This is a genomic window from Chlorobium ferrooxidans DSM 13031 (assembly GCF_000168715.1).
In the GTDB taxonomy this organism is placed as follows: domain Bacteria; phylum Bacteroidota; class Chlorobiia; order Chlorobiales; family Chlorobiaceae; genus Chlorobium; species Chlorobium ferrooxidans.
Genome location: NZ_AASE01000011.1, coordinates 1 through 57,671 on the forward strand (window position 1 = coordinate 1; position 57,671 = coordinate 57,671).

Genomic DNA, 57,671 nt, shown 5'->3' on the forward strand with positions numbered 1-57,671 from the left:
AGCAGCGACACCATTGACAGGATGTGATGTCGGGATAACACCGACCTGTTCAAGGTTCAGTGTGCGCATGGTGACACCTTGCTGAGCGACGTTGTAGGCTGCAAAAAAATTGTTTGCATAAGCCATTCCGGTAATATTCAGGAATAAGCCCAGCAGCGCCATTATCCTCAACAGCCTCGATAAATCAAACTTTTTGTTCATGGTACCTCCGAAGTTTAATTGATACTTGAAATATGTACGCAGAATACGTAACAAATGCATAACACATCAAAACGATGTTCCGTTCATTGTTGTGCATGTTTCAGCATCCAGGTGAGAAAGTAATAGATACAGGAACTGGCAGGAAAGTCATCTGACAGCCCCGATCAGGCTTCTGTGCGGGAGAGAGTAGAGATACCTACGGCTTGATCTGAATGATCTTACTTTACATAATATATATTATACAACAAAGCTCCGTAAGGAATGGCGGAGCTTTGTTGGTAATCGTATTCTCTTCTTTACTTGGCTGCGGTCATGTTGCTTCCTGTTTGTGCCGGCTCAGGATTGCCGGTGCTGCCGACACTGGCTTTAAGCGATGACGAGCATCCAGCCAGAGCTATGGAGAGTAAAATTAAGAGTGCATAGTGTTTCATGATTTTCTCCTGATTGTTTTATCGAAAAACATCCTGCTTCATGGATGCTCTTCAGTTATTCATTGCCTGAAGGGGTCAAGTGCTACCGTCTATTGTTATTGTTGTTATTGCGCTGATTCTGATTATTGTTACCACGTCTGTTGTACTCTGTATCGCGATACCGTCGAATATCTGCTATACGATGCCGTCTTATTCTTTCAGGAAGGTTGCTCTCGCGGGTTACCTGCCATGGCCCCCGGTAGTCTCTGGAGTTATACCATGAACCATTCTGGTAGAGATAGTATCGATTATCGTAACTCACTATATCATAAGGACTTCCTATTGATACAGAGAACCCCTGATCCGGAATGTCAATAAACTGGGGTTGTGAACTGATAACAATTGATGTTCCACCTCTTCCTCCGGGACTCATGGCCTGACCATCCGGAACATTAAGATGCAGTGTCCCAAAAAGAACGCCGGCTACTAATAACGTTTTGTTTTTCATTGCAAATCTCTCCTGTTAATATGTTATCCCGTAATATGTTGTACTGTATCGTGCTGTGTAAATCGTCTCTTTTTCATCTCCATTTATCATCATGCTCTTGCATCCTGATCTGCTCTCACCGGCTATTGCCGTCAGACGGGTGATCTTTATGCCATTATTTTTGTGACAGATAACTGAAATCAACCAGATCCCCGACTACCCGTTCCACCGCGGTTCCCTCTTTAATCATTTTTTCTGCTTCCAGAAGAGGTGCGGCATCCATCAAGATTTTCAGATCGTTTTTGTCTGGAAGTGGAGACGACAAATCAACCCGGCTGATGATCAATCGGGCAACAGGTAAAGAGATGCCTGATTCATCAGCATAGATCACCGCCAGTTCATCAGGATGTCGGATTGCCCACCTGCGCACCATTTCATAAATCCTGACAACACGGGATACAACACCGCGATATTTTACTAAAAATGACTCTGTTGTATTCAAAAACCCGTAGCTGTTGAATGTGTCGTTCCTGTATATCGCGCGACTTCCGCATTCCAATTGGCTGATTGCTGTGTATGGTTCAGCAGTCGCCAAGGCGTCAACCCTCAACTGTTCAAGAGCAGTGCATCCATCCGATGGCTGAAGCTGTAGAATAGCAAGATCACTTTTCTGCAAACCGGCCTCTTGCAGTGCTCGCAACAGAAATAAATAGGGAAAGGTGTCTGGCAAGACAGCAATTTTCCTGCCCTTTAAATCTCTGACACCGTTGAAGGGCGAGTCCCGAGGCACCAGCAGCATTGATCGTTCCGTTTTTGAAAACATATAGACCGTCTTGATCGGGTAACCGTTAGCCTTACCGATGATAGCGCCCAGCGCATCAGTAGAGGCAAAATCGACCGTTCCTTTGGCCAGATAATTGATTCCATCCTCTCCTTTTTCGCTATACAGCCAGCTGACAGGCAGATTGTCGGCCTTGAACTCCCTTTCAAGCCAGCCAAGTTTTTTTAACGCCAGACTGAGCTGGTTGTATTCGGTATAATCCATCCGGAGCCTTAAGGGCAGCGGCTCTCCATAAACTCCCTCGGGCATCAGCAAGCAGAACAATGCCGTTGCCGAAACAATAGCCAAACAGAGCGTTTTGAGCTTTTTTATATGCCGGAAGCTCATCAGTTGTTTCGGTTATGGACATTGGAAAGCACACCATTTTCCCTGGTGCGGGATAAACTATCAGTGCAGAAAAACCATCAGGCACTCCTGACCATCCTCACTTGCTACAGCCTTGATTCGAAGCGATCGAGGCTTTACACTATCCTGGTCCGGGATGGCTCCGTCAACCTCCTTCTCCCGTTGTGATGCGTTGCAATTCATGAGTGCTACCTCACAACTGCCCGGTTTCTTCAGTTTGAACACCCGGTCGAGAAGAGCGTTAAAAATCGTGAGATCGTTCTGTGTAATAAACCTTCCAAAACGATCCCCGGCCAGCAGTGATCGCTCTACACCAAGTATTTTTGCTCCGGTAAGGTTTATTTCGATTATGGTGCTGTCGTATGCAAGGGTCACATAACCGGCAGGAGAAAAATCATAAAGCCTGGTGAATCTCTCCAGCCCCTCTTTCAGCTCCTCTCTGGCCTGAAGAAGCTCCTCATTCTGCATCTCAAGTTCCAACTTCTGAATAGCCATTTCATGAATCATCCGGTGCATCTCCTCAGGCGACGATCCGGCCCGTCGGTGCTCCCTGCGTCGTTCATTCAGTCGATGTTCGGTCTGATTATGAACATTGGTGAATGTGGCGGATGTGAGTATTTCCTTTTTCATGAGGCGATAGTTACGAGAATTATCAGAGCATCAAGGGATGGCTGAACATCTTTCAGCTGCAGGTACCGGTTACTGTTTTCGGATTTTGTTTTTTACCTGTGGCTACACTCCGGAATCGGCAACAACTCTCCCGATACTTCCCTTCTGAGGTTAACCAGAGAGAGAGAGTTGTTACATAACGTCACCTGTTTTTTCGTGGATGTTGTTCCGATTGCTTCATCTACATACTTTAATAAACAAAGTTATGATACAAAAAATTCACCTTGTATTGGTCGAAAAAAAGGAATTCTTCCGGTTACGCAGGAATGCAGAGGTCATCAGCGTCAAACGTTGTGAACAGATAAGAGAAGGTCTCTGCAATAATGATTGATACAGCTTACGATGAACAACAACAGCTTCAACTGGCGGAAATTTACCAGCTTCGGTCTCTTCCTCTCCTTCCTCATGATTTTACTCTCCGGAGTGCTGCTCTACATTTTTCCCGGAAGCCGGGCCGGTGTGTGGGAGATGGGAGGACTTTCAAAACAGGCATGGCAGCAGCAGCATACTGTTTTCGGATTCGCCTTTTCCCTCTTCTCGCTCTGCCATCTGTTTTTGATTAACCGGAAGGCGTTCTTCTCCTACCTTAAAACAAAAACAGCCACAGGATTCAGGCGTCCGACAGAGATGGTGATGATCGCGCTGCTTTTGCTCTTTACCGGTGTCGGTACCTTGATGGGTATCCAGCCTTTTTCGGGAATTATTGGTCTGGGCAATGGAATTTCAAAATCGTTTGATCGAAACGAAGCGGGGGCGGTTGCAGCTCCTTCAGGTGAACGTCTCTCTCTTGCAGAGCTGTCGATACAACCCGATTTCGGAGATGGTATGCCGGAGCATGATGGTTCTGACTATCATCATCGCCATCGCCATGCTGGGCCCTTTACATCCTCAGGCTTCCGGGAAGAGGCTATACCTCAGGATGAGAATACTGCAGGCAGCAGCAGCCCTTCAGGCACAATAGCTGAAAACCGGTCATCTCAAATGAACAGTTCAGGGGCACCGGATGATGAACTGCATCGTCAGACAACGAAGTCTTGTTCAGCGTGCCACTAATATTAGGGTATCTAAAGGTATGCTGGGCTTGAAACCAAGCCGATCATGACCATTACGGGATTGGCCCGTTGTATTTGTGTATGCATAGAAGGATCACCTTTCAAGCTATGATCCGGAAGATTTGCAACCGAAGGGGTATTGTCAGGCGGGGATATGCCTCTTTGTGTCCGCTTCAGAACGGGAAGAAGCATCAGAAGATTTTTTCTCCTCTTTCGGACGCGGGTCAGAAGCAACAAACAGGAGTGCTCCTACAGCGGGAGAGAGGAAAAAAGAGCAGAAAAAATAGCCCCAGAAGCCGAATTTTCTGTTTCTGCCAAGAGTGGCAATCAGCAGGCAGAGCGCAAAGTAGATGAGTGTAGCCATTTGTTCCCTGATGAAATTCAAAAGAAAAAAGAGAAAAAGTCAAAACAGTGCAGAAATGAGTAGCGGGTTTCCGCACTGTTTTGAAAACTGTGGTTGCCTTGTGAACGTAATCAGTTAGCCGGGCTTGCCTTGCCCTCTTTCTTCAAATCGGATGCAACCTTCTTCCCTTTTTCAAACTGCTCGGCAAAATGGACCTTTACCTTGGCAGGATCCATGTCAAGAAACGTGCCGCCTGATTCAAAATGCTGGATAAATACCTTGGAAATCGCGTAGGTGGCAGCTCCTGCGACTACCGGCATGGTAACGGCGCCGGCGGACTGTCCGATGAGAGGAATACATTTGATCAGACTGGCAAGCGTTCCACCCAGTGCAACAGGTACAAAACCGCCAAGCAGGGTTGTGATGACGGATTTTCCGAGATCCCTTCTGAATGGCACATTGTATTCATTTGCAATCGTCCTGATCATGTCAAGCTGTACACCAACCAGCGCAACCATGTCAATAATCGGCAGCGGGAAAAGTCCTATGCCCATTGCTGTCAGAATGTGATTTCTTGCATGTTTCTCAACACGCTGATCACGATCCAGAGTGTCGTTGACACTTTCAGCAACCACCTCGGCAGAGGTTTCGTCTGTGTTCTCTTTCATAAGTAATCTCCTTTATTTCAAAGCGTTAAAAAGTTGATTGCTCTTATTACACGTAATACACGTAAATAAATATAGTCAAAAATACCCTAATTCAGCGTCGAAGCAAAATCAGTCTGAAAGAAGGGCTGTTTATTCGAGAAGTACCGGCACGCCATTCTGAATCTTGTAAAGGTATATCGGCTTGTCTTCAAGATTTCCCGCCCGGTCAAATTTATATCGGCCATTTGCGCCGTTAAATGCGTCTGCATACCTGATAGCGTAGGAGAGGTCAAGAGGGTTGCGTGAACCGGTGAACTTGATAGCCTTTGCAAGGATATGGAGTGCATCGTAGCTTTGAGCTGCCCAGGCGTCAGGATAGCGGCCGTAGCGCGAAAAAAACTTGTTGACGAAAAGCCGGTTTTCAGGGGTTTGTGAACAGGGATTATAGAAATCGAACATAATCGCCCCTTCGAATCCAACGGCACCGGCATGTGCCCGCATTTCGGGAGTATTGCTGAATGCGCCGATAACGGGAGTTTTCAGCCCGACCTTCCTTGCCATCCGTAAAAAATCACCCGCAATAGGCTCGAGACCGCTGAAAAAGATCATATCGGCATCAACAATTTTAAGATCGTTGACCAGCAGCCGGAAATCAACATTTTTACGGGAGTAGGACCATTGATAGACAACCTGGGCATTGAGCTGATCAAGTCCGACCTGATACTGATAGGCCAGATCTTCGCCATAGGCATCCTCTTCCCATAGGACAACGATTTTGCGGTAACCGAGATCTGTTGTCAGTTTGGCCAGTTTCAATGCGATCCGGTCGCTTGACAGGATGGTGCGGTTGATATAGTTGAATCCGTGAGAGGTCATGTCGGTGTTGTTGGCACCGATCATCAAATGCAGGAGCCGGCTCGACTCATAGATCGATGATGCCCGGATTGAAGGTCCATCATCGTAGTAGCCCAGAACAGCGCTCATGTCAGCTCTGTCGGCAAACTCCCTGGCAATATTTTTATGTTTTTTGCTGTCGAACTCATCATCCCGTTCAACAAGGCGGATGGTGTAAGGGCCTGCGAGCCTGCGGGTGTTGATCTCATCCAGCGCCAGATGAAGTCCATCGGCCATACCGTCACGGTTGACGGAAAATGGCCAGCATACGCCGATAATAACCTCATCGGAAGGTTCGTTCAGCACCTTGAACCGTCGCTTAGCCTTGTCTTCATAGGAGCCGAACTGCGTAATGACGAGGAGCGCGAGCAGGATGGCGGCAACTGCCCAGAAAATCTTTTTTTTCATCGCTCAATCCTTGCCAAGAATAATCGGCAGGCCGGATTGGCCGGAACCTATCACGACAACCTTTGCATTCGAAGATTTTGCCAGTTCGCGTGTGGCACGAATGCCCTCCCATTTGAGTACAGAAGCCGTTAAACTTTTGTTTACCGTCTCGTTATAGATTCGAATTCCTTCGGATTCAATTTGCAGGCGCTCGGCCTCTTTTTGGGCAATTGAGAGGCGGTAGACATATTCACCCTCCCGCTGCTGCTGAACCATTTTCTCTTCGATAGCTTTGGAGATGCTTGCAGGAAGCGTAATCGATTCAATTGGGACATCGTCAATCTTTACAAAACGGGCCGCAAGATGGACCTTGGATTTTTCGCTGAAGAGCAGCTGAATTGCCTTCTGGGATGTGTAAATCTCCTCGGGTTTATACTGCCCGAAGAGGGTGCGGACAACTGAACGGACATCGGGGCGAATTGCCACGTTGACAAAGTCAGGACCAACGTACTGATGGAGCAGTGGAAGTGTTGCCGGTTCCAGGTAGTAACGCACTGTGTACTTGACCCGCACCGTGAGTCCGTCAACGGTCAGAACATCTATTGCATCACTGAACTGCTGCTTGCGGATATTGTAGATAAACATCTTGTTGAAGGGCAGAATCAGATGTACCCCCTCAGGATAGACGGTATCAATAACGGTTCCCGCCCCGAGCCATCTCCACAGAACGCCCCTCTGGCCGGACTGTATTGAAATGACTGTACGGTCAAAAAAGAAGAGGATTACAAGAATAAAGAGTAAAACCGCTGAAATCAGCGGAAGTGCATTCTGGCGGACGAAAGATTTACAGAAGGTATTGCATTTGGCGAGCCATTCGCGGAGAGGTTGTATTACGGAGTTCATCATATTTTATGCAGCTAAATACTTCTTCCGCAGAACATGTATGTAAAACAAGCATACATAAAATAAGCTTAATCAGATTCGTTATCAATGACTTGCGGCAGTAACTTTAATCGATTCAAGCTGTAACCGATTAATTATAAAGAAAAATCATTACAAATAAAATTCTCCACTTTCAATTGGAGTGCCATTATATTACTTTTGTTTGAAGGCAGGTTTCTCTTGTTGTCAGAATAAATTAAGGGATGCTGTTTGTGAATCATGGTGTCTCGCGCTTCTGAAGAGCTGAAGAGGAGTTTTCTGCCTTTCGGACTGCATGGCGGGTTTGATTATAAGCTTTGTGCAGTTACGGTAATAGCTTCTGTGCAGTAGTATGATGTAAAGGGATAAAAAACACTTGACCCCCCGTTTATGCCCCCGGAAACAAATTTCTCCATCCAGTCAGATCGTAATTCAAAACAGGCGCCAATCCCTGTACGTACCCGTTTCAACTACATTGCACATCGACCGGCCTGTACGGAATTGAAGGGCTTTGTCCCCCTGAAAATCGACAGCAAACTCCTCCTTGATCTTGGTATGGACTATGCGATCACGCCTGACGTGGCCTCCCAGCTTGAAATTGGCTCGGTGTGGTTTGCCAAACTTTTTGAAAATAAGAATCTTACTCCCGGCGATCATTTCGAGGAGAGGCTTACTGATCCCGCTGAGCCGCTGGAGATTCACAACTACACAGGTCTCTGCCCTACCAATGTGCTTGAGGTCTCCCCCTCTTCGGGATCATGCGCAGTAGCCTGCCAGTACTGCCTTGTGACCGATGGCAACCATGTAAAACCGATCACTGTCTATACCAACTACGCAGACCGGCTGGCCAACTCTCTTGAAGAGAATCGTCAGAAGGCGCTCTTTTACTACTTTTCGCCGAAAACCGAAGCGTTTTCAGAGCCGCACCTCTACAATGGTATAGCCCACGATATTTTCAGGACCTTTGTTCGCCATTTTGACAACTATCCCGACTCTCCGGTTCGTATTTTCATTGCAACCAAAGCCGGTCCAAAGCACTTGCAGGTTAAACACCGGGGTGACACCCTTTTCTCGCTGATGGGTAAAATTGCATCGAAAATTCAGATGAACGGCAGCATCGGTATTATGCCGCTCTATCTTCGCGATGTGCTTGAGCCGAATGCCGCCACCATTGAGGAGCGTCTTGAGACTCTTGTGCAATGCAGGGAGCTTGGTATGTTTGCCGAGTCGGTGCTCTGTCAGCCTCTGATGCTCCCCTACCTGACTGAGGAGAACATTGATACCTATATGTCGCTTCTGGCTTCCGCCGGTGTACGAAATATCAAACCTGAATTTCTGACTACTGAAATACGAAATCTGGTCATTCTTGCAAATTACATCAACCACTACAACCCTGAACTCATCGGTGAGTTTTTCAGGCCCTATCTGTCGGGTGAAAATCAGAACCATATCAAACAACGCTCCAGACTGGCACCCGAGCGCAGCATCTGTACCGGCTATCTGGAGAAGATCAGGAACTCTGCCTCAGAATATGGCATAACGATCAGTATATGCAACTGGGTCAAGCAGGAGTTGAGCAAAGAAGCTGATTGGGTCAGGAGTATAGATCATGACTCGGCAGTAAACGGTTATCGATGCCTTGGGTACCAGACAGGATTATTTCCCGAGAAACAGCGCTCTGTTTGAAATCGCACGGGCACCGCTGTTAATTTGTTCCGCGATTTGATTACATCGTTGGGCGGTGCTCGAAATCCTCACGTACTCCGTGTACGTTCCGGTTTCTGTGCTGCCTCGTACTTAAACCGCTCACGACAATTAATAGAGGTTCCCGCATGCTCTACCAGAAGAAAATAGATGACTATTTTAAATTATTAGCGAGCAGCCACCCCTCCGCTCCCGCCATTATTACCGATGAGCTTCTATTGACCTACGGAGAGCTTGATGCTCTGTCCGACAGGCTGGCCATAGCACTGCAAATCCGCGGTTCCGCTTTCCAGGAGTCAATCGGAGTGCTTACTGATAGATCGGCGTCTCTTCCGGCTGCATTTCTTGCAATACTGAAAGCAGGCGGAGTTTATGTGCCCATGGCGGCAGATCTGCCGCCGGAGCGGCTCGCCAATATGGCTGAACAGGCCTCGATTCGACGTATTGTTGCTCTTGACGGCTTGGAGATTCCTCCTGCATTGACCACGGTTCTTCTACGGAACGGAGCCACCTCCCCATCCGATGCACTATTGAGACCTGAAGCGTTAATTTCAGGTGTAAAAACGATCTTCACCCCTTCAGAGCGCAACTCCGGCACCAATGCTCTTGCGGCCATACTCTTTACCTCCGGTTCCTCCGGTACTCCTAAAGGGGTCCCCCTGACCCATGCTGCATGTATCAATATGGTGCTCGGTCATATAGAGGCGCACCATATTACCGCTGAAGACCGTATCCTGCTCTCCTCTTCACCGGTTTTTATTCTTGGTTTCCGGACGCTCTGCATTCCCCTGATTTCAGGTTCAGCCTTTGTCCCGGTATCGCGATCTGTGATTGACAGGCCGGACCTCCTGATTGAATTGATGAGCCGTCATCATGTCTCAATCGCGCTGTTTACTCCATCCTATCTGCATATACTGAACAGGGCCCTGCCGGAGGGTCTTCGCTGTATCATAACTGCCGGGGAGATGGCTAACGCCGATGACGCCAGATATTATGCCCGGTATGTCGATTACTGGAATATACATGGAGCAACAGAGGTGTGCGGAACTATCTGCATGCATCATGTTGATCCCGATGAGACCGGTGCTGTTCTGAGCGGCCGTCCGTTCCTCAATACCCTGGTCTATCTGCTCGATGAAGAGGGAAATGAGGTGCCGACAGGCGAAATCGGTGAGGTACATGTTGTCGGCGTCGGTCTCTCTCCCGGCTATCTGAAGCAGCCTGAACTGAATGCAGAGTATTTTATTGAAACACGTTACGGACGTGCTTTCCGTTCCCGTGACCTTGCCAGATGGAACGCCGACGGTGAACTTGAAACTCTCGGCCGCTCTGACAATGTGGTCAAAATTTCCGGGCAGACTGTTTCGCTTGATGAGATTGAACTGTCGCTTCAACGCCATCCGTCAGTTACCATCGCAAAGGTTGTGCCCCATAAAGGGAGGCTTTATGCCTTTGTCGAGTCTCCGGGTTCCAGGGATGCAGAAGGTGTCGTGTGGCGTGAGTTTCTTCTGAGGACTCTCCCCTCCTACATGATACCGGCACACATTACCGTGATGGAGAAGATGCCGCTAAGCTCGGCAGGAAAGGTCGATCAACGGACTCTTCAGCAGCTTGCAGAGGGTCTCCTTGTTCATCGGGAAGGTGATGAGGGGGTCTCAACTCCCCCGGATGGAGTGCTTGAGCAGGCAATCGCATGCATATGGGAGGAGGCGCTTGCTATCCGGCCGATCATGCGCGAGCAGAACTTCTTTGCTGCAGGAGGAACAAGTCTGCTTGCCATTGCGGTAAGCCAGCGACTGCATCAACTTGGCTACAATGTTCCGGTGCAGATGGTGCTCAGTTCACTCTCGGTGAAAGCTCTGGCAGAACAGATCGTTTCGATGGAAGAGGAAGAGGCTTCACCCATCCGGCAGAGTGATTTTCCTGATGAGAATCTGGCCACAGCCGACCAGGAGGATTTCTGGATCGCTTCGGAAATAGGTCTTGCTCCCGCTGCATCCCATATTGCGCGTCTTCTGCGTGTGCAAGGCCGTCAGTACTCCCCCGAAGAGTGGCAATCGGCCTGGGCACATTTGCTTGAACGCCATACAGCCCTGCGGACAGCCCTCTATGCGGATGAAAAGGGCCGGGTTCGCTGGCGGAGTGTCGGCATTGAAGAGCTTTCGCTTGACAGGGGTCTCAGAATTGATCACTGCCGCTCACTCGGGGAGGCCCGCAGCATTGCAGCGCAACGGGTAAATGAGAGGTTCCGGCTTGACAATCCCCCGCTCTCCAGGGCCGGTCTCATCTGGGTTGATGAGGGGAGTGAAACACTTTTCTGGTTTGTTCTCCATCACGCTCTGGTGGACGGCGCATCAGCCCGATTGCTACAGGATGATCTGCTCTCCCTGCTTGGAAAGAGAGAGCTGCCGCCGGCCCCGGACGGCATCGCCATGGCAGGCATTGCTGAACAGCACTACCTTCGTTCTGCACAGAGAGAGCGTGACCGCCTTTTCTGGATGAGCCGCTTTGACGAGCTGGCGGAACGCGACAGCGGCGCCTTCAGTGACTATGTGACTGAACGGCAGCGGCCTGCTCTTCCCGGAGGAGAAGGAGCCGAGCCGCTGCTTGAGCAGCTTGACGGCGATACGGTGCTCAGGCTTTCACGGATGGCAAAAAGCTGCGGAATCGGCCTGCATGCCCTCCTGCTGGCCATTCTCTCTTCCGAGATCAGACGCCGTACAGGACGAAGTGATATTCTGGTCGGAAGCGGTATTACCATTCGCCCAGCCGGAGGAGAGAGCGCGATCGGCCATTTTGTCAATGTTGTTCCTGTTATTCTTTTCAATCAGAGCGATATCCCCTTTTCCGAAGATCTGCGAAATACCCAGTCAGCACTCACCGAAACGGTTGAGCACGCGGCCTATCCTGCGGGGATGCTCTATCGCGAGTTCCGGAAGCGCCATCCGGATCTTCGTTCGCCTTCACGCACCTCACTTTTCGACATTGCCCTGACAGCTATTCCCTCAAGGAGCAGCAGTGACCAGGAGAGCGGCCTCCGGCTGGAGCCGCTGACCCTTGCCGGAGAGATGGAGCATCCGGCGGCAGGTCTTGATCTTTCGTTCAGTCACGAGCCCTCTTCCGGGAGTGAAGGCGGGCTGAATCTTCTTTTAAGCTGGAATCCGGATGTCTGCTCGATTGACGGTGCCCGCTCCTGGCTCGCTTCATTTGCCGCATGGGCCCGATGGCTGGCTGAAAAACCCGAACGGCTGGAGCATCCCCTTCCGGCGCTGCTTCCCTTCGAAACAGAGCTGCTGCAAAGATGGGAAGAGGGTGAAATAAAACCTCGCCCCAATCTGCGCAGCCATGAACTTTTCGAAGCACTCGTTGAGCGCAATCCAGCTCGGACGGCGATCATTTGCCCAAACCGGAGCGAGACCTTCCGGGAGCTTGACGCCCGGGCCAATGGTATTGCAGACTCTCTTGTCAGCCACGGAGTGGTTCGCGGCTGCACGGTTGGAGTACTTGCCTCCACTCCGGAAAATCTTCCGGCCGCAGTGCTTGGTATATGGAAGGCAGGCGGCACCTATCTCCCCTTTGCCGCCGATACTCCCGCTGCACGTCTCGCCTTGATGGCGAAGGACGCCGCAGCAAACCACCTTGTCGTTCTTGACGCGCTCAAGGTTCCGGATGCATTGTACAGCGAGGTTGCATGCATCATCCATTCCGGCGAGTGCCCTCCTACACTCCTGCGTCCGGAGAGTGATGGTTCAGCGGATGATATCGCCTATATCATCTATACATCCGGCACGACCGGCACTCCGAAGGGAGTTCCCGTTTCACATGCCGCCTATGTCAATGCAATACTGGGTGTTGCAGAGAGGTTAGGGCTCCGTGATGATGACCGGATTGCGCTTGTTTCGACCATGGTTTTTGATGCATCTCTCTGGGAGCTCGGTCACGGGCTTCTCAACGGTATTGCCATGGTGCCGGTGCCGCCCGCCCTTCGTGAAGATCCCTGGCAGATGAAGCCATACTACCGCGAACAGGGTGTTACCGTTGCCTTTCATACACCCTCATATCTCAGAGTCAGTGAAAAGCTTCCCTTCGAGGGGTTGCGCATTCTGCTCACCGGAGGAGAAGCGCCAAACCATCACGATATGGCGATCTATGCCGGCAGGCTGGCCTTCTGGAACTTTTACGGACCTACCGAGGCGACCATTGTGGTTTCAGGTGCCCTTATTGCGGCCGACACCGATTCAAGAGTACCCCTGCCCGTAGGAGCACCCCTGGCGAACATGCGGATTTCAATCCGGCGTCATGACGGTTCACCGGTTCCTCCCGGTGCGGAGGGAGAGATCTGGCTCGGCGGTATCGGTATTGCCCGCGGTTATCTCAACCATCCGGAGGAGAGTGAACGTCACTTTGTGCAGGGAGCGGATGGCACCTTCTACCGTTCGGGAGACTACGGCCGGTGGAGTGCAGAGGGTCAACTTGAAATCAACGGCCGGATCGACCAGCAAGTCAAGCTTAACGGCCAGCGTGTCGAACCGGGTGAAATCGAGCAGATGCTCTCCCTTCACCCGGCAGTTGTCAATGCCGTGGTTCTTGCCGATCAGCTGAACAACGGAGTCAAGGTGCTCAGGGCCTTTGTTCAGCCGGAAAACATCGCTCTGTTTTCCGAGTCAGAGCTTCTTGAATATCTGGCCGGACGCCTCCCTCAGCATATGGTTCCGGCCTCCATCATGGCTGTTGAAGCAATTCCGCTGAATCCTTCAGGCAAGATTGACCGGGAGCAACTGTTCCGTTATGCGAAGGAGCAGCGCAGGAGTGCTGTGCAGGAGGATGTGCCAGGCAGTCCGATTGAGCAGCAGATTGGCAATATCTGGGCTGAGGTGCTTGGCCATGAGCGGGTTGTCGGGAGCGACAATTTCTTCGCCCTCGGAGGAAACAGCCTGCTTGCCGTGACCGTGGCACATCGTATAAGCCGCACTTTCGGCGTTCAGCTCTCTGCCCGGGCACTCTTTGCTGCTCCCACGCTCAGGGCGTTTGCTGAAAAAACAGTTTCTCTTCCGGCTCTGGCGGGGGTGGAAGATCTCGCAGAGGAGAGTGAGGTTGCTTCGGAAGGGGAACATGAGTTCTGGATAGCTCACTCAGCAGGGCTTGATACCCGGAATTTCATCATTCCTGTCCACTATCTGGTTGACCGGGAGATTACAGCAGATCGCCTGCGAAGTGCGTGGGCAGTGCTGGTCAGGCGACATGAGGGACTGCGGAGCTTTTTTGAGAGTGATGAATCCGGACGGCTGAGACGCCATAGTGCTCGGGATATGGAGTGGACGCTTGAATCAGAGGAGGTTTACTCCACTTCCGATGCTCTGCTCAGGATACGGGAACATCAGTTCAGCGAACTTTCCATGAGTGCCGCCCCGCTCTGGCGGGCCGGTTTCGTTGATGTTTCCGGTGAGAAGATGCGTTTTTTCTGGCTGGCCCTCCATCATTCGATCGGTGACGGTCAATCGATTGCGACCCTCTTCAGTGAACTCGCCCGACTGCTTGACGGAGCAGTGCTCTCCCCTCACTCCCCGGGGGGAGGGGTTTTTGCCGCCAGGGAGCAAAACTATCTGGCCTCCGGGGAGGCTGATGATGATGCACGCTACTGGAAAAACCTGCTGGAGGGGGTACCGGATGCAGCCTTTGAAGAGTGGCCTCTCGACATGGCGCGTTCTTCAAGGAGCCTGCCGGGAAGTCATCGTTTTGAGCTGCTTCTTGACCGGGAGACTTCCGAAGCGCTTAAAACCATTGCGCGAGATCATGATGCGACCCTGCACTCGCTTGTGCTGACGCTGCTCTCACTGGAAGCAGGCCGTCGAAGCGGACGGAGCGATATCATGATCGGTACCACGGCATCCGTCAGGGAGAGAGAGTCGGATTCGCAGATAATCGCATACGGTGTCAACATGCTGCCGCTGCATCTGAAGAGAGAGAGGATGCAGACTTTCGGCGACAGGCTGCATGCAACGCAGCACGACCTTTCCGAAGCGCTGCAGCATGCCCGCCTGCCCTTTGCCCGTATTTACCGATCTTTCTGGAACGAACATCCGGAGCTGCGCAATCCCCAGCGCTATCCCCTTTTTGATATTGCCGTAACGGAAAATCCCGGCGGTCGCAAAGATGGTGCTGCACGTTATTTTACCGTGGCCGGCAAGGGAACTGCACCGGTCAGATATGAATATACCGGAGCCTCTCCCGGTCAGGACATGGTGCTCATCCATGAGAATCTTGAGGGAGGTGAAATCCTGCTGCAATGGCATGTCAATGCGGCTCTCTACACCGCCGAAACTGCCGGAATGTGGCTCGAAGCGGTGAAGGGATGGGCGCATTGGCTTGCTGAAGATCCCCGGCATGCAGCCCGGCCCATTCCGGAGCTTCTGGAAGAGGAGCTGCGATTGCTTGAAATCTGGCAGCAGGGTGAGATCGTTGAGCGTCCGGAGCTCTGTTTCCATCAGCTTTTCGAAAGCGTCACTGACCGGCCCGGCCAGGCCGGGAGGGCGGCAGTTATCTCACCCGACCGACTTATCACCTACCGTGAGCTTGATGAGGAAGCCTGCGTAATCGCCGCCGCTCTTTCAGAGCGAGGAGTCACCAGAGGTGAGGTTGTTGCGGTTCTGAGCGGCCGTTCGAAGCACCTTCCGGCAGCACTGCTCGGCATCTGGAAAAGAGGCGCCATCTACCTGCCGCTCTCGACTGAACTCCCTCCTGAACGGATGAGCTTTATGGCTGAAGATGCCGGAGTTGCGCAACTGATAGCTCTTGACGGCGCAGCAGTGCCTGAGCTTCTCGCACGCCTCTTTGCCGAACCGCTTCGGCCGGAGGAGTTGCCAGAAGCGTTTCGGCGTCAGCACTCCAGCAGAGTGTTGCATCCGGCAATTCCGGAGGATACGGCCTATATTCTCTATACATCAGGTTCCACCGGCCTGCCGAAAGGAACAATGATTGCTCACAAAAGCCTGGTGAACATGGTGCTCGGTGCTGCAGGGATGCTTGGCTGCAATTGCGATGACCGAACGCTCCTCTTTGCCTCCCCGTCGTTCGACGTCTCCCTTTCCGACATCGGAGTACCGCTTTCGAGCGGCGGAGCGATTTGCGCGGTGCCCGGAAAGATCATTGAGTCGCCAAACCGTTTTCTTGAATTTCTGGAGGAGATGCAGGTAACGATTGCCGACATTACGCCGACCTACCTCGGACTCTTCGAAGGGATGGAACTCCCCTCCTCCCTGCGGGTTCTGGTGACCGGCGGAGAGGCTCCGCTTCCGGCAGAGGTGAAAAGATATGCTTCGAAACTGAGCTATTTCAATGCCTATGGACCCACCGAGAATACCATTACCAGTACAATGGGACTCCTGAAGGGTGATGAACTGCGTTTTTTTGCAGCGGGCCGTCCTCTGCCGAACACCGCGCTCTATATCTGTAATGAAGCGGGCGATTATCTGCCGCCGGGAGTATCGGGAGAGATCCGGCTTGGAGGTGAAGGCATCAGCCAGGGCTACCTGAACCGCCCGGAACTGACTGCGGCATCTTTTCTTGGCACTTCCAGCGGCCGGCTCTACCGGACCGGAGACCTTGGCCGGTGGCACAGGGATGGCACCGTCGAGATCATCGGCCGCATTGATGACCAGGTCAAGCTGAACGGAATCCGCATTGAACTTGGCGAAATAGAGTATGCCCTGACGATGCATCCGGCCATTTCACAGGCTGTGGTTCTGCTTGACGCTCCGTCCGGAGGCTCAAAAAGTCTGTGGGGAGTTGTTCGGCTCACTCCGGGAGAGGAGATGCCCGGCAGGGATGAGCTGAAAACCTTTCTCGCTGAGCGCCTGCCGTCGCACATGATTCCATCAGGAGTGATTTCAGTTGAATCCATTCCTTTGATGGTTTCAGGCAAGGTGGATCGGGTGGCACTTCTTGCCTTGCTGGAGGATCACCCCTTCAGCTCGGGACTGACTCCTCCGGAGGATGAGCTTGAACGCTGCATTGCCGGGATATGGAGCGATCTTCTGAGGCGGAGTCCGATCCATCGTGAAGACAACTTTTTTGCCCTTGGCGGTCACAGTCTCCTGGCAATCGCTGTTGCCCATCGTCTCCAACAAAGCCTCGGCAAGGAAGTTCCCGCCCGTGAACTCTTCGCCGAACCTACCCTGGCCGGTTTTTCCCAAAGAGTTCGCGAGCTGAACGGAGCGGAGGGCGCTGATGATGCCCGGACAGATCTCGCAACCGAAGGTCAGCGTGAGTTCTGGACAGCTGAACGGGCCGGACTTGGAACCAGCGGTTTTAATATTCCGCTTGCCCTTCTTCTGCACGGAGAAAAACGTTCTGCCGAAAAGTGGAGAGCGCTCTGGAACGAGCTGGTCGAACGGCATGAAGCGCTCCGTACAGGTTTTTACGAGGATGAAGCCGGTAATCTGCGCCGGGTAAATGCAGATAAAGTTGATGCGGCACTGGAGTTGTGTTCCGCATCCTCACTTGAGGAGGCCCGCGCTCTTGTCATTTCGTTCCAGAGCGCCCCCTTTTCCATGAGTGTTCCGGGGCTGTGGCGTGCCGGATTGATTGAAGTCGGTGGAAGCAATCAGACTGTTTTCTGGCTGGTCATGCATCACGCAGTCGGAGACGGGCTCTCTCTTGGCATCCTCATTGATGAGCTCACGGCACTACTCTTCAGAGGCAGCGCTCCTGCTCTCCTGAAGACCGGACTTGACCGCCCGGCAGCGCGTGAAGCGGCCTACCTGGAGAGCAACGCCGCAATTCAGGATGCCGAGTACTGGCAGCATGTCATGGCTGCCCTTCTCAAGAGTGCACCTGAAGCCTTTGATGAGTGGCCTCTTGACAAATTGCGTCCAAACCTCAGAGCAGCATCCTCCTCTCCAGGAAGTCATTGTTTCAGAACCCGTCTTGAACCGGCAATGGCCAATGCGCTGCGTCTCATCGCAAAAAGAAACCGCTCCACGCTCCATGCCTTCATGCTCTGTCTGCTCGGGCTTGAAGTTCGCCGCCGCACCGGTCGAAACCGCTTTATGATCGGCACGGCAGCCTCCACCCGGCACTCCCTTGACGAGATGCGAACCGTCGGTTACTTTATCAACATGCTGCCTCTCGTTTTCCATGCACCTGAATCAGCCTCAACGGATGCTGCGGTGCAGGATATGCAGCAGCAGCTGGCCGAAGCCCTTCAGCACGTCCGATACCCTTTTGCCAGAATCTACAGTGATTTCCGCCGCAATCACGAGCTCTCCCGGCATCCCGGACGCTATCCTCTTTTTGATATTGCCGTTACTGAAAATCCCGCGTTAAGTCAGCCCGATAAAACCGAACCTCTGTTCAGCGGGCTTGCTCTCCCCGGTACCGGTATTACCGATTATGAACTGCGCAGAAATGCTCCTGCACAGGATATGGTGCTGGTGCACGAGGGAGAGGCCGACGGCGGTCTTGTCATCACCTGGTATGTCAACGCCGCGCTCTATCGGGAGAGCAGTGCACGGACATGGTTTGATTCGCTTACAGGCTGGATGCGCTATTTCAGCCAGAACCAGGAGAGCACGGCACTTCCGCCTCCATTGCTGCTGCCCGAAGAGGATGAGCTGCTTGCAGGGTGGCAGAGAGGAGTATTGCGAAACTGGCCTGCAAACTCTCTTCCCGAACGCATCGCTCAAATTGCCTCGCTCTTTCCGGAACGGACGGCACTGGTAACCAAAGAGGGCGATGAGAGCTTCGGGATGATCAATACCCGTGCTGACTTCCTGGCCCGTGCCCTGTTCCGGCTTGAAGTGCATCATGGAGAGTGTGTAGGGGTTTTGACCGAGCGCTCCGTTGCTCTTCCTGAGACGGTACTTGCAATCTGGAAAGCGGGAGCATGCTATCTTCCCCTGACAGCCGATCTTCCTGCCGAACGCCTTCTCTTCATGGCCAGGGAGGCCGGCGTTCGCAAGATCATTGCGCTGGACCGGCTTGCCGTTCCTGCGGAACTCAGCTCACTTGAGTTCCATATAGTTCGGCCGGAGGAGATCATCCCCGATGCTGCCCGTTCCGAAGATGGTGACCGGCCTCTCTCTCCGGACGATCCGGCATATATCATATTTACCTCGGGCTCCACCGGTGTTCCCAAAGGCGTTGTGCTCTCTCACAGAGGGCTGATCAATCTCGGATTCGGTGAGGCCGGGATTTTCAATCTTTGCAGTGAAGACCGGGTAATGCAGATCTCTTCGCCCTCGTTTGATCTGTGGATCAGCGATCTGGCCGTAGCATGGTCCTTGGGTGCAGCCCTGGTTCCAGTCAGGCGCGAAGAGATGAACGATATTTCCGGTATGCATGAGCTGATGCGCCGGCGAGGGGTTACCATTGCCACGATGTCGCCCTCTTATCTCCGCCTCTTCGAACAGGCCGATTTTCCGGCCATGCTGCGGCTCATCATGACGGTTGGTGAACCACCCCTTCAGGAGGACCTGCATTATTACTCGGCCAGGCTTGCATACATGAACGGCTATGGTCCCTCAGAGGCTACTGCGGCCTCAACCGTCGGCCTGATTCTTCCTGATGCAGATCAGATCCATGCCGGCCGTCCCCTTCCTAACACCACGGTTTACATATCCGGTGAGGGAGGCAAGCCTCTTCCTCCGGGCGTCACCGGTGAAGTATGGGTCGGCGGAGCGGGTTTGGCCGCAGGCTATCTCAACCGGCCGGATCTGACCGCACAGGCATTCGTGCTGGTTAATGGTGAGCGACGCTACAGAACCGGTGATCTCGGCCGCTGGCTCCGCTCCGGCGAACTGCAGATTCTCGGACGTGCCGATTCCCAGGTGAAACTGAGGGGCCAGCGTGTGGAGCTTGGAGAGATTGAGCATCGCCTTGCCTCCCGGCCGGGTATCCAGCAGGCGGTTGCCGTTGTGGAGACGCTTGCGGACAGCACCCAGCGTCTCTGTTCCTTTGTTGTTGTTGATGAACAGGCAGAAATGCCCTCATCCCGGGAGTGGCTCTCCTGGCTCTCGGCAACCCTTCCGTCATATATGATTCCGGCATCGATAGTCCGGATCGCTGCCCTGCCGCTCACACCGGCAGGCAAAGTTGACCGTCAGGCACTGCTTGATCTTCAAGCTGAAATGGCACTCTCGCTTGATGAGGGGATAACGGATACAACCACCCTTTCACAGAGAACACCTCCGCAGAGTGCCACTGAAAAGAGAATTGCAGAGGTATGGTCGGAACTGCTCAGAAAACCTCTTGTTGCCCGTGAGGAGAGTTTCTTTGAACTTGGCGGTGACAGTCTCAGGGCTATCGCAGTCATAAACCGTCTCGGCCGTGAGTTTGAGTGCACTGTGAACAATCTTTACGAACATCCTGTTCTGTCGGATTTTGCTCTTCTCTGCCGTCCCCGCCCCGACCATCTCCGCCAGCATCTCCAGAGACTCTGCTCGCAAGAGCGCAATGAGGAGCGCTGTAAGGAGGATAATGACCGTGAAGAGGAAGATGCAGTGCGTCTGCAGCGAGCTCTCTACGAAGAGCGGGTGCGCGCCGATCTCAAGCGGGATCTGCAGCCTCGAGCGTCATACCGGCACATACTGCTTACCGGAGCAACAGGTTATCTGGGCAGCTACCTGCTGCGGGAACTGCTTGAAGAGAGCGGTGTCGGGGTGACTGTTATTGTGCGGGGCAGCGATAGTGCGGAGGGAAGAGTCCGACTCGAGAGGGTGCTGGGCTGGTATTTCGGCCGTGATGCAAGTCGCTCATTGCTTGACAACCCTCGACTGCATGTGCTCTCAGGCGATCTTCGCCATCCGGAACTGCTTCTTGCCGACGGCCATTACGCACAACTCAGCGAGAGTATTGATGCCGTCTATCACTGTGCGGCAAATGTGAACCATATCGGTCACTACCGGGACTTTCTTGCCGACAATGTTGAGGCAACACGTCATCTTCTCAGGTTGGCGGCAGGTCGAAAGAACGAGAGCGCTGATTTTCATTTTGTCTCAACCCTTTCAGTCTCGGCAAGCGCACTCTCCGGAGGGCTCAGGCTCTTCAGCGAGTATGATCCTCCTCCGGAGGTTCTCGATGACAACTACTATATCCGAAGCAAGCAGGAGGCGGAACGCCTTGTCATTGCTTACCGCACAGAGCTCCCCAACTGCACCATCCACCGGGTTGGAAACATCTCCTTTGCCTCGGAGGGGTCGCAGCTTCAGCAGAATATCCGGGATAACGCCTTTTTCCGGCAGCTCTCGGCATTTCTCCGCCTTGGAGTAGTCCCGGCGGTGCTGCCCGCTTCGCTCTCCCATGTTGATCTGGTAGCCCGCTCGATAACTGCACTTGCCTACAAAGAGTCATTAGCCAATGAGATTCACCATATCGAGACCTCCCGCCCGGACTCTCTGGCAGAGGTCATTCTCTCAACCGGGGGGATGAAAGAGAGGGTCAGGGCATGCAGTTTCGGTGATTTTCTCAGACGGCTGCAGGAGGCTGTAGAGGAACCGGAGATGGAGTCGGCAGTTGCAGAAACCGTTGAGAATTTCAGGCTTCAATCCGCAAGCCCGGCTCTGGCAGGACGACAGCATGTTATGGTCGTCTCGAAGAGAACCCGCCTTCTGCTTGAGAGGTTCGGAATTGTCTGGCCTTCAATTCCGAAGGAGGGGCTCAATGCACTATTGGATATGGCCATGGAGGTGGCCGGAAGATGAACAGTATGACAGCATCCGAAACTTTCGATTATCTGCCTGTTCAGAAGTGGTTTATGACAAGGCCTCTCGAAAAGCGCAATCACTTCAACCACTCCTTTCTCTTTCGCGTCAATGAGCCGGTTGACAGAGAGCGATTGCAGGGTGCGTTGGAGAAGCTGAGCCGGCATCACGGTATGCTCAGGGCGGTCTATCCTGCCCGGGGGGGCTGTTTTTTGAGGGAGTCAGCTGAAATTGAGGTGAAGGAACTCGATATCGGCGGGAAAAGTGATGCGGAGATATTTGAGGAACTGACAGGGTGGCAAAACCACTTTGACCTGGAGCGCGGCTATCTCTGGCAGAGCGGCATCCTGAGAGGCTATCGAGACGGAAGTGAGCGGATCTTTCTTGCCATCCATCATATGGTGGTTGATGCGGCGAGCTGGTCGATAATCCGCGAGGACCTGAAGGAGCTTTTCGAGGGCCGTCCGATCGTTCAGAAGAGCTGCACCTACCGCGAGTGGGTCGATGCAGTCAGGGCTCATGGCCTCAGTGCTACAGATGAAGAACGTGCCTACTGGAGGCGATCAGAAGTTCAGCAGGAAGAGGTGCGCCACGTCTGGCAGGAACTGAGAGAAGAGGGCAGCTCACCAATGCAGTGCAGCAGAGTGGAATTTTCTCCGGAGATTGTCGCGAAACTGGAGCATGCAGCTCGTGCGCCCGGCACCCCGAAAATCAGCGATCTCCTGCTCGGCGCTCTGGCCTCTGCTATGTATGAGGTGAGCGGAAAAAGGGAGAACTGGATAACCGTTGAAAAACCGGGTCGCGAGGGTCTTTCCTCGCCTCCTGATGTGAGCCGGACAGTCGGATGGTTCACGGTTCTCTTTCCTCTCTGCCTCGGTGTCGGCAGCGGGATCGGAGAGAGTGTCATGATGAACAGGGAGAGGTTAAGAGCTCTGCCCTGCAAGGGAATCGGTTACGGACCGCTCTACGGTTACGACAACCTTCCGGTGGTTCTCTTTAACTATCTTGACCGGCTCACCGGCAGTGACGAGAGCAGCTGGCAGATCTCCCTGGCGGAACCCAGCGGTGAAAGCATGAGCCCTCTCAACCGGTTCGGAAACATTGTTGACATTAACGGACTGGGCCGGAAAGGAAAAATCGGACTCTGGTTTGAAAGCTCACTCAAAGAAGATCCTCACAGAACGCTTTGTGAGGCTTTCAGAAAGGGTGTTGAGGAAGCAGTGCACTGGCTGAATCATTGAAAGATGAGAGGTATATCGCTGTAAAATGTTTTATATTGAGAGAATATGGTTGTTTTTTTTAGTGTTGACCCGCTCTTCTGCTCTCTGGATCTCAGGCAGTGCAATCGGGAGAGAAGAAAAAAATTACCGGTGATTTCTCTCTTATTGTTCTGTTTTTTTACGAATTTACAGGTGCCCTGTTGTTGCATAAAGAGCAGGTTCGATACACTGTCTTAATAACAAGGAGAGACTATTGCATTTACTTCGTCTCCTGCATCTGATCGGTGGCAAACCGTTGCGGAAGCTTATTCTTTTTGCTTCAGCCTCGGCACTGAGCACCACTCTTGTGCTTTCAGTGGTGACTTTTGCTGCCCAGCAGATCGATAAAACCAGAGAGGAGTTCGTAAATCTGCCGCTTGCCGTGCTCTTCCTCCTCTCTCTGATCGTCTATGTTGTTTTTGAAACCCGTCTGGTTGAACGGTTTGCCTCCGATATCGAAGAGGCGATAGATCTGCTTCGAATGAAGCTGATCCGACGGCTCCGTCATGCCGATCTCTGGAAGATTGAGCACTTTGGTCAAAGCAGGCTGTTTACAAACATCACCCAGAGCTGCAAGGTTGTTTCATCAAACTCCCAGTATCTTGCGCTTACCATGCGTTCGGTCATCCAGATCGGGATGATTCTCATCTACATCGCAACGGTCTCCCTGCTCTCCTGCATTCTGCTCACTGCCCTGCTTGCCGTGGCCACAACCGTCTACTACCGCCTCGGACTCACTCTTGAGAAGTGTCAGGAGGCTCTGGGCAGGGATGAGGGAAAGCTTTTTGAGTGTGTTGCGGACCTTCTTGACGGATTCAAGGAACAGCGGCTCAACAGCCGGCGGAGCAGGGCCCTTGGAGAGGAGTTCAACGAGCTTTCGCTGCATACGGTTTCATCAAGAAGTGAAATGCACCGCCAGAGCTGGCAGCAGTTTGTATTCGGTGAAACCATGTTCAATCTGATGCTGGGGCTTGTGGTTTTTGTCATACCGGTCTACTCCCCTTCGGTGCGCACCGAGCTGGTCAAGATTTCGGCAGCGGTTCTCTTTATGGTTCCTCCAGTTTTCGGGTTGATGCAGTCCCTGACGGTGCTGCGTGCCGCCAAGGCTGCCGCCGGACGGATGATGGAGCTTGACAGCGAACTTGAGGATATTGTGGAACCATGCAGTGAGGAGGCGCAGCAGAGCCTCCCCCTTGAGTTCAGTGAGATCAGGATGGAAAATATGGTGTTTGCCTATCCGGCTCCGGAAGGTGAAAAGCCCTTCACGCTCGGACCTCTCAACCTTTCTGTCAAACGGGGCGAAGTGCTCTTCATAACCGGCGGAAATGGTTCCGGAAAGTCGAGTTTAATAAAATTGCTCACCTCGCTCTATCATCCGGAGCAGGGCATGCTCTATCAGGATAAAAAGGCTATAACTCATTCTGAATTTGCGGGATATCGCGCCCTGATGGCGCCGGTCTTCTCTGATTTCCATCTCTTTGAGCATCTCTACGGCCTCGGTGAGGTTGACACCCCGGCCGCCCGGGAGCTTCTCGGCTGGATGGAGATGGAGAGGGTGGTCGGCATTACAGGCAACCAGTTTACCCGAACGGAGCTTTCAACCGGGCAGCGCAAACGTCTTGCGCTTGTTGCTGCACTGCTTGAGAAAAAGCCGATACTCATTCTCGATGAGTGGGCAGCCGACCAGGATGCCTATTTCAGGAAGAAATTCTATCGGGAGATTCTGCCTGAACTCAAACGCCGCGGCCTGACCATTATTGCCGTGACGCATGATGACCGCTACTTTGATGCGGCAGACCGCCGTATTCATCTTGAGTACGGACGCCTGAGGGAACTGCACGCAAACAGGGAGGACCAGGTATGAGACTTTACAAGGCGGTTTTGCGGGAGATACCCGAAAATCTGAAGCCGCTCCTTCTTATGAATATCTTGTCGGCGGTTGCAACAATGTCGCTTGTTGCGCTTGTCTCGACTGCGGCCAGGGAGGGCGGAACCGGCCAGATCAGCGGACGCCTTATGCTGATGTTTGCGATAACGGTTACGCTCTACCATGTCACACACATCTATACCCTGGTAACAGCCTCCAAGGATACCGAGCGGCTCATACACAAACTGCGTATCGGTCTTTTCGATCTTATCCGCCGAACCGATCTGGTAACTATTGAAAAGATCGGACACGCAACGCTGCAGGGTGTGCTTACCCAGGACACCCAGATACTGGCCGAGGTTCTGCCCATGGTGGTGATCGGTTTTCAGCAGGCGGTCATGCTGCTCTTTCTGGCAGCCTACCTTGCATGGCTCTCCCCTGTTGCCTGTATTCTTGCCTTCGGTCTTGCCGGTTTAACCGTTGCCATACGTTTTTCCCGTGTCAGGGCGCTTCGCACCATGATGCAGAGGGCTGACGAAGCTGAAAAGCGGGTTTTTGACGGACTTACCGAGCTTCTTCATGGCTTCAAGGAGATCAGGATGAACGCATTGCGTGCGGATGATGTGACCCGCACTCTTGCCGCTGCCTCCCGTGAATCCTGCAGGGAAAGTTCACTTCTGAAAGCGCAGTGGGGGCGAAATTATGCGGTTATAGAAGCCATGCTCTTCTCACTGGTCGGCCTTATGGTTTTTGTTGTGCCTTTATGGGTTGCGGGCTTTCATGCCGTTATTCTTCCGACCACCATTGCCGTTCTCTTTATCTCGGGGCCCGTCAGTACCGTCTCTTTTGTCACGCCCCTTGTGACCAAGGCGGAAATGGCGCTTGAAAATATCGAGAAGATCAAGGCACAGCTGTTTTCAGCCGCCAAAACCGCAGCAAGCGAGGAGAGCGAACTGCTCGAACAGGCGCCCCTCTCGATCGCCCTCAGCAGGGCGGAACTCTCCTTCCGTGACGGAAAAGGCGCCCCCCTCTTCAAGGTTGGTCCGCTCAATGCCGAGTTTCGGGCCGGAGAGATCACCATGATAACCGGAGGTAACGGCTCCGGCAAATCGACGCTGCTGCGTCTCCTTACGGGCCTTATTCCGCTTGATTCAGGATTCCTCCTTGCCGATCACGCTGAACTCAGAATCGGGCAGATGCAGGACTACCGTAACCAGTTTTCCGCCATATTTTCGGACTTCCATCTCTCCCGCCGCCTTGCCTCGATTGAAGAGCCTGATCAGGAGAAAATCCGCCTCATGCTTGAACGGTTCGGCATGCAGGAGAAGGTGAGTGTTGTCAATGGTTCATTCAGCACCATTGATCTCTCCTCCGGACAGCGTAAAAGACTCGCGTTGATTGTGGCTGAACTCGAAGACAAGCCGATCATTGTCCTTGATGAATGGGCGGCAGACCAGGATCCTCACTTCCGGCGAATCTTCTACGAAGAACTGCTGCCGGATATGAAGACTCGCGGTAAAATCATTATCGCCGTCACCCATGATGATCGATGGTTCCATCTCGCTGACAGAATGTACCGCATGAATGAAGGACAGATAGAAGAGACGAACAGGGCAACAGTGATTTAAAATAATGTCCATAACATCGCTTCTTGCCGAGCTCTCGGCACTTGATATACAGCTCAGGGTTGAAAACGGTACCCTCTGTTTTGATGCTCCCGAGGGCGTTTTCAGTGACGATATCCGCCAGAAAGTGCTGGAGTCAAAGCCGGAACTCATTGCATACCTGCAAGAGGAGTGCGCAGAAGGTGAGGAGCCACTGACGGACAAGGAGCAGCGGCTTGCCGCTCTCTGGCGTGAATTTCTCCGGAGTGATGTGCGCAGTCGTAACGACGATTTCTTTATTCTCGGCGGACACAGTCTTCTGCTCATGCGGCTGGTTCACCGGGTTGAAGCCTCCGGACTCGGAACCATTGATCTTGCAGCAGCGATTGCTGCGCGTACACTCGGAAAAATGGCTCTCCTGATTGATGCTGACGACACCGCTCCGGCCACCTCTTCCCCGGCTCAAAGAGGTGAATCATCTTCAGCCACCGGTACGGAACTCCCCGTTATCTCCGGTACCGATCCTGCGGAGTGTTCCTGGCCCCGTGAAAGCTCACTTGCTGTTTTGTGGCAGCGTGCCAGAGAGCAGTTCCATGATCTTCCCGCTCTCATCTATCGCAATGAATCCTGTAGCTATCAGGAGCTTGATGAGTGGTCCACAGCTCTTGCGTCCGGACTTTCGGCAGCGGGTGTCCGGCCGGGAAGCACCGTGGCACTTGCCCTGCAGCGCAAACCTGAAGCAGTTGCCGCACTGCTCGGTGTGCTGAAATGCGGAGCAGCCTATCTGCCGCTGGATGAGAAACTGCCTCCCCTGCTGGTCAGGGAGCTTCTCGATACGTGTGATGCCCGCTGGATCATCACGGACCGGCGTACCGGTGAACGGTTCTTTGCAGAGAAGGGTTTCGGTGATCCGGGAGGTATCAGGCTGCTTGATATTGAAGAGCTGAAGCGCGATGCAAGCGGTAGCGCTCTTCCGGAACTGCATGGAGGTTACGGTGACAAACCGGCTTACATTATGTTCACTTCCGGTTCAACGGGTGAGCCGAAGGGGGTAATCATTCCGCACCGAGGCGTAAGCCGTCTTGCCTTTGACCAAAGAGTGCTCTCGCTCCGGCCGGGAGAGGCTATGGCGCAGACCGCGCCCTTCGGTTTTGATGCTTCTACCCTCGAAATATGGAGCACGCTCCTGAACGGCGCAACGCTTGTATTCATTGAGGATGCTCTGTTGATGGAGCCGGAGCTGCTCGGCAACTATCTTCAGGAGAAGCGTATCTCTGCCATGTGGCTGACCGCCGCACTCTTCAACCGGATCGCTGACCACGCTCCCCTTGCATTCAGGCCGCTTCGCGTTGTATTAAGCGGCGGTGAAGCCATGAGCATTCCGCATGTTAAAAAAGTGATGGAAGCCTCTCCGGCACTAAAGGTTGTTAACGGATACGGCCCCACCGAGAATACAACTTTTACGGCTGTCCACACCGTTCGTCCGGAGGATCTTTCCGGCAGGAGTGTGCCGATCGGGACCCCCATTGCCGGAACAAGGATCTATCTCCTTGACGACGCCATGCGCCCTTGCGGAGCCGGTGTTATCGGTGAACTCTATGCTGCCGGAGAGGGCCTTGCAATCGGCTACGCCGCAGGAGAGGATCTTGACGCGAGGGTCTTTGTAACTCACCCCGATAATCCTGAAGAGCGGCTTTACCGCACCGGCGATCTTGCACGATTCAGAGAGGATGGTCTGCTTGAGTTCTGCGGCCGCAGGGATGGCCAGATCAAGCTGCGCGGTCACCGGGTTGAGCTCCCGGCAATTGAAGCGGTTCTCTCCGGGTGCAAGGGGGTAAACGATTCACTGGCCATGGTGAATGGCAAGGGGGAAGGGATGGAGCTGGTCGCCTTTGTCTCCTCATCTCAACCTGATGAAATGGCCTGGCGAAATCGTATTGCCGAACGGTTGCCCCTCTATATGATGCCGGCCCGTTTTATAACCTTTGAGCACTTTCCGCTCAATGCAAACGGCAAAAAGGATCGTGCTGCTCTCCTGGAGATGCTGAGGGAGGAGCCGGAGGATTTTCCCCTTTCAAACAACGAGGAACGGCTCTGGATCTTGCAGCAGCTTACTCCGGCAACGGCACTCTACAATGTTCCGCTCTCTTTTGCCATAGAGGGTGAACTTGACTCAGCGGCATTCAGCCGTGCACTTCTCTCTCTTGAAAAGCGCCATCATGCGCTGCGGCTTGTCATTCGTCCGGGAGATGATGCAAATCCCGATCTGCGACACCACCTGCTTCCTCCCGGAGGTGTTCTGCCTCAAACCGTTGAATGCAGACTCTCCGCCAATCCGGAAGCTGAAGCTGACCGGCGGATGCAGGAGGAGATCAGCCGCCCTTTCCGTCTTGAAGCCGAAGCTCCGGTCAGGACCTTTCTTTTCAGGCTGGGTGAAGAGCAGTGGCGATTTTTGATGGTCATGCACCATATAGCCTGCGACGGATGGAGCCTGAACATCCTTCTCGACGATCTTGCCCGCTTCTACGATTATGAAAGAGGGTTCTCCTCTGCTCCGCCTTCTCCGGCAGAGTTCTCTCTTTGGGATTATGTTGCTGCAGAGAAGAGGTTTCTTGAGAGCAGGGAGGGCCGGGAGCTTATACTGCGCAGGGTTCAACGACTGACTCCCCCGCCGGAACCGCTCGATCTGCCCTCTGACCGGCAGCGGCCCGCAACCCGCAGCTACGAGGGTGCAGCGGTTGATATCCGGTTTGATACTACGGTCAGTCGAGGGTTGGACCGGCTTGCCGGAGAGAGAGGCGTTACCCCCTATGTCATGCTGCTTGCTCTCTCGGAGCTGCTTCTTTACCGCCTCTCCGGTTACAATCGGAGAGAACCGTTTGCTTTGGGAGCCCTCTCATCCGGACGTGAGGGGAGCGAGATGGCCGATCTTGCCGGTTTTTTGGTCAATACCCTGGTGCTCCCCTGCCGGATAGAGCCCGATCAGAGCTTTCTTGATCATCTTGCCTCGGTCAACCTTGAGTGGCAGGCCGCACTCTGTGATCAACAGTGCCCCTTCGGCCGACTTGTCGACAGCCTGAATCTGCCAAGGGATCTCTCCCGCAATCCGCTTTTTGATGTTCTCGTAGCCTGGCAGGATATTCTTCCCGAACCCCCCCGACTTTCAGGTCTGGAGACCCGGACATATAAGGCCAGCCTGCCGTTTGCAAAGTTCGATCTTGCATTCAATTTCTTGAAGCGGGATGGTACCATAGAGCTCTTTCTCGAGTACTCGACAGAGCTTTTTGAAGAGGAGAGCGCTCTACGGATCGTCCGGCGCCTTGAGGCGCTTGCCCGTTCTGTCATCGCCAGGCCAGGAGAAGCGGTTTCGGCACTGGATATCTGGATTCCGGGCGAGAGAACAGAGGTCATAGATGGCTTTAACAATACCGCTGTCTCCCTGCCGACACACCGTTCGATTATTGAACCCTTTCTTGAGATCTCGGCCACTCATGCCACTGAGCGTGCGGTGATCGCTCATGACGGAATTGCACAGAACTACCGCACTTTTGCCCGCCGGTCCGCTGCCGTGGCAGCTCTGCTTGAAAGCAGCGGTCTCGGTCGCGCTGAAGCGGTCATCATGCTGCTCCCCCGTTCAGAGGATATGCTTGCCGCAATATTCGGCATTTTGATGGCCGGAGGGGTCTATGTTCCCCTTGACGCAAGCCACCCCGCCGAGCGTCTTGGTGACATGCTCGAGGAGTTTCGAAACCCCCTTGTTCTCGTTGATCAACCGCTGCCGGCGGTATTGAGCGCGCGTTGCCGGGCCATTATACTTCCTTCGGCCCATGAAGCGGCTGATCCGGTCTCTCGTGCCGATCCTGATGATCCGGCCTATATCATCTTTACCTCCGGCTCAACCGGCAGGCCGAAAGGAGTTGTGATTGAGCATCACGCGGTTCTCAACCGTATTCTCTGGATGCAGCGCACGTTCCCGATCGGCACCGGTGATGTTATCTTGCAGAAAACACCGGTAACCTTTGACGTTTCAATCTGGGAGCTCTTCTGGTGGTCATGGACAGGAGCAGCAGTTGCCATGCTCAGGCCGGGTGCGGAGAAGGATCCCGAAGAGCTGGCGGCAGCAATCAAAAAGCACGGGGTGACGGTTATTCACTTTGTTCCATCGATGCTTGCCGCTTTTCTTGACACCCTTGAGAGCCGTCGTATCGAGTTTTCGAGCATAGCGAGCCTCCGGCTTGTTTTTTCAAGCGGTGAAGCGCTTGATCGGAGCCTGTCTGAACGCTTCAACCGGCTTGTTTATGATCGCTCCGGTGCCGAGCTTCATAATCTCTATGGACCGACCGAAGCAACCGTAGATGTGAGCTGGCAGTGCGCATCACCCTGGCGGGGAGAGAGCGCCGTCTCAATTGGTCGTCCCATTGCCAACACCTCGCTCTATATTCTTGACGGGAGGCACCATCCGTTGCCGGTTGGTATTCCGGGTGAAATTGCCATTGGCGGCGTGCAGGTGGCCCGGGGTTATCTGAACAGACCGGAACTCACTGCAGAACGGTTTATTGCCGATCCATTCACCCCCGACGGACGGCTCTATCTGACCGGTGACCGTGGTCGATGGCAGCCTGACGGGAGCATTGCATACCTTGGGCGTTCCGACTGGCAGGTTAAAATCCGCGGTCAGCGAATTGAGCCCGGAGAAATTGAACATGCTCTTGAAACGCACACAGATATAGTCCGGGCTGTTGTTGTTCCTGTATCAAACCAGGGGCTGGATGAACTGCATGCGTGGATTCTCTGTGACGGATCGGTCGAACAGGGCGAAGTGCGCCGTTTTCTCAGGGAGCAGCTCCCGGAGAGTATGATTCCAGCCCGGTTTATTCTGCTCAGAGAGCTCCCGTATACCCTGAGCGGAAAACTTGACCGCAAACAACTCATGCAGCGCTCCCAGGCCCTGCTGAGCAAAAGAGCGAAGCCCACGTCAGACGGTCTCAGGCAGGAGAGCAGCGAAGACGGGCATACAGCAGTGCAGAGTCTTTTCAGTATGGATGAAGATGGAGAGTCCCTGAAACTCAGACTCCTCTTCAATACCGGCATGATTTCAGCGAAAGAGTCGGCAGAAATGGCTCTCAGCTTCTCTTCAATGCTTCGGGAGATAGCCGGCCTCCAGGAGGTTTTGCAATCCGGATTGCCAAGTCAACGTGATCAGCACCCATGAAAATTGCAGATTTCATTTTTGAAGATCCATCCTCAGCAGTAATATCGGGCGATCTGCTCTCCGATGCAGGCGACGGCTGCCGGAATATTGCTGCACGTTTTTCGGAAATGGCGCTTCGTCATCCCCTGCGCACCGCCGTGGTTGATGAAGAGGGCTCTATCAGCTATGGCGAACTTGATGATCTCTCAGACAGAATCGCCAGGTTTGTAATCGAAAGGAAGCTGCCCAGGGAGAGCCGGATAGGAGTCATGATCGGACGTCACCGCCTCTTTATAGCCGCCCTGCTCGGCACTATTAAAGCCGGGTGTGTCTACCTTCCCATCGATCCTACCCTGCCGCTGGAACGACGCAGAAAGCTGCTTTCGATAGCCGGTGCCGCTGCACTGATCAGTTCTGCCCGGAATGCCGGTGAGATGCAGCAGCTTGAGTGGCTCTCTCCATCGCTTCAGTTCAGCCTCACACTCGACAGCGATGACGTTGATTCACTGGTTGAAACACCCGGAGAGCTTATGTCCACCGAGCTGTGGGACCATATCGCCTCATCTGCGGCTGATGATATTGATGCCGGGGGGTGGAAAAGCGCATTTACGGGCCTTCCGTTATCACCTGAAGCCATGGCCGCATTCGGCAGCAATGCCCGCAATAAAATAGCCCGTCATATCAAAGAGGGGGCCCGTGTCCTTGAAATAGGGTGTGCATCGGGCTTCAGTATGCGCTACATTGCTCCGCTCTCTGCATCCTATCTGGCCACTGATCTCACCCGGTACAATGCCGAGCGGGTTGAAGTTGCCGCCAGGAGTCTCGGCCTGACGCAGGTGACCGGCCGTCATCTGGCCGCTCATGACATTGACATCCTTCCTCCGGGCAGTTTCGATCTCATTGTGATGAACAGCGTTATCGAGAGCTTTCCCGGTTACGGCTACCTCCGGATGGTGCTCGACAAATCGATGAAACTGCTCGCTCCGGGAGGGACACTTTTTCTCGGTAATCTGTGGAATCTCGATCGACATGATGCATACCTCTCCGATCTGAGGGATTTTGCCCGTCTGCACACCGATGAGGGTTATGCTACCAGAAGCAATCTGAACGGAAGTTTTTTCGTCCCCTTTGAGTTTTTCAGTGACTGGGCTGCCCGGCGTCCGGAAAAACCCTCTGTTTCACACTCAGCCGTCGATGCACCGGGTTTCGACCCGGCACCCTATGCTTTTGATGTTGTGATCACTCTTGATGCTCCTGGCGAGTCTGCACCATCCGCTTCCGCCCGAAGGGCGCCACTCCATTTTGACCGAAGGGCCCTCTTTTCTGATTATCCGGCCTTTTCCGCTTCGCCCGGGAGCGAGCTGACCCCCGCTCATGCGGCTTATCTCATTTTCACAAGCGGCACAAGCGGAACACCGAAGGGTGTGCTTGTAGAACACGGACCGGTCATCAATCTGATCAATGCCATTGAACATGAGATCTATACTCCCCTTTCGGCAAGGATTGAAGCGGAGTTTCTGAGGATAAGCTGCTGCTTCTCCTTTGCTTTTGACGGCTCGATACATCATATCTTTACGACCCTGCTCAATGGCCACTCCCTCTTTATTCCCGAAGAGGAGACCCGGCAGGACCCGGAGGCTCTGCACCGTTTTTTTCAGCAGCACCGGCTGCATGTTGCCGATTCAACCCCGACTCTTTTTGCCCTGCTGCTTGACTACTGGGAGAAGAGTGGAGCGTGGAGTTCCGTCAACTCGTTTATTCTTGGCGGAGAGAGTTTCTCTTCGAGCCTTGCGGAGCGTTATTTTGCACTCCCGGGAGTTGCTGAACGTGAGATATGGAACGCCTATGGTCCCACAGAGAGCTGTGTCTGTGCTTCACAATACCGGATGAGTGCCGATAGCTGGAAGAGGCACCTGCCTCCTCCAGTCGGAACGCCCCTCCAGGGAGTTGATATAAAGGTGTGTGATGATGCCGGACGGACGCTTCCGGTCGGTATCCCCGGCGAGATCATGATCGGCGGAGCGGGGCTTGCCCGGGGATATATCAACGAAGCGGAGCTTACTGCTGCACGCTTTGTCTGCGATGAGAACGGAAAGCGGTGGTACCGGACGGGAGATATCGGCCGCTGGATTCAGCCGGGCCTCCTTCAATTTACGGGACGCGAAGACCGGCAGGTGAAGGTTCGGGGCTACCGGATTGAACTGTCGGAAATCGAATCCGCACTCAGGGCATCCCCTCTGGTTCGCCATGCTGTGGCGGTTGTGGCCGATCCCCGTCAGGATGGTGACAGGATTCTGGTGGCCTATGTTGTCCCGGCACCCGGATTTGATGCCGCAGGATGCAGGGCCGATCTTGATCTCTCCCTTCCTGCCTGGATGATGCCGACCCTGATTGTCGAGATTGATGAGCTTCCCCTCAACAGCAACGGAAAGCTTGATGAGCAGAGGCTGCCCTCTCTGCAAACCAGGGGATTATTGAGCCGGAACAGCGCGCCACGTTACCCCTTCACCAGGGATACAGAACGCAGGCTCGCCTCGATCTGGCGGAGCATTCTTGATGTTCAGGTGGACTCCGCTGACGATGATTTTTTTCTTCTTGGAGGCCACAGTGTTCTCGGTGTGCGGCTGGTATCCCTCCTGGATGCTGAATTCGGGGTGAAACTACCTCTCGCAGAGCTCTTTACTTCGACAACAATCTCAAAAATGGCTGACCGGATAGAGGCAAAACAGGTCGCCTCAACGTGGAAATCGGTTGTTGCCCTCCACAGGGGCGGTAAACAAACACCGATTGTCTGCTTTCATCCTGTCGGAGGCAATGTATTATGTTACAAGGGCCTTGCCGATGCGCTCGGAGCAGAGTGGCCAATCTACATGGCACAGGCATCCGGTCTTGAAGCCGGACAATCCCTTCAGCCCACGGTTGAGGCCATGGTTGCCGGCTATCTTCATGATCTGGCTGAATTACTGGAGCCCGATCAGCCGCTTATCATGCTTGGATGGAGTTTTGGCGGTCTGCTCGCCTGGGAGGCTGCATGCCAGCTTCGCCGGATCGGGTTCACCATTGATCGGGTCATTGTGCTTGACGGTATTGCCTCCTCCGATCCGATCCGCATCATGCTTCAGATGGATGAAGCCGAGTTCATTGCTACCATGTTCGACGAGATGGGACTCGGAAGTGCCGGGTTTCTGCGCACACTGAGTCCTGAAGAGCGTCTTGACAGGCTTGTGCTTCATGAACGGAGCAGCGACTATCTTCCGGAAGGTATTGATCGTGATCATCTGAGGCGTCTGCTTGCTCTTTTCCAGAACAACGGTTTGGCAGCCCTTCGCTACCACCCCCGAAAAAGCGACGAAGAGCTGCTGCTCATCCGCCCGAGAGTTCCTTCAAGCCAGGCTCCCGGTATTCCGGGTGACGACTATAACGGATGGCTTCCCTATGCAGGTGGCGGAGTAGAGCTTCGCTGGATCGAAGGGACGCACGGCCAGATGCTGCAGCCTCCTTTTGTCGAAGAGCTTGCCGGCCATATTTGTGATACTATTCTGAAGAGCTTATGAGCAGATATAGTGAAGATGCCGTCATGTTATGGACGCATGACCTTCAGCGTCTGGAGCTCACTCCGCCGGAGTGGGTTGAGCTGCTTGATGATGAGGAACGGGCGCGTGCTCTCAGGTTTCGACACGAGCATGACCGCATTGCCTATGTTGCCGCACATGCCCTGCTCCGCCTTGTTATCGCCAACAGGATCGGCCTCTGTCCCTCTGCACTCATTATCTCCCGTGACAGCTTTGGCAAGCCATTTCTCGACATGGATGAGTGCCGTGGCATTGATCTGAGCCTTTCCCATACAAAGGGCATGGTTGCTGTTGCTCTCAGTAATGCAGGGAGAGTGGGTGTTGATGTAGAGGAGGTTGATCATGAGCAGGTTCCCCGCAGTGATCTGGCGGCATACGGGTTGAGCGCTGAAGAGAGAGGGCGGCTGGAATCGATGGGCAGTGCTGAACGCTCTGAGGCATTTATTGAACTCTGGACAGCCCGCGAGGCTGTCGCCAAAGCAGACGGACGGGGGCTCTCCCTCCCCTTCTCCTCAATCCTGATTGATTTTTCTGCCAGCGTGGCGGCCACGATTGAAGGTGACGACAAACCCTCCCGGCACTGGCGTTTGTGGCGTGAAGAGCCATCACTGCGCCACCGTCTGACCCTGGCATGGTCCGGTGAGCGAGGAGAGGTTATGAGAATGAAAGATGAGTTGCCCCTGTATTGAGAAACGGATTCAACCGGCTCTATTGCTGTAAACCATGACTACTTCATCGCACGATTTCTGGCGTACCTTCATTGCTGATCTGCCTCCTCTCCCCTTTTACCGCGAGAGTTCCGCTCCCTCACCGGGCGCATCAACAAAGGAGCCGCTTCTCATTGAAGAGCAGCTTGATGGACTCCGGACCGGTCAGCTCAAGGCATTTGCAGAAGCGTGCGGTATTTCATTCAGCACACTTCTGCTTGCGGTTCATGCCAGGGCGCTCTCCCTCAGGATGCCCGGTAAGCGTCTGGTAACCGGTATAACAGTCAATTCAGTGAACGGTGAAGTGACCCTGCCGCTGGTGTTTGATGGTGCAGGCAGCAGTGAAAGCTGGAGTGAGTTTGCCCGCCGGATCGGTCAGCTCGAAGAGTCAATTCTCCGCAAGAGCGAATCATTCCCGTCGGAGCCGGATGAGTCAGCTCTTCGCACTCTCTTCTATGATACCCGTTTTCAGTTCATCCCCTCCGCCTGTGATAAAACCGAAGCAAACCCTCAAATGCTTCTTGAATCGAGAATTCTTGCACTCTGGCAGACGCTTCTTCCCGGAGCGGAGTTCAATGTTGACGATGGTTTTTTCGATGCAGGCGGCAACTCGCTCCTGCTGGTTCGTCTGCATGAAAAACTTGCTGCCGAATGGCCCGGAGTTTTCAGTGTGGCGAAGCTCTTTTCGGTGGTCACTGTTGCCGCCCAGGCACGGTTCATCATGGAAAAAAACGGACAGGAGCAGCCGGAGAAGCATGCGCAAAAACAGGATAATGCCCGACAAAGATCGACTCATATTGCCATTGTCGGTATCGGAGTCCGGCTTCCGGGCGCGGGAAGTGCGGAGGGGTGCTGGGCAGATGTTTCGAGGGGTGCTGACCGGGTCTCTTCTCTGTCTCCCGAGCGCCTGCAGGATACCCGCGATATACTCACTACCCTGGGCTCTCCCCTTCCGGGGAATTTCCGTGAGGCCGCCTGGCTTGAGGATATATTTGATTTCGATCCGGAACGGTTTCGCTTCTCTCCGTCAGATGCCGCCCTTGTTCATCCGGAGCAGAGGCTTTTTTTTGAAACCTCCCTTATGGCCCTCGAAAATGCCGGTTATGGCGGCAGGGCACTTGATAATGAAAAGATCGGTGTTTTTGCGGCTGCCGGAGGCGGCTCAACATGGACCGAGTATGCCCTGAAGGCTGCGCCGGATCGGGCCGAACAGATCTTTATCAATAATGTCCCCTCCAATATTGCTACCCGTCTCTCGTTTCTGCACAACTGGCGTGGACCTGCCACCGTGGTTGATACGGCATGTTCCTCGTCACTCACCGCCGTGCATCTTGCCTGCAACTCCCTTCTCAACGGAGAGTGCAGTGCCGCACTTGCCGGGGGTGCAAAACTGATCATGATGCCGCCATCGTCGGCTACCCGCTTCACTATCGAATCATCGACGGCCCGTACCCATGCTTTTGACGAGAGTGCAGACGGTACCGGCGCAGGAGAGGGTTCGGTTATCTTTTTCCTGAAAACCCTGGAGCAGGCTGAGCTTGACCGTGATCCGGTCCATGCGGTTATACTCGGCACAGCCATCAACCAGGACGGAGCTTCAAGCGGAATGGCAGCCCCCAACCCGGAGGCACAGTCGGAGGTGATTGCAGCGGCCGCGGCAAAAGCCGGAGTTCCGCTCTCCACGATCTCCTATATCGAGGCACATGGAACCGGCACCCATCTTGGCGATCCCGTGGAAATAGAGGGGATTCGTCTTGCATTCAGCCGGGAGACGGGTAAAACAGGTTTTGCCCTGATCGGTTCTGCAAAAGGCAATTACGGCCATCTTGACGCCTGTGCAGGAGCCCTCGGGCTGCTGCGTGCAGTTCTCTGTTTGAAAAACGATCAGGCCCCCCCTCAGCCCTTCTTTACACGGGCCAACCCCAGTATCGATTTTGACGACTCTCCGGTACGGGTCAGCACGTCGCTTTGCGCTCTTCCCGATCTGGGAACGGCTCGACGTGCAGGGGTCAGCTCATTCGGACTGAGCGGCATCAATGTTCATGCGATTATTGAGGCGCCGCCACCCGACAACGGCCATCCTGAAGTGCTCTCTGCGGGATGGATGGTTATCGGGCTCTCAGCGGCAACAGCACCACTGCTCAAAAGCTATGCCGATGCTCTCGCCGGGGAGATCCGCCTGAACCGCCATTACCGGCCACTTGACATTGCCTATACCCTGAACAGCGGTCGCGACTCCCTCTCGGAACGCCTTGCATTCTGGTTTCGGGATCGCGATGAGCTGCTCGCAGCACTGGAGGGATCACCTTCCGCCGGGATCGGTGAACGGAGCCTCTCCGGCAGAATTGCGCGCAGGGATCGATCACAGCAGGCTCAGCCGGTTACGGCGAACTGTGGTGATGAGGATTCAGCGAGAGTCTCAGCCGAGGCCTTTCTGGAGGGCGCCCCGCTTCTTCTCCCTCCGCAGGTCGATGTCAGAAGAGTCCACCTTTCAGCCGCTCCCCTTCAGAGGATCACCTGCCGTCCTCCCCGCAACGCCGGTCAAAATCAGCAGCATCCGGACAATCACCCCTTTTTCCTGCGCCCGACAGATACTCCCGAGGGAAAAAGATATCCTCTCGACCTGCACTCTGCAGCGTTCTGGCCGGTAGCCGAACATCTGCTTGCCGGAGTTCCCACCCTTGTAGGGATGGGGATACTTCCTCTTCTTGCCTTTACCAGTTCGGAAGGCCGGGATGAGGGGGAGTTCTCACCCTTCGCCATCAGGGAGCTGTCGTGGCTTCGCCCCCTTCAGCCCTACATGCTCCGGCCGGGCAGTGTGAGTATGCTCATTACCGGAGGTGAAGAGGGCTCTCAGCGGGCAATTCTCGGCGGGCGGATGGTTGAGGGAGGGTGGAGAAACTTTGTCGAGGCGACACTCTCTGATCTCTCAATACCCCCAACAGAGAGCGTTCTTGACCCGGAAAAGATAAGAGCGCATGAAGTTGAGCTTACAGATGAACCGGATCAGGCTGTTGAACCGGCAGGTCCGGTCAGGGTCAGCGCACGATGGAGTGCGTTACGGGCAAGAGGAAGCCGCGGGGATGAGATTTTTGCCCGCCTGCAACTACCTGCACGGGCAGAGGGAGAGCTGAACATGCAGGGTTTGCATCCGGGAGTTCTCGACCGGGCGGTCAGTATTGCCGTTGACCGGCCAGGGCTGGTTCCGGCAGGCTGCGCAGAGATTCTCGTCTATCGGCCCCTTCCGGAGCGTATTTTTGCCTCGGCTGAACGAGTGATTCTGCCGGATGGGGGAATCAGGGCTGATGTCAGGCTTTACAACAGTGAGAGCGGAGAGCTATCCATACGGTTCAGGGGGCTCCATTTTGTTCCGCTCTCATACCCGGCAACTCCGCTGAAGGATGTGATGAAGGTACCGGTAATCCCCTCTTTACCGGTATGGGTAGCTGATCCTGTTTCTGCAGCACTTCCGGCGATTCCGCCAATTGCGCTGATCGGGGAAGGTGATCTCTTCGCGCGAATCACCGCCCACTCGATCTTCAGGGGAGCACTGGCAGCATCATGCAGCTCTTCAGAACCTGATGATGAACTGCTCTCTCTGCTATCGGAGGGTCGGATCCGTCATCTTCTTTTTGTGCCGGAGCCCGGCGAGGATATCGGCCTGCGCACCCTGAATCTCCTTCAAAAGCTCATGGCTCACCTGCGCCACCCTCTGCACCTTGTTGCTGCAGGAGAGGGTGCCTTTGCGCCCGACAGCACGAATGACTCTCCTCCTCCCCGGCCGGATACAGCACTTATGGCAGGTCTCGTGATGGTTGCGGGATATGAAGAGCCGATGCTCTCGACACGCTACGTAGAAGTCGACAAAGGTGCACCGCTTGAGCTTCTTTTCCGGGAGTTTGAAGCTCTCGAACCGGGAGAGCATTCGCCGATTCTGCTTGACAACTCAGGAAGACGGCTGAAAAGGAGTTTTGAACCTCTTGGGGAATCGCGCGCTGCCGCAGAAACACTCTGGCCCGCCTCCGGATGCTGTGTTGTCAGCGGCGGGACGGGAGGCCTTGCGCTGCTTCTTGCTGCGGAGCTCGCAGGCAAGGGAGCTGTTTCGCTTGCACTGCTCTCCCGCCGTGAGCTTGAGGCGGGTGAAGAGCGCGAGACGATGCTACGTTTTGAACTGCTGGAGGCTCTTGCGGCCAGCGGCATTACCGTTCGTCACTGGAAGGTAGATGTAAGCAATTGTGAAGAGCTCTCCCGTGTGCTTGATGAGGTACGCTCAACACTGGGACCCATATCGGCAGTTGTGCATTTCGCCGGCCTTGTTGACAGCCATCTTCTGGTAAATGAAACTCCCGAATCCTTTGCCAGGGCAACCGCTCCCAAGGTTGAGGGGGCGCGCAATCTTGATCTTCTGACACGAAATGACCCGATAGAGTCATTTGTTCTCTCCGGTTCACTGACCGCCCTTGAGAGCAGGGCCGGGTCGGGAGCCTATACCGCAGCCAATCTCTATCTTGATGCTTTCGCCGGGTGGCGCCGGAGCGAGGGACGACCGGCACTCACCATCGACTGGTGTCAGGTCGGAGAGGTTGGAATGGCTGCACGCCTGCTTGACGGCAAACTGGAAGAGTACAGTCTCTCCCCTGATGAGGTTATCCGTTACTGGAGGATGGCTCTCGGTGCCGGAACTCCACAAGTCAGTTTGCTCTACGGGAAAAACCCCGGTGAGAAGCCGAAAGCGCTTCCGGTTTCCCATGAAGAGCCGAAAATGCTTGAAAAGGCTGTAGCACAGATATGGGCGGAGATACTGGGATATGAGAGCGTGGAGCCGGATGATGATTTCTACTCGCTTGGAGGGGATTCGATGTCCGGCATTGATATTGTTGACCGCATCGTCAAAGAGCTTGGTCATCCTCTTTCATACACTGATCTTGTTGAGTCAGCCACGGTCGGCAGGCTTGCAGAGAAGCTTCGCACCCAGGCCGAGGCCGCAGCTGCCGGTGAAGATGGCGTGCAGAGCAGCCACAGGCTTACTCCTGCTCCGGCTCAAAACCGTTATCCGGTCAGCCGCGAGCAACTCGCGCTTATCCAGGCCCAGCTTGCGGCAGAGAGGAGTACCGCCTATAACCTTCCCAACATCATCTCCCTCCCCTCCGGCTGCGACAGGGAGCGACTGGAAAGCGCACTTCGAGCACTCATCAGCCGTCACGAAATTCTCCGCACCCGCTTCTGTTTCGATGGCCGTGAGCCCGAAATGGAGATAGTTCCGGAGGTGACGCTGCAGTTGAACCGCATTTGCCCACAAGCGGAAGTGACAGCTCAGTTCTGGCAAAACAGGGTTCGCCCTTTTGACCTTGAGGCAGAACCTCCGGTACGCTTCGAACTGATTGAACGTGCTGACGGCACAGTGCATTCACTTTTCATGGATATCCATCACGCTTTGGCTGATGGTCTGAGTCTTGAACTGCTGACCGGTGATCTTGCGCAGCTTTATGGAGGCAAAACGATGCCTCCCCTTGCCGTGCAGTTCAAGGATTACGCATGGTGGAGCCGGAGGGGTGCAGGAGTCGAGGCTTTTGAGACTGCCAAAGAGTACTGGATGCAGCGCTATACTTCGTTGCCCCTGCCCGTTCTTGACCTCCCTTCCGACCGGCCGCGACCGGCATATCATACATGGGAGTGCGGAAGTGTTGCCTTCACCCTGCCGCAAAAGAGTGTCGAGGCTTTGCGGCGATTCGCATCAACACACGCCACAACACCCTTTACCGTTGTACTCTCTGCATGGGCCGCTCTCCTCTCCCGCTACAGCAGCAGTGATGATCTGGTTATTTCAGTTCCCGTCGATGCAAGAGAGCGTGTCGGAGCCTCCTCAATTCCCGGCATGATGGTATCGCTTATTCCTCTGCGAATTGCACTCATGGAGGATGAATCGGTCGAAGGTTTCATCAGGCGTCTTCACCATGAGGTCTCCGAAGCAATGCGTAACCGGGCCTGTCCGCTCGGTATGCTGCTGGAAGCGATTGCCCCACCCGCGGCTCCTGAGCGGACACTTCTCTCTGAAGTGACGCTCTCCTACATGAACTTCAGCGAAAGCAAGGGATATGAGTCTGAAGGTGAGGGCAGTGATGCCTTCCGCATCCTTGGTGTTGAGCGGAGTGACGGAAAGAATGACCTCTCAATCTTCATCCGGGACCTTCCGGAGAGCGTAAGCGTTACCTGTGAATACTACAGCGCCATATTTGATCGTGACCGGATCGAGCGCATGGGAGAGCATTTCACCACGCTGCTTGATGCTCTTGTCAGCTCTGAAGATGAAACGAAACTGGCTTCACTTCCCCTGCTTGCCGAGTGGGAGAGAGCGTGGCTTCTGAAGGTCGGACGCGGCAGCGATACCCCGCAACCGGAACCCCTTAATCTCTATGCCTGTTTTGCCGCAATGGCAAAAGAGCGCGGCAGCGCCATAGCCATCAGCGATAAAACCGAACGGCTCAGCTACACTGAACTGCTCTGCCGTGCCCAGGGCATTGCCCAATACCTTGCCCTTGAAGGCGTTCGTGAAGGCGAGATTGTCGCGATGCATCTCGAACGGAGTTGTACCGGTGTTGCCATCATACTGGCAATCAACGCTCTCGGCGCCTGCTATCTGCCGCTCGACACCTCATTTCCAGCGCTGCGTATTGCCCTGATTCTTGCCGATGCCGATTGCCGGGTGGTGATTGCAGACGCTTCCGGACGAAAAGTCATTGAAGAGGCCGATCTGGCCGGGAGGGAGAAGTGTGAAGGCCGTGCGGATGGACAGGCACCGGCGAAGCGCCTGATAATTGAGGGTGAAAAACTGGCTCTCATGATCTCCTCTTCTGCTGCTTTGCCTGAACGCAGAGAGGATGTGCTTGCCTATCTCATGTACACCTCCGGCTCTACAGGTCAGCCCAAAGGTGTAAGGGTTTTAGAGCGAGGCATCATCCGTCTTACGGTTAACCAGGATTATATAGAGATTGGTCATGACGACCGGGTGATGCTGGTTTCATCCCTCGCTTTTGATATCTCGACGTTTGATCTGTGGGGTGCGCTGTTGAATGGTGCCGAGCTTTGCGTGATCGACCGCAACGTTCTGCTTGACCCCGCAGCATTTGCTGCCGAAATAGCGTGCCGTAACATCACCATTATGGCCATGGCAACCGGGTTGTTCCACCGCCAGGCCGAGACGATGCCGGAGAGCTTCTCCAAGGTGCATAAAGTGCTTGCCGGAGGAGAGTTGATGAACCCCGAGCTACTGAAGCGGGCTGTTGAGGCTGCTCCTCAAACAGCGTTCTACAATGTATACGGTCCTACCGAAAACACAACCTTTACGACCACTCATCTTGTAACTCCAGGGGATCTGCAAGGTCAGGCAATACCGATCGGCAAGCCAATCCCGCTTACGACAGTCATGGTTTATGACAAAAGAGACCAGGTTGTTCCGATTGGTATCTGGGGTGAAATCATAAACGGAGGCGAAGGGGTTGCCGATGGCTACCAGAATCGGCCGGAGCTGACCGCTGCCGGTTTTTTCAGGACACCTGAAGGCGAGTACTGCTATCGGAGCGGTGACATCGGACGGTGGAGGGCGGATGGTGTGCTTGAGATCGGGGGCCGCAGGGACACCCAGATCAAACACCGGGGTTTCCGTATTGAACTCGGCGAGATTGAAGATGCGCTCTGTCGTCACCCTGGAGTGGCAGGCGCTGCAGTGCTATTCAGGAAAGATGCCGGGGAGCTTGTTGCCTGTCTGGTAATCAGGGGGGAGGAGGTGCCGGAGCCGATTGAACTCCGATCGTGGCTCATGCAGCGCATCCCCTCATATATGGTTCCGGCCCGCTTCATCAGGGTTGCCCGCCTGCCGATCAACTCCAATGGCAAGCTTGACCGGAAAAGACTTGATCTTGAAGCCGAAGATGGAGAGTTACTCAGAGATGGCAGCTCTGCATCATCAGGATTGCCTTCCGGTGATACGGAAAAGATGGTAGCTGAAGTTTTTTCAGAGATATTCAATCGTCCTGTCGAAGAGCGCAATATCAGCTTTCTTGTTCTTGGCGGTCACAGTCTCATCATCATGCGTGCAATCAACCGGATCGCACAGCGTTCAGGTGTGAAGCTCTCGATAGGCGATTTTTTTGCAACGCCCACCATTGCCGGGCTGGCCTCCCGCATTGATGCCGAAAAAGTAAGGGACGATGCGGGATGCAGCATTCCGGTTGCCGACCCTGAGGCATTTCCCTTTGCCAGTCATGCCGAAGAGCGGCTCTATATGGTTAACTCCATGGACGCCACTTCGGCAGCCTACAATATGACCTTCTTTTTCCGGACAGGAGCGGAATTTGTTCCTGATGCTCTCCATAAGGCTCTTCTTGTGCTGGTCAGGCGGCACGAAGCCCTCCGTACCGGTTTTGAAGCGTGCGATGGCAAAATCATGCGCCGGATTGCAGATCCCCGGGAGATAACACTCGAATGGCGGGAAGATGATCTCAGCCGCGATTCCGACCCCGCTTCCGAAGCTCTTCTCCTGACCCAGGCAGAGGTTGCAAGGCCGTTCGATCTCTCCCGTCCGCCACTCTTAAGGATCCGAATAATCCGTACCGGCAGAGAGCAGACACTCATCCTCATCATGACCCATCACATTGTGCATGACGGCTGGTCATCCCGTATTTTTCTGCGGGAGCTGAAGATTGCATACGAAGCGGCTCTTCATGGTACGACGGCAGCTTTTCCTGAGCTGCCGATATCGATTCGCGATTATGCACTCTGGCAGCGTACCCGTGACTGGTCAGAGAGCGCCAAATGGTGGCTCAATACCCTGAAAGGGGCGCCGGAACGGATCGAACTCCCCTGCGACCGCCCGATACCGGAAATTCCTGCAAACAGAGGCGCCACCATCAAAAAGGAGCTTCCGCCCGAGACAGCAAGAGGGCTTCAGGCGTTTGCCCGTCAGAGCGGTGTGAGTATGGCCTCGGTAGGGCTGACTCTTTTTGCAACCCTGCTCTATCGACTCACCCGCCAGAGTGAACTGGTCATCGGTATGGGTGTTGCCGGACGCGATCATGCAGAGATGGAAGGGCTGATCGGATTTTTTGTCAATGTTCTGCCGATACGTATCCGCCTTGACCGGGAGAGCGAGTTCAGCACGCTGCTTGGAGAGGTTCACGACATGCTTATGGGTGCGCTGGCACATCGCGAATACCCCTTTGACTCGCTGGTTCGGGACCTTGCACCGAAACGATCCGGAAACCGCCAGCCGCTTATCAATGTGGTATTCGAGTATCAGCGATTTGATCCGGTAGATCCGGAACTGCTCTTTCCTGCTGCACCTGAAATCAGTGACGCTTTTGCCCGTTCACTTGATGAAGTCATCTTCACCCCTACGGCCAAGCACGACCTGCTCCTCTTCTATGTAGAGCAGGAGGAGAGAACAGTGCTGCTGGTCGAATACGATACGGATATTCTTGATGCCGGTACCGTTGAACGGTGGATCTCCTATTTCATTCAGCTTGCCGGGCATCTGTGTGCTGAAAGCCTGAAAACAACTGAACCCGGGAGTGCAGAGCAATGACGATACATACCGGCAAGCCCCTCCTCTACCCGCTCTCCTCGGTTCAGCGTGAACTCTGGTTCGACCAGGCGCTCTTTCCGGATACTCCGATTTACAACGTAGGGGGTTACAGCTTCCTTCAGGGAGAGCTCGACCTCTGCCTCTTCAGGAAGGCGATCACCATGGTTGCAGAGGAGAACGATGCGCTGCGCATGGTTCTGACCGAGAGGGATGGCACTCCTTTCCAGTCCTTTCCCGATATGGGAGAAGCGGCTCTCACCATTGTTGACGTTTCGGATGCAGTTGACCCGGAAAAATGTGCTCTGACCCATATCCGCAAGGAGCACAACAGAGCGTTCCGGATCTTCGGGGAGCCCTTTTTTCGCCATACCATCTATAAACTTGCCGACAAGAGCTTTATCTGGCAGTATCTCTTTTACCATCTTGCCGTTGATGGCCATGCCATGAGTCTGGTCATCAACCGGATTGCCGCCCATTACAATGCCCTCATGCAGGGCAGCTCACTTCCCTTAAGGCAGGAATATGCATACCGGGAGTTTCTCCTTTACGACGCACTCCCCCCGGAGCCTGAACGGCTTGAAGGCCACCGGCAATACTGGCGGGAAAAATTCACCCCGCTGCCCGAACCGCTCTTTTCCCCTTCTAACCGTCAGGGCAGCACCGGAGAGGTGATCCCCGGATCGGTTCATACCGGATACCTATCACGCCGGCAATATGAGAGAGCCGAAGAGTTTGCCCGAACGCATTCGGTATCGCTCTTCCATTTTCTGATCGGAATTCTCTATCTCTATTTCACACGGGTAGAGGATCAGGATGAGTGTGTCATGGGCGTTCCGATGGCAAACCGCAATACGCCCCGCTTCAGGGAAACCATAGGACACTTTGTTGCTGTTATTCCGGAACGATTCAGCTATGGGCGTGATATCAGCTTTACCGAACTCATCAAGGCTGTCTCCGGAACACTGCGCAGGAGCTATCGTCATCAGGGCCTCCCCTTAAGCGAGATCCTCCGTCACTCAGGAGCGTTGCAGAGAGGCAGAAAACGGCTCTACGATCTGGCATTCTCATGGGAAAAACAGGATTACTCCTTCACGCTCGGACCGGCTTGTGCCAAAGAGAGCGCTTCGCTCGTTCACGATTTCCAACAGATTCCGCTTGCGATATTTGTGCTTGATTTTAGCGAAAACAGGGATGTTCTGATGCACTTCGCCTACAACCAGGCCTATTTTGATGCACCGGAAATCGAGCTGCTTGAGGGCCGGTTGCTACACCTGATTGACGAAGTTCTCGCCAATCCCGACATGAAGCTCTCCGCTCTTGATATCCTGCCGCAGGATGAGAGAGAACAGTTACTTGTCGGGTGGAATGCGACGGATGCTCCCCTTCCGGAAAAATTCCTTCATCAGATGTTTGAAGCGCATGCGGCTGAACATCCCGAATCCACAGCGCTATGCTTTCAAAACAGGCGCATTGGTTACGCTGAACTCAATGCGGGAGCCAATCAGCTCGCTCACGCCTTGATTGCGCTCGGTATCCAGAGAGATGCGCCGGTTGCCATTGCGCTTGAGCGTACCCCGGAGATGATTGTAGCGATGATGGCTGTCCTCAAGGCCGGAGGGTGTTACTTGCCCCTCGACCCATCCTGGCCTCCGGAACGCCTTGCCTTCATGCTTGAAGATTCCGCAGCAGAACTGCTTCTCACCAGCGAGCTGCTGCGGGAGCGGTTGTCGCTCAAGGCCGTGCAAACGCTCTGCCCTGGTGCCGGTAACCCTTTTGTCTCTCTAAAACCGTCAGGCAATCCCGATCTGGCAATCTCCCCGGAGCAGCTTGCCTACATCATCTACACCTCCGGCTCTACCGGCACTCCGAAGGGTGTAGCTGTTTCGCATCGTGGAGTGGGTAATATGGCGTTGGCCCAGATCAGCGCCTTCGGAGTGAAGAGAGAGAGCCGTGTGCTTCTGTTTGCCTCTTTCAGCTTTGACGCATCGGTATCGGAAATTGCAACAGCGCTTTGTTCCGGAGCCGAACTGCACATCCCCGATGAAGAACAACGTATTCCGGGATTAGCTCTGCGGCACTATCTTGAAGATTCGGCCATTACCCATATCACCCTCCCCCCGACAGCCCTTGCCCTCTTGCCGAAGGCAGGGTTGCCTCTCCTTGAAGCGCTGGTCGTGGCCGGTGAACCCTGTCCCCCGGCCCTTGCCGCTTTCTGGTCAAAAGGGCGACGCTTCTTCAACGGATACGGACCGACCGAGGCAACGGTATGCACAACAATTGCTGAGTGCCGGCATGCAGATATCTCCCCGGACAGGCCGCTCCCTATCGGCCGGCCGATAGCCAATACACGGCTCTATCTGCTTGATCGGAACCGGCAGCCGGTTCCGACAGGTATCGCCGGAGAGCTCTATATCGGCGGTGTCGGCCTGGCTTCCGGTTACCTCAACAGACCCGAACTGACAGCGGAAAAGTTCATTCCTGATCCATTCTCCTCCCGGCCCGGTGAGCGTCTCTATAAAACCGGTGACCTTGTCCGCTACCGCACGGACGGAAATCTTGAGTTTCTCGGCAGGCTTGATCACCAGCTTAAAATTCGCGGGTTTCGCATAGAACCCGGAGAGATCGAATCAGCACTTACCGCTATTCCCTCAATACATTCTGCATTGGTCGATGCCCGCAACGATGCCTATGGTCAGCCGGCTCTTGCAGCCTGGCTTGTTGCCGCCGGCACTCCGCCTTCAATCGCCGGGCTGAGAGCAGATCTCGGACGAACGCTTCCTGAGTACATGATTCCGACATCATTTATCTTTCTTGAAGCAATGCCCCTGACGGTAAACGGCAAGATTGACCGAAAGGCACTTCCTGATCCGGAGCACTCTGTTTCTGAAAATTCAGCAGCCCCTCGTGATCCGGTTGAAGAATTTCTTGTAGAGTTCTGGGCCAGGGCGCTTTCGCAAAGGAGCTGCGGCATTCATGATAACTTTTTTGATCTTGGCGGAGAGTCGCTCATTGCAGCAAGGCTTACGGTGCTTCTCCATGATGCGGGTGGTATTACTATACCGGTTCGCTGGATATTCGAGGCACCCACACCAGCACTGCTTGCCGGGCGGATACGAGATTCCGGTAGTAAGCGTGAGCCCTCTCAGCCTGTTCCGGAGAACCCTCTTCTTGCGGGCACGAAATCCATTACGCCCGACCTCCTGCCGTTGATTGATCTCTCCCCGGATGAGATTGATCACCTCGTCGCTGCTGCAGAGGGCGGGGCCGGTAACATTCAGGATATCTATCCGCTTACACCGCTCCAGGAAGGGATCTATTTTCACTCACAACTGCAGCGGGATGGTGACACCTGGCAGAGTTGCCATCTCTTCTCCTTTGACTCGCTTGAGCGTGCAGAAGCATTCACTGGCGCCCTGCAGGCGGTTGTTGACCGTCATGACATGCTCCGTACCGCATTTGTATGGGGCGCAATCCACGAACCGGTTCAGGTTGTCATGCGTCACGCTGCAGTTCCGTTTACGCTTCTTGATTTAAACAGAGAGCAAGGGCCAATTGCCGATCAGCTGATGCATCTCTTTTCTCCCCGCAGCAACCGGCTCAATCTGGCCGCTGCTCCCCTGATCAGGACAGCCGTTGCAGAGGATGGAGATCGCTGGCTGATGCTTCTCTCTGCTCACCATCTGATTATGGACTTTACGACACAGAAGGTGGTGTTTGATGAGATTACAGCACATCTTGAAGGTGATGCAGGGAGGCTCTCTCCTCCGGTCCCCTTCCGCAATTTTATTCCCCGGCTTTGCGATGGCAACGCGAAGGGTATCAGTGAGCCTTTTTTTCGCGATATGCTCGGAGACATCACCATCCCGACCGCTCCATTCGGCCTGCTCAACGTAAACGGTGACGGCTCGGCAATCGGAGAAGCAAAAAAGGAGCTGCAAACTGATCTGGTTCTCCGGCTCCGTTCCGTAGCCCGCCTCTTCAGTGCAACACCGGCTGCTGTTTGCCATCTGGCCTGGGCCCTCCTCCTCTCGCGACTATGCGGTCAGGAGGATGTGGTATTCGGCACCGTTTTAACCGGCCGTATGCAGGGGGGAGAGGGTGTTGATCGGGCCGTTGGTCTCTTCATCAATACGCTTCCGATTCGCCTGACCTGTGACGCACGACCTGTTTCTGAAGCAGTTCGTCAAGCACGCCATCGCCTGCTTGCTCTCATGCGTTATGAATCGGCTTCACTCAGCATGGCCCAGCAATGCAGTGCCGTGCCCTCCCCGATGCCGCTCTTCACTTCACTACTGAACTATCGGCATACCCGCCATAGGGAGCAGGGCCTCTTTCGGTATGAAGGCATAGAGATGATCATGCATACTGAAGGCGCAACCAACTATCCGTTCGGGCTCTCCATCGATGATTTTGATGAAGGGGTCAGCCTCACGGCACAGATGGACTCATCGATTGATCCCGACTGGATCTGCACCCTCTATCTTTCAGCCCTTGAACTTCTGGTCAGGGCGCTTGAAGAGGCTCCCGATACCCCGATTGCTGAACTGGAGCTCTTTTCACCGGAAGAGAAAGGAAAAATCACCTCCATGATGCCCCAAAAGCAGAGAGCGGAGGGACTGCCGCGCTCCCGCCAGAGCGGGACGCTGTAATGGAAATACATTATTTACGACGGATCAGTCAGGAGAGAAACCGCTCCATGACCGCACAGGATGAGTCAAAATCACTCTCCGAAAAGATCTCCATGGTGAAGACCCGTCCGGGATCAGGATATCGGTAAAGGTGCGACATCACCAGATCAAGCGCTTCCGGTTTCATGTATGCAAGCGAGTTGTGATCCTTCCCGTCAAGAGTGCCGTGCATATGCAGCACTTTTGCTCTGGAGAGGTAGCGTTCGAGGTACGCACCGGTCGGAAAACCGTAGAACTCAAGATGGCCGACATCAAGCGTAACAGAGAGCGCAAACTCTTCGATTACCGGCCAAACCAGCTCAAAGGGGTAGTTGAGGTTTTCTGCACAGAAGTTCGACGCCGGCTCCCCGCACCCGTCAAGAAGCATCCGGAGCGATTCGCGAAGGCCGCCGGTAAAATCCCTCTTTTGACTCTCAGAAAAGCCGTTGATATCGACACCCGGCCCGGATTCAAAGTGCAGAACATAGGCCGATTTCGGCAGCGTACGGGTCAGCTCGATAATCCGGAGGCACTTGCCGACCGACTGCTTTCGTACCGCATCGTCGGGATTTCCGAGGTAGCTGTCAAGCGGCAGATGCACCGAATAGGTAAGCGCGGACTCCCCGGCAAGCTCTGCAAGCCTCTGCATATCTTCCGGAGAGGGAAGGTTGCTGAACTCATCGGATTCAAAGAGTACCAGTTCGATATCGTCCACCCTCTCCCTGAGGTATTCAACATTGGGAATGATATCAGCCGGGATGATATAGGAGCTTGTTCCGAAACGGAAGGGAAATCGCTGTTTACAACTCATGGGTTGAGGGTGTGGTGTTGCTGGAGCATGCTCATCAGCTCCGGGATAGTTTGCCAGTTGACGGCACCTGCGCTCAGCATCCGCTTCGATAAAGCAAGAGCAGCTTTACCCTCGGTATAGTCACGCCCGGCAATGTCCGCAGCAAGAAGAACAGTTTTGCCGCTGTTGAGCGCACCTTCGGCAAGCCGGAGGTTGACAAGATTGCCTGAACCGAAGGGAACACTGCTCAGAATCACATAATCGGCCGCATCAATCATGGTTGATGCCTCACTTATGGCATCGCTGCCAACAGGAGAGAAGGGCTGTTCAAGCACCGCCCTGATGTTGAGCGCCCTTGCCGCTTCAGCATCGGAATCGAGGCGATTGAGTACGCCGGTAGTCACCTCGTACCCTTCAATAAGCAGCCTGCGGTAGAGTTCAAGTCCGCTCCCTCCTCCGGCAATGACATGAACCGTTTTGCCAAGTTTTCGACGTCGCCGCAGCGTATCCTGCGCACCCGATACCTGGAGATATCCGGTATAGGGATCCTGCTGTACTCGCAGTTCGCAGTTATAGACCCGGCTGAGCAGATCCGCCTGGAGCACCTCCGCCGGTGTCCCGGCTTTTATCAGCGAACCCTTGTCCATAAGCAGAAAACGGTCCGAGATTCCGGCCGAGAGCGTCAGATCATGGCTGACGAGGAGTATGGTCATCCGTTTTTCACGGTTGAGGTTCATGAGAATCTGGAGCACCTCCTGACGGTGGTTGATATCAAGATGGGCGATGGACTCGTCAAGCATGATGATTTTCGGCTCCTGGGCAAGCACCATGGCAAGGGCAACGCGCTGCTGTTCCCCTCCGCTCAGCTCGGTAAAGAACCGCTCACGAAGTCCCGAAACATCGGTATAGATCATCGATCGTTCAACGATGTCGTGATCGAGCGAAGAGGGTGAGCCCCATGGCCCGATGGAGCTGATTCTTCCGTTCATGACAATCTGGCTCACCGTGAAGGCCATGGGCGATTCGATTTTCTGGGGCACAACGCCAAGAAGTGACGCCCGCACGGCAGGCTTGAGGTGCCGGACATCCTGACCGAAGAGCGCCACACTGCCCGAAAGGGGCTTGAGCAGCGCGGCAGCGGTTTTCAGAAGTGTACTCTTGCCACAGCCGTTCGGGCCGATAAGGGAGACAAACTCCCCTTCCGCGATAGCGAATGATACCCCGTCGAGTACCACTCTCTCCTTGTATCCGGCCGATACATTGCTGAATGTCAGTGCGTTCTCATTCATAAAATGACATACCTATGAATTGTCGCAAGCGGTTTGAAGATTTTTGAACCACGAAACAAACGAAATCACACGAAATGGTAGGGGCAATCCCTTGTGGTTGCCCGGCAAATTCCTCTTCGTCCTTGTAGTCCCTGCTGTCCCTGTTGTCCTTGATCTCTTTTCGAGCACCGTCCAACGAAGCAATCGAATCGCGGAATAAATTTTTAGAGGTACTCACTAAGCTATCCATGCCTGCTTCATCCTCCGTTGCAGAATAATCAGAAAGAACGGCCCACCCGCAAGGGCGGTCACAACCCCGACAGGAATCTCTACCGGAGCCATAAGGGTTCGTGCGACCGCATCGCAGAGCACCAGAAAGGTTCCCCCGCCGAGAGCGGAAAGGGGCACCAGCCGGCGGTTGTCCGGCCCGAAAAGCGCACGCATGACATGGGGCACAATAAGGCCCACGAAGCCGATCATACCGGAGAGCGAGACCGCTGTGGCTGCAAGCAGTGTTGCACAGAGGAGACCCGAAACAATGATAAGATCAGCATGCACTCCCTGATAGTGGGCCATCTCCCTGCCGAGTGCAAGGGCGTTGAGCCGCGGGGAGAGAAGCCATATTCCGAAAAGGGCGGAAACGATAAGACCGAGAGAGAGGAGCTGCTGACCGGTGGAGACGGGCTGCAGGCTGCCGAGCATCCACCAGATGACGTTATGCAACCCCTCTACGCTTGCGGTAGAGACCATGAACATGATAATGCTTGAGCAGATCGAACTGACAATAACACCGCTCAGAATAAGAGAGTAGACCGAGGGCTGACCGCTTGACCCCTGCCGGGCAATGCCGTAGACAACCATCAAGGTCAGAACTGCTGAAACAAAGGCGACAACCGGAAGGCTTAATGAGAGTATAACACTCGAACCCGCAAGGATGCTTATAGTTGCACCGAGCCCTGCGCCGCCGCTGACCCCGAGCACATAGGGTTCGGCGAGAGGGTTGCGCAAGAGAGCCTGAAAAACCACGCCGGAAGCCGAAAGCGCGGCTCCGGTCATCATCCCCATCAGCAGACGGCTGTAGCGCAACGATAAAATGGCTCCACCTGCCGGAGAGTTCATATCGGGCAGCCCGATACCGGAGGGGCCGAAGAGCAGCGACAGCGCGAGAAGCAGCGGAATTACCAGAAGAAAAAGCACAATCCGGAGCCGCGCTTTTTGAGGCTGTTTGCTGGTAAAGCTGTTGTCCCGACAGACCCGGGGAGTGCTGCTCTGCTTCATGGCTTCAGTTTTCCACACCTGCAGAGGCGGCAATACCCTGCTCAAAAGCATGTTTGAGGAGCTTCATCTCCGTAACGGTATCAGCGGCGGCAACAAGTGACGCCGGAGCATTGCGTCCGGTAAACACAACAATTTTTCCCTCCCTGACACTCCGGAGTGCGTCAAGCAGCGGTTCAATGTCGAAGAGCTGCTCGCCAAGGGCATAACAGACCTCGTCAAGCAATACAAAATCATACTCGGGTGAAGCAAGCGCTGCGAGGGCAGCATCAAGCCCTTCACGGGCAGCACGCCGGTGACTCTCCATTTCAGGGCTTTCGCGATCCCTCGGCAGAAACCCGAGTCCGAACTGCTGCCACTCCACCTCCTGAAACCGGCTGAAGAATTTCTGCTCACCGACCGAGCTGTCAGATTTCACAAACTGTATCACCCTTGCCCGCATACCATGACCCAGTGCCCTTGCGAGCATCCCGAATGCCGCAGTACTTTTACCCTTGCCATTACCGGTGAAGAGAAGGATTCTTGAAGGTTTCATTGTATCCATATTTCGATTGGTGTTGTGTTGGTCAACAATATCCTGATTCCGATGCCGCACAAAAGAAAGATAATCGCGGTTGTACGCATCAGGGTTATGCTTTGGCGGATTGTACGGGGTGTGCACTCCACCGCTCTAACTCCGAGAATCGGCGCCTGGTGCAGCTCTCCACCGTAAGACCTTGTGCCGCCAAACTGAACTCCGAGCGCTCCGGCAAATGCGGCTTCAGGGTAACCCGCGTTCGGACTTGCATGGAGTTTTGCTCCCATTCGGACAGCAGGAAAGATATCAAAAACCCTGAGTTTATGGAAAGCTGCCCCGAACATGATGAAGAGTACCGTTACTCTTGCCGGTAACCAGTTGGCAAGGTCATCGAGCTTTGCCGATGCCCACCCGAATGCAAGATAGCGTTCGTTTTTATAGCCGAAAGTGGAGTCGAGGGTGTTGATGGCCTTGTAGGCAATTGCTCCGACCGGGCCGAGGAGCAGCGCATAGAAGAGCGGCGCGGTCACGCCGTCAACGCTGTTCTCCGCTACACTCTCCGTAGCTGCAAGAGCAATTTCTTCTGCATTCATCTCCTGTGTATCACGTCCGACGATAAAGGATACCTTGCTGCGTGCCTCTTCAATGTCCCCGGCTGTAAGCGCCCGCTCTACCGCGGCAGCATGATCGCCCAGATCGCGGACGGCAAAGGTGGTGTAGAGCAGGTAGATGCTCATGGCAGCTCCGCCGAGAGGGTGCAGTTTTGTGGCACAAGTGATCAGGAGCCATGCTGTTCCGGCAGAGGCTCCGACAACAGCAATTACGGTTGTTATACCGGCAACCGGCAACGGGAGGGGTGAGCGACGCATCAGGGATTCAATCCGGAGGGCAAACCAGCCTATCCCCCTCACCGGATGCGGCATCCATCGCGGGTCACCGAGTGCGAGGTCAAGCAGGAAAGCTGAAGCCACAAGAGCTTCCGGAAGTGCGTCTGTCAACTCAATGCTCCCTGTTTAATCCGGCGGCACCCCGTATGGCGGCCAGAAGACGGTTATTCTCTTCCGGCAACATAATGGCAAAACGGAAATAGTTAACCTCAAGCCCGGCAAAGTTCCGGCAATCCCTGACATGAATCCCGATCGAGCGAAGATACTCCAGCAGTTCGTCCAGCGAAACACCTCTCTGCCACTGGGCAAGAAAGAAGTTGGCCCTGCCGCCATAGAGATGCAGCCCCTCGATTTCAGAGAGAGCGGCTGCCACTCTGGTTCTCTCGCTGAAAATCAGCTCCCGAAGCTCCCGGTCAAATCCGTTGCACTGCAACAGCCGGAGGGCGACCGATTCAGCAGCCGAATTGACCGTCCATGGCTCCTTGTAATCGAGCAGATGGCGAATGATTTCCGGATGAGCAACAACCGCCCCAAGCCGCAGACCGGGCAGGGCATAGAATTTTGTGAGTGAGTGAATGACAATGACATTTTTCAGTGCATGCACCTTCCCCATGAGGGAGTTATCCGGAAAGGCAGCAGTAAACTGGATAAATGCCTCATCGACAATAAACCATTTCTCCGGAAAACGGCTTGCAAGGGCCATTACAATTTCCGGGGGGAGTTTGGTTCCGGTTGGATTATTGGGATTGGCTGCAAAAAAAGCATCGGCCTCTGCCAGCGCAGTGGCAAGTTCTTCAATGCCCGGCAGACGAAATCGGTTCTCTCTCTCCAGATGAATATAGCTGATCTCGGCGCCGGCAACTCTTCCTGCCCGCTCATAGTCATAAAAAGAGGGCGAGAGCAGGAGCAGACGACGGATGCGAAGTGCTCGCGGAATGAGGTAGATCCCTTCAATGGCTCCGTTCAGCGGAAGCACCGAAGCCGGGTTGAGTTCGAATTTCTCGGCATAAAAACGCCGTACACCGCGACCATCAATTGAGGGGTAGTGTCGGGGCTGCATATCATCAAACGAAAGTTCTCCGATTGGCGGAAAGAGCGGACTGATATTGACACTGAAGTCAAGCACCTCGCGACCCTCGGCTCTCTCTTTGCCTGCCCGTGCACCACCGTGCTCATGATGAAAGAGTGTTTTCATGGTAGAGACCGATCAATAATACTGAAAACCCTGTCAAGATCAAGATTCAGGGTGAAGTGTTCGGCAAGACGCTCATAACTCTCCACACTCTCTTCGCTCTCCTGCCCTGAGGGCTGGCAGGAGGGCTCGGAGCGGAGAAGAAACCACTCCTTTACCCCTCTTTCACTGAAAATACCATGAAAATAGGTTCCAAACACCTTTCCATCACAACTTACTGCCCCGTCAAGGTCATTTTCCGGATTATTGTTCCGCTCCGAGAGCCGGATAAATGGTCCGCATGTACCCGAAACGGTGCTTCTTCCCATATGGATTTCGTATCCTGAAGCCGGAATATTGCCGTCAACAATGGTTCCTTTTGCGTTTGTAAGGCATTTATCCCTTTCAAGCACGGTTTCAACATCAAGATAGCCGAGAGCCCGTGCAGTTCCGGGAGTGCCTTCAACACCATGAGGGTCGGCAATCGAGTTGCCAAGCATCTGGTAGCCGCCGCAGATACCCATGATGACTCCGCCATCCTCCCTGAATTTCCGGATTTCACTCTCCCATCCCAGAGAGAGGAGCCAGCCAAGATCGCCACGCACATTTTTCGATCCGGGAAGAATGAGCACCTTGTACCCCTTCAGGGATCTCGGGTAGTGGAGGTAGTGGAGCTCAATCCTCGAATCATGCTCCAGCGGCGACAGATCGGTAAAATTGGAGATGTGCGGAAAATAGATTGCGGCAACGCCGATCTTATCAGGGGAAGGAGATCCCGCCGGATCAACTTTGGAGGAGAGGGGTACGGCATCTTCGGCATCAATGCTGAACCCCCTGAAGTAAGGAATAACACCGAGAACCGGAACGCCGGTCATAGCTTCAAGCATGGCAACGCCATCGCGGAAGAGGGAGATGTCTCCCCTGAAGCTGTTGATGATAACCCCTTTAACCAGAGCCCGGTCTTCGGGAGGAATAATGGCGAGTGTTCCGGCCACATGCGCAAAGACGCCTCCCCTGTCAATATCGGCTACAAGAATGACCGCTGCTTTTGCCCGTCGTGCGGTTTTGAAATTGACAAAATCCCTCTCATAGAGATTCATCTCCGCACAGGATCCGGCACCTTCGATCACGACCAGCTCATGCTTCTTCATCAACCGGTCAAGACTTTCAAAAGCAGCCTCCGACCAGCGCTGAGTATTGCCGAAATACTCCCTCGCTGTCCGGTCGGTGCACACCTTTCCCTGAAGCACAACCTGGGCCCCGGTATCGGAGTTGGGTTTAAGCAGTACCGGATTCATATCGGCGGAGGGAGCAACGCGAGCAGCTTCAGCCTGGGCTATCTGCGCCCGGCCGATTTCGAAGCCGTCATGCGTGACGCCGGAGTTATTCGACATGTTCTGCGCCTTGAAGGGGGCGACATCAATACCGGCATTGCTGAATATCCGGCAGAGGGCGGTCGCTACGATACTTTTGCCGACATCAGAAGCGGTACCGAAGATCGCCAGAGCCCTTGATCTGTTTTCAATGCTTACCATGTTTCGTAATGAACAAGTGAATCGAGTTCCATTCTCGGCAGCCAGCCTGCCTGCTCAAGTTCCGGTGTTTGATGAAAAAAGCTGACATAGCCGACACAGAGCCAGGCGACAGGAACAATATGCTCCGGAATACCGAGTACTTCACGGATATGATCGTGATGAATGATACTGACCCAGCCGAC

General features: G+C 54.2%; 28 protein-coding genes and 1 pseudogene (1 of these 29 running past the window's edge). 11 read left to right on the plus strand and 18 right to left on the minus strand.

Annotated elements, in window-relative coordinates; genetic code table 11:
* The 5 genes and pseudogenes from CFERDRAFT_RS12355 to CFERDRAFT_RS06745 form a co-directional block, all read right to left on the minus strand.
* Positions 1 to 201: pseudogene (locus tag CFERDRAFT_RS12355) on the minus strand (hypothetical protein); the annotation flags it as partial.
* Positions 202 to 497: 296 nt separating this feature from the next.
* The gene (locus CFERDRAFT_RS12635) at positions 498 to 632 is read right to left on the minus strand and encodes a hypothetical protein (RefSeq protein WP_269479153.1); all 135 of its coding nucleotides are present in this window, start codon (positions 630 to 632) and stop codon (positions 498 to 500) included.
* A gap of 82 nt (positions 633 to 714) precedes the next feature.
* Positions 715 to 1,119: a YXWGXW repeat-containing protein gene (locus CFERDRAFT_RS12070; RefSeq protein WP_006366500.1), complete on the minus strand. Its 405-nt coding sequence runs from the start codon at positions 1,117 to 1,119 to the stop codon at positions 715 to 717.
* A 154-nt stretch (positions 1,120 to 1,273) separates the two neighbouring features.
* Entirely contained in the window at positions 1,274 to 2,143 is an 870-nt protein-coding gene (locus CFERDRAFT_RS06740; protein ID WP_232209775.1) for an aliphatic sulfonate ABC transporter substrate-binding protein, read from the minus strand.
* A 183-nt stretch (positions 2,144 to 2,326) separates the two neighbouring features.
* Positions 2,327 to 2,914, minus strand: coding sequence for a PAS domain-containing protein (locus CFERDRAFT_RS06745; protein ID WP_050770646.1), 588 nt, complete (start codon positions 2,912 to 2,914; stop codon positions 2,327 to 2,329).
* A 381-nt stretch (positions 2,915 to 3,295) separates the two neighbouring features.
* Between CFERDRAFT_RS06745 and CFERDRAFT_RS11700 the strand changes: the two genes are divergently transcribed.
* Positions 3,296 to 4,006, plus strand: a complete 711-nt coding sequence (locus tag CFERDRAFT_RS11700; RefSeq protein WP_006366471.1) for a DUF4405 domain-containing protein — start codon at positions 3,296 to 3,298, stop codon at positions 4,004 to 4,006.
* 141 nt (positions 4,007 to 4,147) lie between these two features.
* On the opposite strand, the gene CFERDRAFT_RS06755 is transcribed toward CFERDRAFT_RS11700, so the two are convergent.
* From CFERDRAFT_RS06755 to CFERDRAFT_RS06770, 4 genes are all read right to left on the minus strand, one after another.
* Positions 4,148 to 4,369 carry a hypothetical protein gene (locus tag CFERDRAFT_RS06755; protein ID WP_040433389.1) on the minus strand — a complete coding sequence of 74 codons (222 nt, stop codon included), beginning with the start codon at positions 4,367 to 4,369 and terminating at the stop codon, positions 4,148 to 4,150.
* Between the two features lie 110 nt (positions 4,370 to 4,479).
* Positions 4,480 to 5,016, minus strand: a complete 537-nt coding sequence (locus CFERDRAFT_RS06760) for a YcjF family protein (RefSeq protein WP_006366472.1) — start codon at positions 5,014 to 5,016, stop codon at positions 4,480 to 4,482.
* A 129-nt stretch (positions 5,017 to 5,145) separates the two neighbouring features.
* A complete protein-coding gene (locus CFERDRAFT_RS06765) occupies positions 5,146 to 6,297 on the minus strand; it encodes an ABC transporter substrate-binding protein (RefSeq protein ID WP_006366473.1) in 1,152 nt (383 codons plus the stop codon).
* Positions 6,298 to 6,300: 3 nt separating this feature from the next.
* Positions 6,301 to 7,182, minus strand: a complete 882-nt coding sequence (locus CFERDRAFT_RS06770) for a prohibitin family protein (RefSeq protein ID WP_006366474.1) — start codon at positions 7,180 to 7,182, stop codon at positions 6,301 to 6,303.
* A gap of 405 nt (positions 7,183 to 7,587) precedes the next feature.
* Here CFERDRAFT_RS06770 and CFERDRAFT_RS06775 point away from each other — a divergent pair, with 405 nt between their 5' ends.
* From CFERDRAFT_RS06775 to CFERDRAFT_RS06820, 10 genes are all read left to right on the plus strand, one after another.
* Entirely contained in the window at positions 7,588 to 8,883 is a 1,296-nt protein-coding gene (locus CFERDRAFT_RS06775; RefSeq protein ID WP_006366475.1) for a radical SAM family protein, read from the plus strand.
* Between the two features lie 146 nt (positions 8,884 to 9,029).
* Entirely contained in the window at positions 9,030 to 21,599 is a 12,570-nt protein-coding gene (locus CFERDRAFT_RS06780; protein ID WP_006366502.1) for a non-ribosomal peptide synthetase, read from the plus strand.
* Between the two features lie 5 nt (positions 21,600 to 21,604).
* The gene (locus CFERDRAFT_RS06785; RefSeq protein WP_040433391.1) at positions 21,605 to 22,840 is read left to right on the plus strand and encodes a condensation domain-containing protein; all 1,236 of its coding nucleotides are present in this window, start codon (positions 21,605 to 21,607) and stop codon (positions 22,838 to 22,840) included.
* A gap of 232 nt (positions 22,841 to 23,072) precedes the next feature.
* Positions 23,073 to 24,722, plus strand: coding sequence for a cyclic peptide export ABC transporter (locus tag CFERDRAFT_RS06790; protein ID WP_006366477.1), 1,650 nt, complete (start codon positions 23,073 to 23,075; stop codon positions 24,720 to 24,722).
* Entirely contained in the window at positions 24,719 to 26,353 is a 1,635-nt protein-coding gene (locus CFERDRAFT_RS06795; RefSeq protein ID WP_006366478.1) for a cyclic peptide export ABC transporter, read from the plus strand. The genes CFERDRAFT_RS06790 and CFERDRAFT_RS06795 overlap by 4 nt, the downstream gene beginning before the upstream one ends.
* Positions 26,354 to 26,357: 4 nt before the next feature.
* Positions 26,358 to 31,541 carry a non-ribosomal peptide synthetase gene (locus tag CFERDRAFT_RS06800; RefSeq protein ID WP_006366479.1) on the plus strand — a complete coding sequence of 1,728 codons (5,184 nt, stop codon included), beginning with the start codon at positions 26,358 to 26,360 and terminating at the stop codon, positions 31,539 to 31,541.
* Positions 31,538 to 35,074: an AMP-binding protein gene (locus tag CFERDRAFT_RS06805; protein ID WP_006366480.1), complete on the plus strand. Its 3,537-nt coding sequence runs from the start codon at positions 31,538 to 31,540 to the stop codon at positions 35,072 to 35,074. Before CFERDRAFT_RS06800 ends, CFERDRAFT_RS06805 begins: the two co-directional genes overlap by 4 nt.
* Positions 35,071 to 35,781, plus strand: a complete 711-nt coding sequence (locus CFERDRAFT_RS06810) for a 4'-phosphopantetheinyl transferase family protein (protein WP_050770651.1) — start codon at positions 35,071 to 35,073, stop codon at positions 35,779 to 35,781. Before CFERDRAFT_RS06805 ends, CFERDRAFT_RS06810 begins: the two co-directional genes overlap by 4 nt.
* A gap of 34 nt (positions 35,782 to 35,815) precedes the next feature.
* Complete coding sequence (locus CFERDRAFT_RS06815) at positions 35,816 to 45,379, plus strand: non-ribosomal peptide synthetase (RefSeq protein WP_006366482.1); 9,564 nt, start codon at positions 35,816 to 35,818, stop codon at positions 45,377 to 45,379.
* Positions 45,376 to 50,028, plus strand: a complete 4,653-nt coding sequence (locus tag CFERDRAFT_RS06820; protein WP_006366483.1) for a non-ribosomal peptide synthetase — start codon at positions 45,376 to 45,378, stop codon at positions 50,026 to 50,028. Before CFERDRAFT_RS06815 ends, CFERDRAFT_RS06820 begins: the two co-directional genes overlap by 4 nt.
* 28 nt (positions 50,029 to 50,056) lie before the next feature.
* Here CFERDRAFT_RS06820 and cbiR read toward each other — a convergent pair whose 3' ends face one another.
* The 9 genes in view from cbiR to bluB are tightly spaced (at most 4 nt apart) and all read right to left on the minus strand, a layout consistent with a single transcriptional unit that may run on beyond the window.
* Positions 50,057 to 50,857 carry a cobamide remodeling phosphodiesterase CbiR gene (gene cbiR, locus CFERDRAFT_RS06825; RefSeq protein WP_006366484.1) on the minus strand — a complete coding sequence of 267 codons (801 nt, stop codon included), beginning with the start codon at positions 50,855 to 50,857 and terminating at the stop codon, positions 50,057 to 50,059.
* The gene (locus tag CFERDRAFT_RS06830) at positions 50,854 to 52,125 is read right to left on the minus strand and encodes an ABC transporter ATP-binding protein (protein WP_006366485.1); all 1,272 of its coding nucleotides are present in this window, start codon (positions 52,123 to 52,125) and stop codon (positions 50,854 to 50,856) included. The genes cbiR and CFERDRAFT_RS06830 overlap by 4 nt, the downstream gene beginning before the upstream one ends.
* Positions 52,118 to 52,354 carry a hypothetical protein gene (locus CFERDRAFT_RS06835; protein ID WP_040433393.1) on the minus strand — a complete coding sequence of 79 codons (237 nt, stop codon included), beginning with the start codon at positions 52,352 to 52,354 and terminating at the stop codon, positions 52,118 to 52,120. Before CFERDRAFT_RS06835 ends, CFERDRAFT_RS06830 begins: the two co-directional genes overlap by 8 nt.
* On the minus strand, positions 52,342 to 53,382 hold the full coding sequence (locus tag CFERDRAFT_RS06840) for a FecCD family ABC transporter permease (protein ID WP_040433402.1): 1,041 nt from the start codon (positions 53,380 to 53,382) through the stop codon (positions 52,342 to 52,344). Before CFERDRAFT_RS06840 ends, CFERDRAFT_RS06835 begins: the two co-directional genes overlap by 13 nt.
* A gap of 4 nt (positions 53,383 to 53,386) precedes the next feature.
* Positions 53,387 to 53,914, minus strand: coding sequence for a cob(I)yrinic acid a,c-diamide adenosyltransferase (gene cobO / locus CFERDRAFT_RS06845; RefSeq protein ID WP_232209776.1), 528 nt, complete (start codon positions 53,912 to 53,914; stop codon positions 53,387 to 53,389).
* Complete coding sequence (gene cbiB / locus CFERDRAFT_RS06850) at positions 53,911 to 54,894, minus strand: adenosylcobinamide-phosphate synthase CbiB (RefSeq protein ID WP_006366488.1); 984 nt, start codon at positions 54,892 to 54,894, stop codon at positions 53,911 to 53,913. The genes cobO and cbiB overlap by 4 nt, the downstream gene beginning before the upstream one ends.
* 1 nt (position 54,895) lies before the next feature.
* Complete coding sequence (gene cobD, locus CFERDRAFT_RS06855) at positions 54,896 to 55,978, minus strand: threonine-phosphate decarboxylase CobD (protein ID WP_006366489.1); 1,083 nt, start codon at positions 55,976 to 55,978, stop codon at positions 54,896 to 54,898.
* Positions 55,975 to 57,489 (minus strand): cobyric acid synthase, encoded by a 1,515-nt coding sequence (locus tag CFERDRAFT_RS06860; RefSeq protein ID WP_006366490.1) that lies wholly within the window; start codon positions 57,487 to 57,489, stop codon positions 55,975 to 55,977. Before CFERDRAFT_RS06860 ends, cobD begins: the two co-directional genes overlap by 4 nt.
* Positions 57,483 to 57,671, minus strand: the 3' end of a protein-coding gene (gene bluB / locus CFERDRAFT_RS06865; protein WP_006366491.1) for a 5,6-dimethylbenzimidazole synthase. The gene runs 456 nt beyond the window's last position; 189 of the gene's 645 nt are visible here — the last part of the coding sequence; its start codon lies beyond the right edge, outside the window — the gene reads right to left on this strand; its stop codon occupies positions 57,483 to 57,485. Before bluB ends, CFERDRAFT_RS06860 begins: the two co-directional genes overlap by 7 nt.

Excerpts from the sequence above, each read along its gene's own strand:
- CFERDRAFT_RS12635 (WP_269479153.1), bottom strand. The coding sequence starts at position 632 with ATGAAACACTATGCACTCTTAATTTTACTCTCCATAGCTCTGGCTGGA.
- CFERDRAFT_RS12070 (WP_006366500.1), bottom strand. The coding sequence starts at position 1,119 with ATGAAAAACAAAACGTTATTAGTAGCCGGCGTTCTTTTTGGGACACTG.
- CFERDRAFT_RS06740 (WP_232209775.1), bottom strand. The coding sequence starts at position 2,143 with ATGGATTATACCGAATACAACCAGCTCAGTCTGGCGTTAAAAAAACTT.
- CFERDRAFT_RS06745 (WP_050770646.1), bottom strand. The coding sequence starts at position 2,914 with ATGAAAAAGGAAATACTCACATCCGCCACATTCACCAATGTTCATAAT.
- CFERDRAFT_RS11700 (WP_006366471.1), top strand. The coding sequence starts at position 3,296 with ATGAACAACAACAGCTTCAACTGGCGGAAATTTACCAGCTTCGGTCTC.
- CFERDRAFT_RS06755 (WP_040433389.1), bottom strand. The coding sequence starts at position 4,369 with ATGGCTACACTCATCTACTTTGCGCTCTGCCTGCTGATTGCCACTCTT.
- CFERDRAFT_RS06760 (WP_006366472.1), bottom strand. The coding sequence starts at position 5,016 with ATGAAAGAGAACACAGACGAAACCTCTGCCGAGGTGGTTGCTGAAAGT.
- CFERDRAFT_RS06765 (WP_006366473.1), bottom strand. The coding sequence starts at position 6,297 with ATGAAAAAAAAGATTTTCTGGGCAGTTGCCGCCATCCTGCTCGCGCTC.
- CFERDRAFT_RS06770 (WP_006366474.1), bottom strand. The coding sequence starts at position 7,182 with ATGATGAACTCCGTAATACAACCTCTCCGCGAATGGCTCGCCAAATGC.
- CFERDRAFT_RS06775 (WP_006366475.1), top strand. The coding sequence starts at position 7,588 with ATGCCCCCGGAAACAAATTTCTCCATCCAGTCAGATCGTAATTCAAAA.
- CFERDRAFT_RS06780 (WP_006366502.1), top strand. The coding sequence starts at position 9,030 with ATGCTCTACCAGAAGAAAATAGATGACTATTTTAAATTATTAGCGAGC.
- CFERDRAFT_RS06785 (WP_040433391.1), top strand. The coding sequence starts at position 21,605 with ATGACAGCATCCGAAACTTTCGATTATCTGCCTGTTCAGAAGTGGTTT.
- CFERDRAFT_RS06795 (WP_006366478.1), top strand. The coding sequence starts at position 24,719 with ATGAGACTTTACAAGGCGGTTTTGCGGGAGATACCCGAAAATCTGAAG.
- CFERDRAFT_RS06800 (WP_006366479.1), top strand. The coding sequence starts at position 26,358 with ATGTCCATAACATCGCTTCTTGCCGAGCTCTCGGCACTTGATATACAG.
- CFERDRAFT_RS06805 (WP_006366480.1), top strand. The coding sequence starts at position 31,538 with ATGAAAATTGCAGATTTCATTTTTGAAGATCCATCCTCAGCAGTAATA.
- CFERDRAFT_RS06810 (WP_050770651.1), top strand. The coding sequence starts at position 35,071 with ATGAGCAGATATAGTGAAGATGCCGTCATGTTATGGACGCATGACCTT.
- CFERDRAFT_RS06815 (WP_006366482.1), top strand. The coding sequence starts at position 35,816 with ATGACTACTTCATCGCACGATTTCTGGCGTACCTTCATTGCTGATCTG.
- CFERDRAFT_RS06820 (WP_006366483.1), top strand. The coding sequence starts at position 45,376 with ATGACGATACATACCGGCAAGCCCCTCCTCTACCCGCTCTCCTCGGTT.
- cbiR (WP_006366484.1), bottom strand. The coding sequence starts at position 50,857 with ATGAGTTGTAAACAGCGATTTCCCTTCCGTTTCGGAACAAGCTCCTAT.
- CFERDRAFT_RS06830 (WP_006366485.1), bottom strand. The coding sequence starts at position 52,125 with ATGAATGAGAACGCACTGACATTCAGCAATGTATCGGCCGGATACAAG.
- CFERDRAFT_RS06835 (WP_040433393.1), bottom strand. The coding sequence starts at position 52,354 with ATGGATAGCTTAGTGAGTACCTCTAAAAATTTATTCCGCGATTCGATT.
- CFERDRAFT_RS06840 (WP_040433402.1), bottom strand. The coding sequence starts at position 53,382 with ATGAAGCAGAGCAGCACTCCCCGGGTCTGTCGGGACAACAGCTTTACC.
- cobO (WP_232209776.1), bottom strand. The coding sequence starts at position 53,914 with ATGAAACCTTCAAGAATCCTTCTCTTCACCGGTAATGGCAAGGGTAAA.
- cobD (WP_006366489.1), bottom strand. The coding sequence starts at position 55,978 with ATGAAAACACTCTTTCATCATGAGCACGGTGGTGCACGGGCAGGCAAA.
- CFERDRAFT_RS06860 (WP_006366490.1), bottom strand. The coding sequence starts at position 57,489 with ATGGTAAGCATTGAAAACAGATCAAGGGCTCTGGCGATCTTCGGTACC.